Origin of the sequence: Sporosarcina sp. BP05, assembly GCF_014282005.1 — a bacterium.
GTDB lineage: Bacteria > Bacillota > Bacilli > Bacillales_A > Planococcaceae > Sporosarcina.
The window spans coordinates 1-57,671 of the sequence record NZ_JACFTD010000011.1 but is presented as its reverse complement, the minus strand read 5'-3'; the positions used below and the strand labels follow the sequence as shown (position 1 = coordinate 57,671).

Below are 57,671 nucleotides of genomic sequence, written 5' to 3'. Positions count from 1 at the left end.
GAATTGCCTGACGGCGTTATGGATGATGAGTTGCGCATAAAGGTGGATGATAATAGCGCAATACTATTGTCAATTAGCGAGAGACTAAATGTCTTAATCAATGACAAGGCCGCACTTGTTAATAAAACGGAACGACTACTTACAGATGAAAATTATGGTCGTAAACTACAGCTCTTCGAAATGAAAAAATCCGAGCTTGCAGAACTTGCAAAAAAATGGTCTGAGCGCAAAGCGATTACTGAAGCAATCAGACGGACAATGTCGGAGTTGAAAGAAAAGAAATTGCCTGAAGTACTTGAAGCAGCAGAAAAATTGTTCTGTGAACTGACGGGCGGAAATTATGAATCACTTAGCGTAACGGAAACGGGTCATTTCGAAGTATTGGCGAAAAGTGGAATGCGTTATCCGATTGTAGAGCTGAGCCAGGCTACAAAAGAACAAGCCTATATTTCGCTTAGGTTGGCGCTTGCGGCATCAATAGTGAGTACGGCTCCTTTTCCATTAATGTTGGATGATCCATTCGTTCACTTTGACGAAGAGCGACTTTCGCGTATGATTGAACTACTAGACAATCTACAAAACAAGCATCAGTTCATTTATTTCACATGCCACGAAGTGATGAAGGATAAATGGCAGGGGGCAACAATACTAAACGTTTCCGATATCGGAAACGAACGGGGAGCGATGGTCATATGAAGCAAATTGCAGAATATAATGCAGGTGAGCCACTTGAAATTTTCTTGCTCATTAAGCAATCAACAAAAGGCGTTACCACACAAGGTAAACCGTTTATGACGCTTATCTTGCAAGATAAAAGCGGTGATATTGAAGCGAAACTATGGGATACGACAGATGAGCACGCGCAGACATATGCCGCAGCGTCGATTGTCAAAGTTGGCGGGGAAGTACATGAATACCGTGGGAAAAATCAGTTGCGCATCAAAAGCATACGACCAGTGAAAGAAGATGAGGGCGTGTCGATTGCTGATCTAGTTCCGTCATCGGCAACAAGTAAGGAAGTACTATACGAAGAGTTGATGCAGTATTTCTTTGAAATGCAAAATCCGCAAATTCAACGAATTACGCGTCATTTATTGAAAAAACATCAGACAGCTTTCATGACGTACCCAGCTGCAACACGAAATCACCATGATTATGTATCGGGTCTTATCGATCATGTTGTTTCCATGCTTAAACTCGGAAAAGCGTTAGCGGATCTGTATCCTTCACTCAATAAGGATTTATTGTACGCGGGAATTATTTTGCATGATGTTGGAAAAGTGATTGAGCTTTCAGGTCCAATTGCAACGCAATATACGATTGAGGGAAATCTTCTAGGTCATATTACAATTATGGTCAATGAAATTTCAAAAGCGGCTGACGAGCTTGAAATTACTGGCGAAGAAGTCATGCTGTTGCAACATATGGTTTTATCCCACCACGGCAAGGAAGAGTGGGGAAGCCCGAAACGTCCTATGCTGAGAGAAGCGGAAATTCTTCATTACATCGATAACATTGATGCGAAGATGAATATGCTGGACCGCGCACTTGGCAAGACGACTCCTGGTGAGTTCACTGAAAGAATTTTCCCGCTGGATAACAGGTCATTTTACAAACCATCAATTGAATAACATATATTGAAAAAACAAACACCCCCGATAGACGTCTTTCGGGGGTGTTTGTTTGAACTTTTATACAAAGTCATGTCTGTTGATTAACCATTTACTTGCATAAAATACTGGCGAGAAGGGCTTGATATCCTCTATTTTCACTGGACTAGTTTCAGTTTCGGCTCGCTTTCGGCTAACTATTCATGACAGATTTACTGAGGGGTCTTAGTGTGGCTAGAAGTGACTCCGTCACTTCTAGCCACACTCTTTTCAGTAATCCTGTTGCGAATAGTTGCCTGTCGCGTACCTACACTATTCAAGTGTGAAATGCAGTTGTTTTTGAAGAAAAGAGTAGATAACTTTCTATAGAGAGTGTAAGTGCCCGAAGATGCAATTTCGGGCACTATTGTACGTTGTATAATGTGCTTCTTGCTTACTTTTAACAAAGAGTATGCGTCTAATCATGTGATGCCTACTAGAAAGTTACGCTTCTTTAATAAAAAAAGAGAAAACGCTATAGAAAGTTTCAGCCGCCAAAATTGCATCTTTGGCGGCTTTTCTCCAGGTTGTTGCCCTTTATTCTTTCGTCCCAGAAGGCTCAAGCACTACATGTATTTATGAATTTGGGGCGCGACGGATGAAGGATCACCATGCGATTACCGAAAAAAATGTGTGGGGGTGCGACAAAGTCGCACCCCCACACATCCAGCCATCTCGGTAATCGTATAGAAGTCATTCAATCCAAAGCAAAACAAAGTCATCTATACACGTAGCACCCAGTGTTCGATCAAGTTATTTGCTGGTTACTTTTGGTTAATCAACAGACATGATACATAGTAATAAAAAAGACTCCTAAAAAGGAGTCTGAAATTCTTAATGGTATTATTTAGTTTTATCTTCTTTTTTTACTTCTGGCTCTACCAAGAATACATCAAGTGCTGATTTCAAGTCTTTATCTTCAACTTTTACATCAGCATCTTTCATTATCTTAGATATTTTCGGGATAATTGTACTTGGATCTGCCTTCTCAAGTTGTATTTCTTTAGTGAGTTTTTCTTTCTCTTCTTTAGTCATTTCCTTAGCTTCGATGTTACGTTTTTCTGTAACTTTAATAACGTGGAACCCGTGTTCCGATTGAACTGGCTCACTGATTGCGTTCACATCAAGTGCATACGCACCTTCCCAGAATTCTTTGACCATTTTACCGTAGCCAAACCATCCAAGATCCCCACCGGATTCTTTTGCAGCCGGTTCAGTCGAATACTTTTTCGCTACTTCAGCGAAATCAGCTCCGCCTTCAAGTTCCTTTTTGACTTTAAGAGCAGTCTCTTCATCCGCAACTAGGACGTGTTTAGCATTCAATTCTGTAGCCATCATTTTAATGCGTTCTTCGATTTCCTTATCTGTTACTTCAACGCCATCAGTAAGAGCAGCTTCTTGTAACAAATTAATACGAAGGATTTTTCTTAAGCTCTCTTCAGTGTGACCTTCTTGAGCGATATAGGCATCGAAACCTTCACCTAATTGTTCTTTCATATCATTGACTATTGCATTAACTTGTTTATCAGAAATTTTATATTTTGCATCTAGCACTTTTTCGAGGACGAGTAGTTGTAACGTTTTTTCACCCTGCGCATCCTTCATTTCGTTATAAAGTTCGCTTTGTGTTACATTTCCGGCTTTTGATTTGACAAGAACTTCATCGCCGGCATTCTTGTCGCTGCACGCTGAAAGTGCAAGTACAGATGCGGCCATTGTAAGTGCTAAAATAGTTTTTTTCATTTTGAAATCTCCCCTAACTTTTATGTGCAACAGTAGACATTATAACATAAAAACAATTCTAAAACAAAAAGGTTCCCCTTGGATATACTGCCTACAACGGGTCGATTATTACGCATAGGATACAGAGAGAGAGGGGGTGCTCCTATGAGCGGATATGACCAAGGTTCCCAAGGTACTTCGGGATTTGCGTTGATTGTTGTTTTGTTCATTTTATTAATCATTGTCGGTGCAGCCTTCCTGAATTAATTCAAGAAAAGCTCTAGGCGTTAGGCGCTAAGGCTTCGATAATGGAAAAAGTCCATTTCCCGTAAAAAAGGGAATGGACTTTTTTATACTTGTAACAGAATCTCGACGTAAAATGACACAATTAATATGGTTACTAGAACGTTAACGGTCGTGAATATTTTCTGTTGCTTCTCTTCAGGGATTTCCTTAGATTCGCAAAGTGCATACGTCATTTTATTGATTTGAAACAGATATAATAATGAGAACAGAATTGTAATAATAAGGATCAAATCTATTCCTCCTCTTTAACTTCCCAAGGCAATCATAGCAGAAGTCCTTCTAAAATGAAATTATTTTTCCTCTGCGCTAGTTACCAATTTTTTAAGTTCTTCATTACTATTCGTTTGACCTATAGCAATCATTTCACCAGTGGAGTCATCGTACGATTCTTTGATTTTTTCAAAGCCACGTTCAAATATTTCCATGAAATCTTCCCCATAAATATTTCGGACAACAGACATAACTTCGAGGAATTCCGGGAATTTTCCGTAAAGGTCTTTAATAGGGAGTGAACCCTCTAAAATATCATGTTTAGAATCATAGTAGTTCATATTCATCTCGAGTAGCAGTTTCTCTCCTGCCTCTGTAACTTCAACATATGTATTTCTTCTGTCATCGTCTTTTTTATAAAACCGTAAATACTCGCGTTCTTCCAGCTTCTTTGAAAAGTTGAATGCTGTAGAAACATGCATGACTCCGAATTTAGCGATGTCAGAAATGGTGGCGCCTTGAAGATGGTAAGAAATCCATAAAATGTGATGCTCATTAATATTCAAGTCATAAGGTTTTATCCATTGCTGCCAATCTTTTTCTACCGCTTTCCAAAGTGCTTTTGACATCTGTGCAACCCTTTGACTGAAAATCATTGCTTCTTTCGGAGAGTACTTTTGCTCTGACATTGGAAACACCTTCTTTCTATATTTTTCCGCTTCTTTTATTATAGCAGGAAAGCAAAGAAGAGAAAAGTAAAGATTGCGAAAAAAGATTTTGAGTCAATAATGACGTTGAAGAGAAATTGACATAAAAATAAGGAATGCGGCCGTATCCACTATTTAAACCTATATAGTGTAGGCCTTTTGTGGAGGGGTGACTGCATTCCTTAATGGTGGATTGTGTGTGCTTTAAAATTATCCCGCATTAACGGGCAGTAGGAACCCAACTTCAAGTCTGCGAGGACATGAGAAGAAGTGGAAGATCAACTGCCCATAATAGCCCGAATGGATAGGGCCAACAGGATGTTGATTACCTAGGCTTTGCCAAAGTTTATTAAATAATCAGTGGAGGATGTGGCCCCCACTGATTGATGATTACTTTTATCTTTGCTGTGTTGCGATATTTCGTTCCAGTTCTTCAAGAGCAGTTTGGATTGCTGCAATTTCTTTTTCCATGCGTTCCCGATTTGATTCGGTTGAAAGTTGCCATTCCTCTACTGAACCCTTGATGCCATCGATTGTTGTTGGAACAGTTTCTTTCGCTTCTTTTGTAAGATGGGAAATGGACTCTTTTAGATCATCGACTTTTACCTTTACATCTTTGAACAAAAATTTCATGTCACTTGAAGCATCCCTCACGGATGTCCGAAGTTGGCTTCCCGATTGGGGAGTTGAATACAATACCGTAACAGCGGCCGCAACTGAACCTGTCACGAGTCCGATGAAAAATGTAGATACTTTCATGAATTATGCACTCCTTCTTATTATGAGTAGTATTCCTTGCTCTGGCTTAATTAAAACATTTTAAAGGAGCCTGGGCAATAATGAGATATATAAGCGACTGAGCATCAAAAAAAGCTCTCCTCGTGGAGACGGAAAGCTTTCGCTATAATTTTAATTGGAAAATGCAGTTTTAAACGAGGATCGCTTGACCAAGCCCTTAACAATTGGGTAGATCAAGAAAAATGCAATTCCGTTCATGGCAACAGCTGGAAGTACAACGGCTAAGAATAACCCTCCGAACGGTAAATCTGCTCCAAGAATGAAAATGGCGATTGAAAGGAAGATACTCCCTGACAATACAGTTCCAATACCTGCAACAACAGTGGAAGCGATCAAATTACCTGTGATCTTTTTAAGTGAAACAATAATTGCATAGATTACAAATGCAGTAATGAACTTATCAACCACATTGGGGATGAAGCCCCCTGGAAAGTTTGAAAAAATACCTGAAATAATACCTGTTGTTCCAGCAAGTAAAAATACATTGCGCACTTCGGGGAACAGGAATATGCTGATAAACATCATTGTCAGCATGAAATCGGGTTTCATTCCGCCAGTAATGGGTGGAATTATTAGGTACAATGCAGCACCTACAGCAGTTAATAATGACATTAATACAAGACTTTTCGTATTCATTTCTCATCTCTCCTCGGCTCATCTGTTTTTTTGAGTTTTTCCTGACGTATCCTCATGATCGACAGCGAAAAACTTATTATGAATCTTACACGGTATTCAGATAACTTGCAAGCTTATTGTTCTAACTTTCTTCGAATTCCAGCTGCAATCTCCTGAATTCGTTCTACACTTGTTTCAGATTCCTTCGTCTCAAAAGTTGGTTGGAATCCGTCGGTTTCATCATAGCGAGGGATGAAATGCAGATGGGAATGGAAGACGGCTTGTCCTGCAAATGCGCCATTGTTTTGCAATAAATTCATACCTGCTGGTTTGAATTCATCTTTTAGCGCATTGGCGATTTTGGGTACGACAGAAAATAGTTGGGCTGCTTCTTCAGCAGTTAAATCATAGATATTTTCACGATGTGTTTTCGGGATGAGAAGCACATGTCCTGTCGTTACAGGCATAATATCCATGAAGGCGAGTACATGCTCATCTTCATAAACTTTTACGCTCGGGATTGTTCCTTCAATGATTTTACAAAAAATACAAGCAGTCATTTTCACCACTCCTTTTCATGAATGGGACAAGTGTAGCATAATTTAAGATATAGGTTGAAATATTGAAGAGGGTAAACAGACTAGCGTAGGCGCCTTACAGGTAAAGGAAGGCAGTCTAAGTTAGCGACGTCGTGTCGCAACGACTGCATGATCTGCATCCTGCAGGCCCAATCGTTATTCAATGCAATCATTCTATATAGTTGTATGAAGGAGAAAGCTTTTTAAACCGTTTTTTGCTAAAATGAATAGAAGAATGGAGGATGGATATGGAAATTCTTGAATTACAAGACGTAACAGGCGGTTACACACGTAAACCCGTTCTGTATGATTTATCATTTAACATCGGACATGGTGAGTTAGTGGGTCTGATTGGACTAAATGGGGCGGGGAAAAGTACAACTATTAAACATATTATCGGATTAATGAATCCACATAAGGGAGAAATTCGTGTTAACGGGGTGACATTCAGTGAAGATCCCGAAAAGTATAGGAAGGCGTTCACTTATATTCCTGAAACGCCGATACTCTATGAAGAATTGACGCTGCGAGAACATCTTGAACTAACAGCGATGGCATACGACCTTGATAAAGAAGTGTTTGAAGCGAGATCGGATGAGTTGCTCCGGGAATTCCGGATGGAGAAACGTCTAAACTGGTTCCCAGCGCATTTTTCAAAAGGGATGCGTCAAAAAGTAATGATCATGTGTGCTTTCCTCGTTAATCCATCATTATATATTATCGATGAACCATTTGTCGGCCTCGATCCAATCGGCATCAAATCACTTTTAGAACAGATGACGCAGAGAACAGAAAATGGGGCTTCTATTCTCATGTCAACGCATGTATTGGCAACTGCGGAAAAACATTGCGACAGAATCATTTTGCTGCACGAAGGACGGGTGCGAGCGGAAGGAACGATGGATGACTTGAGAAAGGCATTTGGACGTCCTGGCGCATCACTGGATGACTTGTATATTGCGATGACAGAGGAAACAGATAATGAACAATTTGCGTGAAATATGGGGATCCCGGTTCGTCCATTATATAACCGAGCTCCAAAAGTATTTAAAATATGTATTTACAGGTCATTTGGCAATTGTCCTTGTCTTCACAATCGGGGCGGGGGGCTATACGTATAGCGAATGGTTGAAGGAAGTGCCAGCAGAGTTCCCAGCGGCGCTGCTTACGGCTATCATACTTGGACTAGCGCTCGCCTTTTCGCCGCCAGTGACGCTATTGAAACCTGCGGACACGGTTTATTTCCTGCCACTGGAACAAAAGCTTATTACGTATATGAAACGGGCTTTGAGTTGGAGCTTTTATTCACAATTGCCATTACCATTTATTTTATATATTGTTGCGCTGCCATTACTTTCAGCTACAGGGACAGGATCGAAGATGGAGTACATCGTCACCGCAATTTTGTTGCTGGTCATTAAGCGAGTATTCATTGAGTCGGAATATAATTTCAGACATGCTTTGGATGGGAAAGGGATCTGGCTAGATAGGGTCGTCCGATTTTTATTGGCGGGATCCATAATTTATGTTGGTCTTGCAGGAAGTCCTCTTATTCTTCCGGTTATTGCTATACTTATTGGTATGTACAACTTGTATTGGCGAAATAAGAGGATGCTAAAACCGTTTCCTTACGATCATTTCATTGCACTCGAACAAAATCGAATGATGCGTTTTTACCGTTTTGCCAACTACTTCACAGACGTTCCACATTTGAAAGGATCCATTAGTAGAAGGGCGTGGATTGGTTTTGCAACGGGGTCACCGAACTTCAATAAGCCTGTTGCGCAAACGTATCTAATCAGACGCACATTTATCCGTACAGATGATATTTTTTGGCTATGGGTAAGGCTTACTGCTTTATCAGCACTTGGGGCGATTTTCATCCCGTTCCCGATTGTCGTGTTCATATTCGCGGGAGCACTTGCATTTGCCTCTGCCGTACAACTTATCCACGCATTGCGGGCCGGGGACGATTTCCGGATGGATATGCTGTTTCCTGAAAAGGAAGACACCCGTCCAGGTGCAATTAAAAGAATCGTTCGTACAGTCCAATGGATTCAGGCGGCAGTAGTTATATGTGCAGCACTGTATCTGTATGGGGTTTCTGTAACAACATTCCTTGTCGGGGCTGTCATCCTCATCATCTCTGAGGCAACGATTAGATTGACTGTGGAAAATAAAGAATATGAGTGAAAAGTCGTCCCGTTTGCAATCAATTGCAGGCGGGGCGTTTCTTTAATAAAATATGACTAAATAAAAAAAGAGAATATTCCGAAAAACCTTGCAACTTATCTCTGAAATTAGATATACTAAATAAAAGGCAGCAGGGGTGATAGGGATGGAGAACAATTATTCATATGCCGAGTTTTTGAAAGCTGTAGGGAAAAACAGTACTTCGCTCCAAGCGGAAAAGCTGTTGAATGAAATTTATTTGGATCTTTTTTTGAAGCATATACACAGAGAGCAAACGAAGACCAGGATTATGGGATTTATCGACCTTGCGCTTGACTGTCGGGATGAAAGCGCATTCCTAACGTATTCCGAAAGACTGGGAAAACTTGAAGAGAATGATTGAAAAATGTTAGGACGCTACATGTTGAATAGACATGCAGCGTTTTTTTCTGTGTGTTTTATAAAATGGGAAAATTAGCACGCCTGTTGATTAACCAAAGTAACCAGCAATAACTTGATCACACACTAGGACCCCCTCAGTAAATCTGTCATGAATAGATAGCCGTAAGCGGGCCGAAAATAGTCCAGTGAAAATGAAGGTAATCAAGCCCTTCTCACCAGTGTTTTATGTAACTAAATGGTTAATCAACAAACGTCGGGAATTAGTGAAAAAACGTACGTTCGCTTTTTGCTCGTCAAAAGATGAGTAAAGTGATAAGATAGAAGTAACTGATAGAGGAGGTTTTTCCGATGATCGGAAAATTCAATTTGCAAGCCCCTTATACACCACAAGGCGATCAGCCGTCTGCAATCGCACAACTAGTAGAAGGACATAACCGAGGTGAGAAGCACCAAACTTTGCTCGGTGCAACCGGGACTGGGAAGACGTTCACGGTTTCGAATGTCTTAACGGAAATTAATAAACCGACTCTCGTTATGGCTCACAACAAAACATTAGCGGGTCAATTATATAGTGAATTTAAAGAGTTTTTTCCTGATAATGCTGTTGAATATTTCGTCAGTTTCTATGATTATTATCAGCCAGAAGCGTATATTGCACATACCGACACCTTTATTGAAAAAGACTCAAGTATCAATGACGAAATTGATAAATTGCGACACTCTGCCACATCTTCCTTATTTGAAAGGAATGACGTGCTCATTGTAGCCTCTGTCTCCTGCATTTACGGCCTAGGTTCCCCAGAAGAATACAGCGCACATGTTGTATCTCTCCGTCCAGGTATGGAAATCGGACGTAATGAACTGTTACGTAGATTTGTAGATATTCAATACGAACGGAATGACATAAGCTTCACTCGGGGGACGTTCCGAGTACGCGGCGATGTTGTTGAACTTTTGCCAGCATCCCAGGATGAACATTGCTTACGAATCGAGTTTTTCGGGGATGAAATCGAACGGATTCGCGAAGTGGACTCACTGACAGGTGAAATTCTCGGCGAACGTGAACACGTCGCCATATTCCCCGCATCTCACTTTGTCACCGGTGAAGAAAAGATGGTCAAGGCAATTGAGAACATTGAGATAGAACTAGAAGAACGTTTGAAAGAATTTCGTTCCCAGGACAAACTGTTGGAAGCACAGCGCCTTGAACAGCGGACACGCTATGATCTTGAAATGATGCGGGAAATGGGCTTCTGTTCGGGTATCGAAAACTATTCTCGCCATTTAACGCTTCGTCCTGCTGGAGCGATCCCGTATACGCTGCTTGACTATTTCCCAGATGACTTTCTTATTATTGTTGATGAAAGTCATGTCTCACTACCACAAATCCGCGGTATGTATAACGGTGACCAGGCACGGAAAAATGTCCTTGTTGAACATGGTTTCCGTCTGCCTTCAGCACTCGACAACAGACCGCTGACATTCCAAGAATTCGAAGACCATGTCCACGAAGCGATTTATGTTTCTGCGACACCAGGTCCTTACGAAATCGAGCACACTCCCGAAATGGTTCAACAAATTATCCGCCCGACTGGACTACTAGATCCGACGATTGAAATCCGTCCAATTGAAGGACAGATTGATGATTTGATAGGTCAAATTAGAGAACGGACGAAAAAGAACGAACGAGTTTTAATTACGACGTTAACAAAGAAAATGTCCGAAGACTTGACCGATTACTTGAAGGAAATTGGTATAAAAGTTCAATACCTTCATTCTGATATTAAAACACTTGAACGAATTGAAACGTTACGAGAACTGCGAATAGGCACATATGATGTCTTAGTAGGGATTAACCTCTTAAGGGAAGGGATAGATATTCCAGAGGTATCACTTGTTGTAATCTTAGATGCAGATAAAGAAGGATTTCTTCGTTCTGAGCGAGCACTTATTCAGACGATGGGCCGCGCTGCCCGTAACTCCAATGGACATGTTATTTTGTATGCAGATAGGGTGACGGACTCCATGGCGAAGGCAATTGGTGAAACGGAGCGACGTCGGGATATTCAACGAAAATACAATGAAGAGCATGGCATAACGCCGACGACAATTAAAAAGGAAATCCGTGATGTGATTCGCGCAACCGCAGTATCAGAAGAAGCTATTTCCTATTTAGAAAAAGTAACACAGGGCAAGAAATTGACAAAAGACGAAAAGACAACGCTTCTTGTCACTTTGGAAAAAGAGATGAAAGAGGCGGCGAAAGCACTCGACTTCGAACGTGCTGCTGAACTAAGGGATACGATCATGGAATTGAAGGCTGAAAGGTAGGGTTTTTATGAAGAATAAAGAAATCATCATACAAGGCGCACGCGCGAATAATTTAAAGAACATTGACATAAATATTCCACGTGACAAATTGGTCGTCATGACAGGACTTTCGGGGTCGGGAAAATCTTCACTCGCATTCGATACAATTTACGCTGAAGGACAGCGGAGGTACGTTGAATCACTATCTTCTTATGCAAGACAGTTTCTAGGTCAGATGGACAAGCCGGATGTGGATGTCATTGAAGGACTATCCCCTGCAATTTCAATTGATCAAAAGACGACAAGCCGCAATCCCCGCTCGACCGTCGGAACTGCGACGGAAATATACGACTATCTCCGTCTTCTTTATGCTCGTGTAGGCAAACCAATCTGCCCGATTCACGGAACGGAAATTTCGTCACAGACAATTGAGCAAATGGTTGACCACCTTATGAAATTACCGGAGCGTGCACGTATTCAAGTTCTGGCACCTATTGTATCAGGTCGTAAAGGAACACATGTAAAATTAATCGAAGACATTAAGAAACAAGGGTATGTGCGAATTCGTGTCAACGGTGAAATCATAGACCTCGACGACAATATTGAATTGAACAAAAACAAGAAGCATACGATAGAAGTTGTCATCGACCGGATTGTTATGAAAGAAGATATTGCTGCACGCCTAAGCGACTCTCTTGAATCAGCGCTTCGTCTCGCGGATGGAACTGTATTGGTTGACGTCATGGACGGGGAAGAACTCTTGTTCAGTGAACATCATGCTTGCCCATTATGCGGATTTTCAATTGGTGAACTTGAACCAAGAATGTTTTCATTCAACAGTCCATTTGGTGCTTGTCAGGAATGTGATGGGCTGGGGACAAAGCAAGAAGTTGACCCGGAATTAATCATGCCAGACCTAACGCTATCGTTAAAAGATCATGCGATTGCGCCGTGGGAACCGACAAGTTCACAATACTATCCGGAACTCTTAAAAACTGTTGCGGATCATTTTGGCATATCCATGGATGTGCCGGTAAATGAATTGGCAGACGATGAACTTGATAAAATATTAAATGGCTCAAAAGATGAAAAAATTCGATTCCGTTACACTAACGAATTTGGTGGCACGAGAGATAGCAATATCTACTTCGAAGGTGTTTTGGCAAATGTAGAACGTCGCTATAAAGAAACCTCTTCAGATTATATCCGAGAACAGATGGAGAAGTATATGTCACAGAGGCCGTGTCCAACATGTGCCGGATACCGTTTAAAGGAAGAGTCGCTCGCGGTAAAAGTGAATGGCATACATGTTGGAAAAGTTACGGAATTGTCTATTACTGAGGCAGACCAGTTTTTCAAAAATCTTGTGCTGTCAGAAAAAGATAAGCAAATTGCGAAGCTTATATTACGTGAAATCGAAGAGCGTCTTGGATTCCTAATTAATGTTGGACTCGATTATTTGTCGTTATCGAGGGCGGCTGGAACGCTATCTGGCGGAGAAGCACAGCGGATTCGATTGGCAACGCAAATTGGTTCAAGACTGACGGGCGTTCTTTATATTTTAGATGAACCATCTATTGGACTTCATCAGCGCGATAACGACCGCTTAATTGGTACATTGAAAAGTATGCGCGACATCGGCAATACATTGATTGTAGTTGAGCATGATGAAGATACGATGATGGCTGCCGATTATTTAATTGATATCGGACCTGGTGCGGGTGTTGCGGGGGGAGAAATCGTTTCTGCAGGTACACCTGAAAAAGTGATGAATGACCCTAACTCACTGACAGGTCAATACTTGAGTGGCAAGAAGTTTATCCCGCTGCCGTTGGAAAGACGTAAACTGGATGGACGAAAAATAGTCATTAAAGGTGCATCTGAAAATAATTTAAAAAATGTAAATGTAGATATTCCACTAGGCCAATTCATAGCTGTGACAGGTGTTTCAGGATCGGGGAAAAGCACGCTTATCAATCAAGTACTTTACAAAGTGCTCGCCCAGAAATTGAATCGTTCTAAGCAGAAACCGGGCCAATATAAATCTGCTATAGGGCTTGAAGAACTTGAAAAAGTCATTGAAATCGACCAGTCCCCAATTGGGCGGACGCCGAGATCCAATCCTGCGACCTATACAGGCATGTTTGATGATGTACGGGATATGTTTGCTTCTACGAACGAAGCCAAAGTCCGCGGTTATAAAAAAGGGCGCTTCAGCTTTAACGTTAAGGGTGGTCGTTGTGAAGCTTGTCGTGGCGATGGAATCATTAAAATCGAAATGCACTTCTTACCGGACGTCTATGTACCTTGTGAAGTTTGTCATGGAAAACGATATAATAGAGAAACACTCGAAGTAACCTATAAAGGAAAAAATATTGCGGATGTCCTTGCTATGACGGTAGATGATGCACTCGTGTTTTTTGAAAATATACCTAAAATTAGCCGTAAGCTCCAGACGATTGTTGATGTTGGTCTAGGTTATATTAATCTAGGCCAGCCGGCAACAACATTATCGGGTGGGGAAGCGCAACGGGTGAAACTTGCTTCTGAGCTGCACAAGCGCTCGAATGGAAAATCGTTTTATATTCTTGACGAACCGACGACGGGGCTTCATGTCCATGATATTGCCAAATTACTTATTGTATTGCAGCGCCTTGTCGATACAGGGAATACTGTACTCGTTATCGAGCATAATCTGGACGTTATTAAAACTGTCGATTACATTATCGACATAGGGCCTGAAGGTGGCGATAAAGGCGGGCAAATTATCGCAACAGGTACGCCAGAAAAAGTGGCAGAATCCACAGTTTCATATACAGGTTATTATTTAAAACCAGTTCTTGAGCGTGAACGAAAACGAATGGATATGATGATTGAAGATGCGGAAAAAGTTTCGAAATGAAACCTTTTCCACATCCACTCGTATATATAGATAGTCATAAAATAACGGAGAAATCCGGATCACCACAATACTAGGGGGCGTAATGATGCAAAATGAACGGAAACGGATTTTAGCAATGCTGGAAAACGGTACGATCACGACCGAGGAAGCATTGACACTTCTAGAAACATTAGGGAAAACGGGTCAAGTGGAAAAAAACGCTGAGGCTAAAAAGGTTACTGTAGAGTCGCAAGAATTGGAAGAACAATATAGTGAACCAAAACAACAAGAAAAAAAAGGTCCATTTGAAAAGGCTGAGCCTGTTATCGAAGACGAGGATCAAAATCAGCCTTCTATGGATGAATTCCTTGAAGATTTGACAAAGGATTTTACGAACGTTGGAGACAGATTCATGCAATTCATGCAGACGGCTGTTCAAAAAGTGAAATCATTCGACTTTGATTCGCCATTTGGCAATACAGTTACGTTCGAACATACAATAACTAAGCCGGCAACCGAAATCGACGAAGTCATCATTGATATCGACAACGGTAAAGTGACAATCCATACCGGGGAAACGGAAGAAGTACGAGCAGACTTCACGGTAAAAACCTATAATAGTGAATCAGAAGAAAAAGCGAAAAACGATTTTCTTGATAAGTTACTGTTCGTTAATGACGAAGGGAAAATAAGAATTTCAAGCGATTTGAAAATGGTTCAAGTAAATGTTGAATTATTCATCCCGAAAAAGGATTACGCGAGAATTTCCGCACGTTTACTGAACGGCTCATTTAAAATGAAAGATGCAACTGCCGAAAAGGTAAAAGTGAAGACTGCAAACGGGAAAATCGAGATTGCCGGATTGACGTTCAACAACGGTGAGTTCGAAACCGTGAATGGCTCAATCGGTCTGACTGGTGTGACTGCTACTACAATTGAGGCAGAAACCTTGAACGGGCGCGTTTACATTGATGGTGCTGTGAAAGATGTGGAGGCACAATCATTAAACGGACATGTCGTCGTTACAACGACAGATCCGGCTGCAGAGAAAATTGAAGCAAAAACAATAAGCGGTACAGTTGAAATTTACATTCCAACAGGCGTTGCCTTATCAGGTGAAATTGCATCCAATATAGGGCGATTGGACTTGAAACTTGATGATGTCGATCGGACTATCGAACAGGAACAATTGTTACATCGGACAATCCGTTTTAAAAAGGACGTAGAAGGAAATCCATCTCCGTTACACATTTTTGGAGAAGCGAAAACGGGTTCAGTTCTCGTTTGTTATAACGCTAAAAAAGAATAACGTATAAAAAGGACTGCTGTTACACCAAAATCGGTGTAATAACAGTCCTTTTTCATTGGGATGAAACTATATAGTCGGCACTTAACAAATAGAATGTTCTTCCAACGCCGCTTTGTCGCTTGGTGATGGCTTTCGCAATCAGCCCGTCAGAAGATCACTGTCGGTCTGATTGCTCCGGCGCCTGCAGGATGCGGGTGTGCAGCCTTTGCCGCAGGACGCGGCAATATTGGGCTGCCTTTCATTAGTGTCGCTTCTTCGCTAGATTTGTTCGTTATACTGGTGAGATTTACCGCCTAGTCGATTCCAAATAAATAGTGCCAACTATATATATGTTAAACAAATGAATACCTATGTGAACTTAGCGAAGACGCCTTACAAGGGGCGGAAGGCACCCCCTAGCGCCGTAGCGAATTCAATGGAATTCTTTATCTCAACATATATTGTTACTTTTTCCCTCGATAAATCCAAGTTGATAGTGCGTGGGCAATTGCCCTTGCACACTGCAGCCTGTATGCTTTCCTCATTAATAACGCGGCTTCTTCTCGATTTGTCATGAATCCGCATTCAATAAGTATTGCGGGTATCCGAGTTTCACGTAGGACAGCGTAGTTCGCTTTCTTCACGCCGCGGTCGGTTCTATTGCAAGCTGTTATTAACGCACTTTGCACGAGGGAAGCAAGTGCTATAGACGCTTTACTGGCTGTAGGGTAAACAAATGTCTCGATTCCATTAGCGCTGTTCCAGTCATTACCAAACGCATTTGCGTGGATAGATACAAATGCATCAACAGTAAGACTGTTGGCAAGCTTTATCCTTGTGGTAAGTGGTACATCTTCTTGTGCTTTATGTGCAAAAATGACTGTGAAGCCTTCTTCAATAAGAAATTGTTTTACAAGATCTGCAACAGCACTGTTAAAGCTGAATTCCCGCAATAGCCCGTCTGGTGAGCGTTTTCCCGCTGTCTCAGGACCGTGCCCCGCATCAATTAGTAGTGTCGTCAACATCTTCCCCTCCTTATCCCCTATATAGGAAAAAAGAGTTTAGAAGTGGACAGTCTCGGCACTAAATCATTTCATTTGAAATTGTGCATGGTAAAATAGGGTATAGACGTTTGAATATATAGAAAAGGGGCGAGTTAATGTCTTATGTAACAGTAAAGGATGTTCAAGAAAAACTTTTTCTTGAACTATGCGCAGGAGAAGCCGGCATTGAGCGTCAAATACATACGAGTGATATTTCAAGGCCTGGACTTGAAATGGCTGGTTATTTCGATTATTATCTGGCGGATCGTGTTCAACTTTTGGGCAAAACAGAACTATCATTTTTCGCGAATTTAAAAGAAGTAGAACGGATAGATCGGATGAAAAGACTCTGTTCAGAAACTACGCCGGCCATCATTGTGGCACATGAAATGGAAGTGCCGATTGAATTGATTGAGGCTGCCGAGAGTAAAGGCATTCCTGTGTTGAAAACGGATGTTCCAACGACACGATTTTCGGGTATGCTGACGAATTATCTAAGTGGCAGACTTGCACCAATGACAGCCCTTCATGGGGTACTTGTAGATGTTTATGGAATTGGCATACTGATCACGGGCAAGAGTGGTGTGGGGAAAAGTGAAACTGCTCTTGAACTTGTGAAAAGGGGTCATCGATTGGTAGCTGATGACCTTGTGGAAATTAGACAGGTAGCTAAAAATGTGTTGATTGGAAATCCACCAAAACTGCTTGAACATATGCTTGAAATCCGTGGAGTTGGGATTGTTGATATGATGACATTGTTCGGGGCCAGCGCCGTGAAAAGTGATAAACGAATATTAATTATCATCGATCTTGAATTTTGGGATCAGGATAAGATTTATGACCGACTTGGTATTGATGAAGAAAAGATGAAAATTATGGATTCGGAATTGACGAAGCTGACTGTACCGGTAAGACCAGGACGTAACTTGTCTGTCATAATTGAAGTTGCAGCAATGGATTATCGAATGAAGAAGCTTGGTGTTAATGCAGCAGAAGAGTTTACGAAAAAACTTGCCGCTGAAATTAAAGTGAATCGAAAGTAAATGATTGATGGAGAAAGGATAGGTTGATACATGTTTAATGTACTTGCAATAAACCCGATTGCATTTTCACTAGGTCCACTGGAAGTCAGGTGGTATGGGATCTTAATTGCACTAGGGATTGTACTCGCATTCATTGTTGTTCAAAAAGAAATGGTGAAGCGCGGAATGCATCCGGATTTTTTGACGGACCTGCTCATTTGGGCTGTTCCAATCGCGATTGTTAGTGCGCGAATTTACTATGTTATTTTCTCGTGGGATTATTATAAAGACCATCCGGGACAAATTATTCAAATTTGGGAGGGCGGCATCGCTATCCATGGTGCATTAATTGGTGCCTTCATTACGACGTACTTCTTCACGAAAAAGAGAGGTATTTCATTTTGGAAAGTGGTTGATATTGCAGCAGCTGGACTGTTGATTGGTCAAATTATTGGCCGCTGGGGAAATTTCATGAATCAGGAAGCGCACGGTGGTCCTGTTTCAGAAAAGTTCATTGAAACAACGATTATTCCTGATTGGATTATGAACCAGATGACGATTGAAGGCGTGACGTATCATCCGACATTCCTTTATGAATCGATGTGGAATATTGTTGGGCTAGTCATTATTATTTCATTGCGCAAAGTGAACTTGAAGCGCGGCGAAATGTTTCTTTTCTACCTTGTCTGGTATTCTGCTGGGCGCTTCTTCATCGAAGGAATGCGAACGGACAGTTTATATGTCATCGGTGAACTTCGGGCGGCGCAGCTAGTATCCGTCATCACAATCATTGTTGCAATCGCGGTTTTCATAGTGCGAAGATATGTTCAAAAAGTAAATGTGAATTATCAAGATAAATAAAAAGGGGTTTGAGAAATGGGGACGCTTCAAAAGGGGTTAAAGGCGGGACTTCTGACAACGTGGACACTGGGGAAAATCATCTTTCCAATCACAGTACTTGTCATCATTTTACAGCATACACCGGTGTTGCCGTGGCTTATTAAACTTGTTGCACCGTTTATGGGGATATTCGGTCTGAGTGGAGAAGCGGCGATTCCGTTGGTGCTTGGTAATGCACTCAATCTGTATGCGGGAATTGCCGGTATTTTATCGTTGGAAATGACTGTCAAGGAAGTATTCATCATTGCTGTCATGTTGTCGTTTTCGCATAATATATTCATTGAAACAGGCGTTGCACTGAAAGTTGGTGTGAAGCTGTGGATCGTGATTGTTGTTCGGTATGGGCTAGCTATTCTATCAGGTATCGTCATCAATTTGTTATGGAAAGGCGGAGGGGAGACGGCGCAATACGGTATGGCTCCGCAAATTACGGCTATACCAGATGGCTGGTTGGAAATTGGATTGCTTGGTGTACAGAAAGCATCATTCGGCGTCTTACAACTTGCCATAATCGTCATCCCACTAATGATTTTTGTCCAGTTATTGAAGGATCGTCATTATTTGCAGAAGTTTTCTGAGAAAGTAGCACCATTTACGAAAATAATTGGTGTACAACCGAATGCTTCAACAACGCTTGTCGCGGGTCTAGTTATCGGCCTTGCTTATGGTGCCGGCGTTATGATTCAGGCTGTACAAGAGGATGGTGTGAGCAAGAAGGACGCAACACTAGCATTCATCTTCCTCGTTGCTTGTCACGCAGTTATAGAAGATACACTGATTTTTATCCCACTTGGCATTCCTATTCTGCCATTACTGATTATCAGGGTCGTAACGGCCTTCGTGCTGACGATCATTGTCGCGTATGTCTGGAAACGGTCTGAACAACAGAAAAAGAAGGAGGTCCCGGTTGCAGATGGCTAAACCAATTACTACACTACTATTTGATTTTGACGGAACATTACTGGATACGAATGAATTGATCATCGGGACATTTCAATATGTCCTTGAAAAAAACTACCCAGGAAAATATGAACGAATCGATATATTACCGTTTCTAGGACCGACATTACACGAAACATTCGATTCGATTGACCCTGAAAAGACGGAGCAACTGATTGAAGAATACAGAGCGTGGAATAAATCGATGCATGATGAACTTTCTAGCGAGTTCGACGGTGTGTCCGAAACAATGAAGTTGTTGAAGGCGGCGGGCATGAAAATGGCGATTGTTTCAACAAAGAGAAAAGATATGGTTATGCGGGGCTTGGGACTTCTTGATGTAGAAGGGGTCTTTGACGAAGTCATAGCAATGGATGATGTAACGAAAACGAAGCCTGACCCAGAACCGATTTTATTGGCACTTGAACGATTGGGAGCTACCGTAGATGAAGCCCTTATGATTGGTGATAACTACCATGATATAGTTGGTGGACAAAATGCGGGAGTCCGTACAGCGGGTGTTGCATGGTCCGCAAAAGGGGAAGCCTTTTTACAAACGTTCAATCCAGATTACATGTTGCAGCATATTTCGGATTTACTGCAATTGGTTAAAGGCGAAAAAAGTTGAGACGTACTGAAAGGCATCCCGCACAAGTTGGAGCAAACTCACTTTGGCATATTTACAAGACGGTCCCGTTTTTGAAAGTGGCAAAAAACTTTGCTGTTATCCAATTATCGAGGTATACACCATTCATCCCGATGAAGAACTTTTTGTTCCGTACGTTTTTGAAAATGGAAGTCGGGAATAAGACGTCTTTCGCCCTAATGGTTATGCCTGACGTCATGTTCCCGGAGCGGATAAAAGTCGGCGACAATTCAATTATTGGCTTCAATACGACAATCCTTGCGCATGAATACTTAATAGATGAGTATCGTATAGGAGATGTCATTATTGGAAAGAACGTATTAATTGGAGCAAATACGACAATTCTTCCTGGAGTAGAAATTGGCGATGGGGCGATTGTTTCTGCCGCTTCCCTTGTAAATCGTGATATCCCACCGGGTGTGTTTGCTGGTGGCAATCCGGTTAAGATCATCTTTACGCAAGAGCAGATGATTGAGCGACAACAAAAAGATGAAAACAGATAGTGCTGATGTATCTTATGGTATAATGGGGGACAATACGAGAAGGAACGTGCTTTGCGTTCCTTCTTATTTTTTCGGGGGAATATGATTGGATAAACTACGTAAGAAGCACGATGAAAAAATTATTTCGTTCATTCCAGACGGTGAATTTTATTATAATAAGGCGATTCAGGCGATGCAACGCGATCGTTTTGAAGATGCGCAGCGGTATTTGAAAAGAGCATCAGAGCTAAGCCCTGAAGATTGGAAAATCCTCATGGAATACGGTGTGCTCGTTATGGAAGAGGGCCGTTTCGAGGAAGCGCATGAACTGCTAATGACCGCAAACTCACTCGCACCTACGGAAGAGGAAATTATATTCTATTTGGCGGAAGTGCACGCCCATCTCGGTATGCTACGGGATGCGAAGATGTATGCGGAAAAATATATATTAATTGATCCCGATGGCCCATTTGCTGATGATTCAATAGAAATCATTGATTTCGCAGAACAGGAAGAGTCATTTAATGACGATGAAATGCCGGATGGTGAAGTGTACTTTTTACAGGAAAAGGCACGCCGACTTATGGAGTCGGGTGATTTCAAGGCGGCTGTGGAATTACTTGAGTCAATTATTGAAGATTACCCGGAATTTTGGGCGGCTTACAACAATTTAGCGCTTGCCTATTTTTATATAGGGGAGAACGAACGGGCTAGTAAGTTACTTCATGATGTTTTAAATCGTAATAAAGGAAATATCCATGCACTTTGCAATCTGGCGGTCTTTTATTATTACGAAAAAAAGGAAGAGGAATTAGAGTCCCTACTTGCTTTACTTGTGAAAATTAAGCCGTATCAATTTGAAAATCGCTATAAACTCGGCGCAACATTTGCGCTTATTGGCAGACATAAAGAAGCCTATAATTGGCTCAGAAGTCTTCAGAAAAGAGGGTTTGAAGGGGATACAGGCTATTACTTCTGGCTGTCCCATTCTGCTTATTTCTCTGGGCATGAAAAAGTTGCGCGGGACGCATATGCAAAACTGGTTGAAATAGATCCTTCGAAGGCTGGTTACGAGCCGTGGAAAGATGTCCAGGAGATTATCACGTCTGACTCACTCGAGCAGGATAGGGAGTTTTTACTCAGTAAAATCACCAATACCTACAGAAGTGAAAGGATGTTTGGTTTTTATCTTCTTGGAAAATCAGGACATAAACAGGAAATCATCTCACATCCATCTTATATTGAAGTCGAAAAACTGAGTGACTATGAGCGACTTTTCCTGGCAAGTGGCCTCGATTATGAGTTCATGCCGGAAACTAACTTTGATAAGTCATTTATGCGGGCACTTGAAACAACGGACTTACTGTACAACAAATATTGTCCGCTCGATAAACAAGCATCCCATCTGTTTCAAATGTGGTTCACCCTATGCGAGACTGCATTAAGTCGCACTTATTTGTTTAGAAATCCAGCGGCACTTGCAGCCGCGGCGGATTATATGTTCCAGTCATCCCGTTATCCGGATGTGACCAAAACAGCGATAGCAAAGGAATTCGGTGTATCAGTTCCGACGCTGACAAAGTATGTCGGAGAATTGATTGAGTATTTACCACAATTCGATGCCTAAGGGACTACAGGAAGTGGCGTACTTAAGCTGCGTTCCTTGAAAGTAATCCAGCTATGTGGCAAAGAGCGCCACGTCGCTGGATTACTTATGCCTGTCGCGTCTAAGACGGCGCCTTACGCTTTTCTTTAGTGTCTAGCTTCAGCCGCCAACTCCTCGGGACATAAGTCGGTCAGGCTATTCGGCAAAGAACGCCGCTTAGCCCGCCCGTCTTATGCCTATCGGAGCTGAACGGCGCCTTACGCTTTTCTTATTGTCTAGCTCGAGCGCCTAGCCCCTCGAGTCGCTTCAGTCCTTAAGTTAAAGGCAAAGTGCGCCTTTATCTTAAGGCCCTCCAGCGCTTGTCGGGTCTACCAAGGCGCTTACGCTTTTCTTTATAAGCAGAAAAGTTGAATGGTACTTAGGTATCCTATACGATTTGGTGTGTAAATGTTGTTAAGGAGGAAATTCACATGACGAATGAAAAAATATATGATGTCATTATTATTGGTGCCGGCCCTGCGGGGATGACGGCTGCTGTCTATACATCCCGTGGAAACCTTTCAACGTTAATGCTTGAACGGGGAATTCCAGGTGGTCAAATGGCTAACACGGAAGAAATTGAAAACTACCCAGGATTCGAACATATATTAGGTCCGGACCTTTCTACAAAAATGTTTGATCACGCGCGTAAGTTTGGCGCTGAATATGCTTATGGCGATGTTACAGACGTCATTGATGGAGAAAGTTACAAGACGATTGTTGTCGGCGACAAAGAGTATAAAGCCCGTGCGATTATCATTACGACTGGTGCTGAATACAAAAAAATGGGTATTCCCGGAGAAGCTGAACTTACAGGCCGTGGCGTAAGCTATTGTGCGGTTTGTGATGGGGCATTCTTCCGTAAGAAAGAGCTCGTTGTTGTAGGCGGTGGCGATTCTGCAGTAGAAGAAGGAACTTATTTGACACGTTTTGCGGATAAGGTGACGATCGTTCATCGCCGTGGTGAATTACGTGCTCAAAAAATCCTTCAAGACCGTGCATTTGCAAATGACAAGATTGAATTCATCTGGAATTCATCTGTCAAAGAAGTAAATGCTAGAGAAGGAAAAGTTGGTTCCGTGACACTTGTGTCAACTGTTGACGGTTCCGAAAGGGAATTTGAAGCGGATGGCATGTTCGTTTACATCGGAATGGACCCGTTAACAGCTCCTTTTGCTAAACTTGGAATTCTTGACGAAAACGGTTACGTTGCAACAAACGAAATCATGGAAACATCCGTACCCGGTATTTATGCTGCTGGGGATGTTCGTGAGAAATTGTTGCGTCAAGTTGTAACGGCTACTGGAGACGGTAGTATTGCTGCGCAGGCTGTACAGAAATACGTTGAGGAATTGATGGAGAAGTTAGGCGCAAAAGCTTAATGGATTTTAATGTAACCTTAATGTGGCTGTAACAGTAATGCAATGTCTAAGGTGTATAGTAATAGTATCAATTGACCCCCCTTTTGATAAAATAAATTTTGAAAGGCAATTTATCGGTCTAATCCGGTAGTTTGCCTTTTTTTTGTCGTTTTACAATGGTTCGATGTATAATGATACTATGCGTTTATAAAAAGTGGGGTTAGACAAATGCAGAGAATCGTAAATTTACTAGTAGTAAAAGACAATCATGTATTATTGTTAAAAAAACCTCGTCGTGGCTGGTATGTAGCACCTGGTGGAAAGATGGATACCGGTGAGTCGATTTACGAAACGGCCGTCAGAGAATTCACTGAAGAAACCGGTGCTGTACCGATTAATCCGCTGCTAAAAGCCGTCTACACAATGATGATTATGGATGAAACCGGAGAGAATGTTAAAAATGAATGGATGCTCCACACATTCATTGCATTTGACTTAATAGGTAAACCGTTTGAAACGACAGTTGAGGGAGTGCTGGAATGGCATCCCGTTGAAAGCCTAGCGACACTTCCAATGGCGGAAGGAGATCGGACCAATTTACTATTTGCAGTTTCCAAGAGTGGGATACAGTATGGAACGTTTTTTTACACCGAAGAATTTAAATTATTGAAAGAGGAAATCCAATATTCAGTGGAAGGTGATGGACAATGACTGAAATAGGGAAGCCAAGCAGTGATATTGAAATAGTTATAATTACTGGAATGTCAGGCGCTGGTAAGACGGTTGCAGTGCAGAGCTTTGAAGATCTTGGGTTTTATTGCATCGATAATTTGCCTCCGGAGCTATTAGTTATGTTTCTGAATTTGATGATGAAATCGGAAAATAAAATGAACAGGATAGCCGCTGTCATGGATACGCGTGGAGGTGACCTATTTGATTCGCTCATTGGGGCACTGGACGATTTGTTGCATATGAAGGGTGTTTCGTCACGAATATTATTCCTTGATGCAGACGATGAGACGCTTGTTCGACGTTATAAGGAATCGCGAAGGTCACATCCACTGTCCGCGGGCGGATTGCCCTTAGCAGGTATTAAGAAAGAGCGCTTGTTATTGTCCGAGATGAAAGGCCGTGCACGCTCAATTTTCAACACTTCAGGTTTAAAACCAAGGGCATTGAGAGAAAAAATAATGTCTGAGTTCTCCTCTAAGGATGATCTTGGTTTTACGCTGAACTTCCTCTCTTTCGGTTTTAAGCATGGTATGCCCATTGATGCAGATGTCGTATTTGACATTCGTTTCCTACCAAATCCTTTCTATATTGAGGATTTGAAACCGAAGACGGGACTCGATAAAGAAGTCTATGACTATGTACTTAAATGGAACGATACACAAATCCTTATTGAAAAATTTACGGACTTATTCAAGTTCTTAATTCCACAATATAAAAATGAAGGAAAATCACAAGTTGTAATTGCATTCGGCTGTACAGGAGGCCAACACCGCTCTGTAACACTCGCTGAATTTTTCGGAAGCCGGTTCAAAGACGAGTATCGGACACTAATAACCCATAGGGACATTGAAAAAAGAAAGGATTGACGCTATGCCGAAATCCGGGAACTTGAAAAAAGTCGTTGTGTTAGGCGGCGGAACAGGTTTGTCGACATTACTACGCGGATTGAAAAAATATCCCGTCGATTTAACCGCAGTAGTCACAGTAGCGGATGATGGCGGCAGTTCAGGCAGACTTCTTGATGAATATGACATTCCGCCTCCGGGTGATATACGCAAAGTGATGGCAGCGCTTTCAGATGTTGAACCATTAATCGAAGAGATGTTTGAATACCGCTTTGCTACTTCGGAAGATTTGAAAGGTCATTCACTCGGCAATCTCATGCTGGCTGCTATGACGGATATCACCGGTGATTTCGCCCGTGCAGTCGAGCAAATGAGCAAGGTGTTGAACATCAAAGGGAAAGTATTACCAGCCGCTAATCAGCGCATCACATTGCATGCAGAACTCGAAGACGGTACAATCGTGACTGGTGAGTCGAAAATTCCGGTTTACGGACGTAAAATTCGCAAAGTGTATTTATCGCCACAAGAAGTTGAACCGTTACCTGAAACAATAGAAGCCATCAATTCTGCCGACCTGATTATTATTGGTCCAGGTAGCTTATATACGAGCATCTTGCCAGCACTTCTTGTCCAATCAATTCGTAAAGCGGTCTTGTCATGTAAGGCGAAAAAGGTGTATATTAACAACTTGACGACGCAAGCAGGAGAAACATATCGCTATACGGCCTCTGAGCATGTGCAGGCATTGTATGATCATGCGGGTGAATCCTTTATCGATACGGTTTTATTGAACGGTACAGAGTTTTCTACGTTGCAGGGTGGTACAGAATGGACGGGGCCGCCTTGGCCTGTCGAAAACGATTTGGAAACGCTTCAACAACTTGTACCAAATATCGTAGTGAGAGACATTTGCTTATTATTAAATGGAACTATCATACATGATTCCGAGAAAGTAGCTAAATGGCTCATAGATTATATGGAAAATGGAAACAAAACGGAACAGACGTGATCGTCGCCGAGAAAGGGGAAGAATCATGTCTTTTGCTTCAGAAACAAAAAAGGAAATGACACAGATAGAAGCAGATGACTGTTGTACGAAGGCAGAGGTAGCGGCGTTCATTAGGATGAATGGTGCACTTTCCTTTTCTAATAAACAGTTAAGTCTGGACGTGCAAACTGAAAACGCTGCGATTGCAAGACGCCTTTATACGAATTTAAAACGGTTGTATCCTTATAAAGTAGAGTTGCTTGTTCGAAAAAAGATGCGCTTGAAAAAAAACAACGTTTACATTTGCCGAATTAGGAGCGGAGCAAAAGCCCTTCTGGAAGAACTTCTAATTCTGACAGGAACATTTCAATTTAAAAATGAGATTTCAAAGGAATTGGTAAAAAAGAGATGTTGTCAACGCGCTTATTTACGAGGTGCTTTTCTGGCAGGGGGTTCCGTTAATAACCCGGAAACATCTTCCTATCACCTTGAAATCTTTTCCATATATAAAGAACATAGTGAAGACTTAGTCGATCTGATGAACAAATATCATTTGAACGCGAAGTCTATTGAGCGGAAAAAAGGGTATATTGCTTATTTAAAGGAAGCGGAAAAAATATCGGACTTTCTTAGTATTGTCGGCGCGCATGTGTCTTTAATGAAGTTTGAAGATGTACGAATCATACGCGATATGCGAAATAGTGTGAACAGGCTTGTGAATTGTGAAACCGCGAATATGAATAAAACAATTGGTGCAGCACAGCGCCAAGTTGAAAATATAAAGTTTATTGAAAGTACGATTGGACTTGCTGAATTACCAGATAGATTACAAGAAATCGCAAGGCTTCGGGTAGACAATCAAGATATTACGTTGAAGGAACTTGGAGAGCTGGTTTCGGGCGGAATGGTAAGTAAATCCGGTGTGAACCATCGCTTAAGAAAAATCGAAGAAATTGCGGATAATCTTCGCAATGGGGGAATCGGTAGTCGGTGAATCCGCTGTCGAACCAAGAGAGGAGCTGGCACTGTCATGGCAGAACGAATAGTTGAAGTGAAGTTGAAATCAGGATTACAAGCACGGCAAGCAGCACTTTTTGTCCAAGAAGCAAATAGATTTTTGGCTGACGTATTTTTGAAAAGAGAAGAACGCCAAGTAAACGCTAAAAGTATAATGGGGATAATGAGCCTAGCCATTGCGCGCGGCACAACAATCACATTGATCGCGGAGGGAAGCGACGAGGAACAGGCTCTCGAATCGCTCGCTGCCCTTGTTGAAAATGACAATTAAATAAAGGATTAACCGTTAGCGCTGTCAAATGACAAGCGGTAACGGTTTTTTTATGGAGATTGGGTTTGAAGTTATGGGGATGCGGTCCAAAATCAAGGCGACTTAACAAACTATATGGGAAAAGTCGTGAACTGTCATGGCAACTTGGCAAACTGTGATGGGAAGGTCTAACTGTAATGGCATTTCAGCAAACTGTGAGGGGAAAGTCGTGAATTGTCATGGCAACCCAGCAAACTGTAAGGAGAAGGTCGAACTGTCATGGCAACTCGGCAAACTGAGAGGAGAAGGTCGAACTGTCATGGCATTTCGGCAAACTGTGAGGACAAGGTCGTGAATTGTCATGGCAACCCAGCAAACTGTGAGGGGAATGTCGAACTGTCATGGCATTTCAGCAAACTGTGAGGGGAATGTCGAACTGTCATGGCATTTCAGCAAACTGTGAGAGGATAGTCGTGAACTGTCCTGGCAACTCGGCAAACTGCATGGCGAGTCTATAAACTATCACAGCCCCCCAAAAAAACGCAAAAAAATATTCATCCGCTTGTAAAAAGCAGATGAATATTTTACAGTATAAACCTTATACTGGGATATGCCCTCGGCGAGAATCGAACTCACATTTTAAGCTTCGGAGGCTTACGTGCTATCCGTTGCACCACGAGGGCGTTACAAATCCGCTAACTTTTGCAGCAGACTAGACTTATTATACTAGTGTAGCTCAATGAATGCAATGCTTATTTTGAAAGCGTTATATTTGACCTTCGTTGACCATACTATGTATGATAAAGTTACAGTTGAAACGAAGTTATGTTTCAATAGGTAGACAACACTATCCAGCTTGAAGGAGGAAATAGAATGAATCTAATACCTACAGTAATTGAACAGACTAGCCGCGGTGAGCGTGCTTACGACATCTATTCACGTCTATTGAAAGACCGTATTATCATGCTTGGAAGTGGAATCAATGACGACGTTGCGAACTCTATCGTTGCTCAACTCCTATTTTTGGAAGCAGAAGATCCGGATAAAGATATTTCAATCTACATTAATAGCCCCGGGGGAAGCGTCACTGCTGGAATGGCTATTTTTGACACAATGCAATTCATCAAACCTGAAATCCAAACAATCTGTATGGGAATGGCTGCATCTATGGGATCGTTCCTACTTGCGGCGGGTACTAAAGGGAAACGTTATGCGCTTCCTAACGCAGAAGTAATGATTCACCAACCATTGGGTGGAGCACAAGGGCAAGCAACAGAAATTGAAATTGCTGCAAAACATATCCTTTTCACTCGTGAAAAACTTAACTTGATTCTTGCTGAGCGTACTGGCCAATCAGTTGAAGTAATTGCGAGAGATACGGACCGCGACAATTTCATGACAGCTGAACGTGCGAAAGAATATGGTTTAATTGACCATATTATTACACGCAGTGACATGAAAGACGGAGCTAAAACTAAACCTGAATCTAAATAAGTTGTACGAAAGCCGGCTTTCCACTATGGGAGGCCGGTTTTTTTGTGGCTAAAAAAACGTTGCCACAGAATAAATGAAACCTTTTCAATCGTCATACTGTATATACTACTGTAGAAAAAGTTTCGGCACGGTGTTCGAGAGGGTAAATGAAAGTAACTAACTCGTGAGGAGTGTTAACATGAAAAAAGTTTTAGGACCAATTGCGGTAATCGTAATTATACTTGCAGTTTTGGCTATGATACTGGTTCCAAGCTATAACAAATTCGTTAATTTAGAAGAAGATGTGGACCTGGCGTATGCACAAGTGGAAAATCAACTACAACGGAGACTTGATTTGATACCTAACTTGGTAAGCACGGTAAAAGGCTTCGCAAGCCATGAAAAAGGGATTATCAGTGATATTGCGGATTCTCGTGCCAGATTGGCCGGTGCAAAAGGGCCTGGGGAACAAGCGGATGCAAACGCTGACTTATCCGGAGCGCTTAGCCGTCTTCTCGTAGTCGTTGAAAACTACCCTGATTTGAAGGCGAATGAGAACTTCAGACAATTAATGGATGAACTTTCGGGGACCGAAAATCGATTGGGTGTTGCACGTAAGGATTATAACGATGTAGTTGCCAATTACAATAGGAAAGTGAAAAGATTCCCTGGAAAAATCGTTGCATCCATTTTTGGATATGATGAAAAAGAATACTTTAAAGCCGACGCAGCTGCAAATGAAGTACCAAATGTCGATTTTGGGGATGGTAAGGAATGATTAGAAAAGCTGTCCGCGTACTGGTGACGGCATGTCTGATTGTTTTTACATCGTTAAATTCAGCAGTGTTTTCGGCGGATGCTGCTGTTCCGGTCGTTCAAGATACTGCGAATGTGTTGTCCGCTGAACAGAAAGAGGAACTTGAGCAATATGGGATTCAATTAAATAATGCTACGACAGCGGAACTTGCGGTGTTAATCCTCCCGAGCATAGGCGATGAGCCAGTAGAGGAATATGCGGTAGAGAAGCTCAGGGAATTTAAATTAGGTAATAAGGAAAAAAATAACGGAGCTTTGCTAGTTGTCACAACAGAGAAAAACTCCGATGGTAAACGACATTTCGAACTATCGGTCGGGTACGGATTAGAGGGTGCCCTTCCGGACGGAAAAGTAGGACGTATAATGGATGAAGTAGCTGTTCCTTATTTGAATAAGCAGCAGCCTGACATGGCGATCATGGAAGCATATAAATCATTCTATAATGAAATCGCAGCTGAATATGGCTGGGATGGTGCGGTTGTGCACGTCAAAACTATAGATTCCGACTCAAATGATGGCGGTTTCGGTATTCCATTCCCCGTCATTCTATTCATCATAATTTACATTGTCTTCCGTGTTATCAGTAATAGAGGAGGCCGTGGAGGAGGCGGTTCGGGTGGACGACGCGGTGGGGGGCCAATTTTCTTCCCTGGTTCTTTTGGCGGCAGAAGTAGTGGCGGCAGTTCCGGCGGCGGTTTTGGTGGTTTCGGTGGCGGTGGTTCCGGCGGTGGAGGCGGAGCAGGCCGAAGCTGGTAAAAGGAAATGATAACAGGCGGCATGCGTGGGCAACATCCTGTGCATGCTCCCGTTATTCATTTATACTTAAGGTATTATAGAGGCAGTGAGGTGCATTAGGGTGCATGTGACATTTTATACAAAACCAGGCTGTCATCTTTGTGAGGAAGCTGAGTTAATGATGAAACTTGTTCAAGAAGATTTCCCGCTAACGTGGACGAAAGTGGATATAGAAACTGATGATGAAAGTCATGAGAAATATATGTTTTTGATTCCTGTTATCGAAAAGAATGGCGATGTGATGCTTTACGGGTCAATTGGCTACGCCGATATCATTGATTTATTCTGATAATTTATGCTCTTTTGTTTGTAAAGTCTAATGGAAAGAGCTATACTGAAGGTAGAAATATTTTTTTGCTTTACGTGGGACGTTATTTAAACCGTAGGGACGTTACTTGTCCCTTTAATTAAGAGGAGGGCAGCCATTGGACGTTTTGATGGATGCACAGAGCAAACTCGTACCAGAAATGATGGAGTTAATGCAGCAAAGATACCGGCTATTAAAACTCGTAAAAATGGCTGGTCCAATTGGGAGGCGTCCGCTCGGCCAAATGGCTGGTTTATCAGAGAGGGAAACGCGCACCATGATGGATATGCTAAGGGGTCAAAATCTAATTCATATTGCAAAAGACGGCGCTTCAATCACCACTGAAGGATTGTCTGTGTTACTTGCACTTGAGTCTTCAATGGATGACTGGTCAGGGCGTACGTCTATTGCAAAGAGACTAATGGAATTCCTTGGCATTCAATCAGTCAAAGTTGTTGCGGGTAACTGTGATACCGATATCGCTTCGAAAAACTTATTGGGTATGGAAGCGGCGAAACAATTTTCTGCTGAAATCGGCGAAGGCAAAGTAGTAGCCGTCACCGGAGGAAGCACAATTGCATCGATTCCACTTCATATCGAAAAATTTAATGGTGCCAATAATCTGCTGTTCATCGCTGCAAGAGGCGGTGTAGGTGATGATATTGGATTGCAAGCGAATGTCATTGCGGCTTCTTTTGCCTCGGCATGCGGAGGTACGTATAGTACATTTTATTACCCAGAGTCGTTAAGCGAAGAAGCCCATGAAGCGTTCCGAAAAGAACCTTCTGTTTTGAAAATGCTCGAACTTTACGACACAACAGATTGTGTTCTGCATGGAGTAGGCGACGCACAAACAATGGCAACTATGCGTAATACGCCCACAGAAGAGCAGGATATGATCCATGACAATGGAGCTAAAGGCGAAGCGTTCGGTTATTATTTTGACCAGGATGGAAACGTTGTTCATAGGTTACGGACGATTGGGATCCAGACTGGCCATCTTATGAAGATTCCGCTTATCATTTCAGTCGCCGGCGGAAGCAGTAAAGCAGAAGCTATCTTGGCTTATATGGCAAGCGCACCGAAACAAACGGTTTTAGTAACTGATGAAGGTGCCGCAACTGAAATGCTGAAAATACTCGTCAATAAATAAACGTATAAATGACTAAGACGGGTCTTTTCAGGGAATAGGTTTAGATGGGCTTTGTATAGATATAAGAAACTTTTAAATAGAGAACGGTGTCTAGGCTCCAGGCGCCAAACGCTCGGGTCATAAGTCAGCCCGGCTGCGTGGCAAAGAACGCCACTTCGTCGGTCCGCCTTATGCCTGTCGCGTCTGGACGGCGCCTTGCGCTTTTCTTAATAAAACTAAAAACAACTTGGAGGAATAGATTATGACATTGAAAATTGCAATTAACGGTTTTGGACGTATTGGACGTAAAGTATTTCGTGAGGCTTTGAAACAAGAGGAAATTGAAATTGTAGCAGTGAACGATTTAACGGATGCGGCAATGCTTGCACATCTTTTGAAGTATGACTCTGTACATGGCGTATTTGACGCAGAAGTCAGTTCGGATAATGACACGCTAGTTGTCGATGGCAAAAGAGTGAAAGTATATGCAGAAAAAGATCCAGCGGCACTACCATGGGGAGAACTTGGGGTTGACGTTGTCATCGATTCGACAGGCGTATTTACGGACAGAGCAGGACTTAGCAAACACCTTGAAGCGGGTGCAAAAAGAGTTATCTTGTCTTCACCTGCTAAAGGTGATATCACAACACTTGTTATGGGTGTCAACCATGAAACGTATAACCCGGAAACAGATACTATCGTATCCAATGCATCATGTACTACAAACTGTCTTGCGCCAGTTGTAAAAGTACTTCACAATGAATTTGGCATAAAACGCGGTCTAATGACAACAATTCACTCGTACACAAATGATCAACGCATTTTGGATTTACCGCATTCGGATTACAGACGTGCTCGTGCAGCTGGAGAAAATATGATTCCAACTACGACTGGCGCAGCTTCAGCTGTAACGAAAGTTATTCCTGAATTGAAAGGGAAACTTGATGGGATGGCTGTCCGCGTTCCGACACCAAACGTTTCACTCGTTGACTTTGTCGCTGAACTTGAGAAAGATGTGACAGTTGCTGATGTGAACAATGCATTGAAAAACGCGGCTGAAAATGAGCTAAAAGGTTTCTTGGCTTATAATGAACTTCCACTAGTATCTAAAGATTATAACGGAAATACTTCATCATCTACTGTAGATGGTCTTTCAACGATGGTCCTTGAAGACAACATGGTGAAAGTAATTACTTGGTATGACAATGAATCAGCTTATTCTGCACGTTGTGTAGACTTGGCGCTTTATATGCACAGTAAAGGTCTATAATTCAGTTAAATATAGCCATAAACAATAAGACCCCTTATAATATAGTTGGGTAAGAGGAGCGGGGATTACCCCGTTCCTCATTTTTTTTCAGTAAATATGGAGGTGGGCGTTTTCATGGTGTCGAAAAAGACGATGAAAGATATGCAGCTTGAAGGGAAACGCGTTTTTTGCCGGGTGGATTTCAATGTACCTATGGAAGATGGCAATGTAACGGATGATACAAGGATCCGTGCAGCAATTCCGACCATCACTTACATGGTCGAACAGGGTGCAAAAGTTATTCTAGCAAGCCATTTAGGTCGTCCAAAAGGCGAAGTGAATGAAGACATGCGGCTTACTGCTGCAGGAGAAAAACTTGCGGTATTGATTGGCAAACCGGTAACAAAGCTCGATTCATCCATTGGGAAAGAAGTGGAGGAAACCATTTCAACAATGAAAAACGGCGATATCGTTCTGCTTGAAAATGTTAGGTTCCATGCAGGGGAAGAAAAGAATGATGCAGGACTCGCGAAGCAATTTGCGGAACTCGCTGATCTTTTCGTCAATGACGCATTCGGCGCTGCACACCGTGCGCATGCATCTACTGCAGGCATCGCGCAATATATTCCAGCTGTATCTGGGCTCTTACTTGAAAAAGAATTGGACATTCTAGGTAAGGCATTATCAGAGCCTGACCGTCCATTCACAGCGATTATTGGCGGAGCCAAAGTGAAAGACAAAATTGGCGTCATCGATCATCTGTTAGACAAAGTGGATAACTTGATTATCGGCGGCGGATTATCATATACATTTACAAAAGCGCAAGGTCATGAAATAGGAAATTCGCTTCTAGAGGAAGATAAAATCGACCTCGCAAACTCATTTATTCAGAAGGCTAAAGATAAAGGCGTTAATTTGTATTTGCCAATGGACGTGGTCGTGGCGGATGCATTTTCAAACGAAGCGAATACGAAAGTGGTTGCAATTGATTCCATACCAGAAGGATGGATGGGACTTGATATTGGACCGAAAACAGCTGAACTTTACGCAGACGTTATTAAAGAGTCGAAATTGATCATTTGGAACGGGCCGATGGGCGTCTTCGAAATGGAGTCATTCGCTGGAGGAACACAACGCGTTGCAAAAGCGATGGCTGAAACAACAGCGTATACGGTTATTGGCGGGGGTGATTCAGCCGCTGCTGTCGAAAAGTTCGGCGTAGCAGTTAAAATGGATCACATTTCCACCGGTGGGGGAGCTTCTCTTGAATTCATGGAGGGGAAAGACTTACCTGGCGTCACTGCATTAAACGATAAATGAGTGGGGGAAACTAATTTGCGAAAACGAATAATTGCGGGTAACTGGAAAATGTACAAGTCTCTTGAAGAAGCGAAAAGCTTCGCGATAGAAGTGCAAGAAAAAGCACCAGTTTCAGAAAAGTTGGAAGCGGTTATCTGTCCACCTGCTTTATACCTTTCAGAACTTGTACAAATAACAAAAGGTTCAGCCGTCGGTATTGGCGCACAAACGATGCACGATGTAAAAGAAGGAGCATTCACGGGCGAAATCAGTCCAACGATGCTGTCAGAAATCGGCGTGGGCTATGTTGTCCTGGGTCATTCTGAGCGTCGTCAATACTTCAACGAAACAGATGAATCCGTCAACAAGAAAGTTCATGCAGCATTCGATTACAAGCTAACACCAATCGTCTGTGTGGGAGAATCACTTGAAGATCGGGAAAGTGGAAAAACAGTCGATTTAGTAGCAGGACAAGTGAAAAAAGCATTTGAAGGCATCAGCGCTGATTTAGCAGCACAAGCAGTCATTGCTTATGAGCCAATCTGGGCTATCGGTACAGGGAAAACGGCAACTGCACAAGATGCGAATGAAGTTTGTGGTGCAATCCGTATGACAATTGGCGAATTATACAATGAAACAGTCGCTGACCAAATCCGTATTCAGTATGGCGGTAGCGTTAAACCGGATAACATTGAAGAACTTCTCACAATGGAACATATCGATGGCGCACTTGTCGGCGGCGCAAGTTTGGAAGCTGCATCATTCTTGAAATTGCTAGAGGCTGGAGCACATGAGTAAAAGTCCGGTAGCGCTTATCATTTTGGATGGTTTTGGCCTTCGTGATGACAAGCTAGGAAATGCAGTTGCACAGGCGAATAAGCCGAATTACGATCTATTATGGAACAACTTTCCACATTCAACGCTGACAGCTTGTGGGGAAGCGGTAGGTCTTCCTGAAGGGCAGATGGGGAACTCTGAAGTCGGGCATTTGAATATTGGAGCTGGTCGCGTCGTCTATCAAAGCCTGACCCGTATTAATAAATCAATTAGGGAAGCTGACTTTTTTGATAACGAAACACTTCTGCGGGCAGTTACGCACGCGAAGGAAAATGGCTCTGCACTTCATCTGATGGGGCTACTATCCGACGGTGGTGTACATAGCCATTATGAGCATTTATTCGCACTCCTTCGCCTAGCGAAGTTGAACGGGCTTGATAAGGTGTTCGTCCATGCATTCCTTGATGGCCGTGATGTAAGTCCGCAGTCTGCACTTGATTACATCGAAAAGACTGAAACGTTTATGCAAGAGCTAGGCGTAGGTAAGTTTGCAAGTATTTCAGGGCGTTATTACGCGATGGATCGTGATAAGCGCTGGGAGCGTGTTGAGAAGGCTTACCGCGCAATTGTAGATGGCACTGCCCTAACAGCGGCAACGCCGACAGCAGGCGTAATGGCATCCTATAAACAAGGGATTCATGATGAATTTGTCGTGCCATTCGTGATCGAAGAACTGGGTAAACCAGTTGCAACTGTCGAAGACGGAGATGCGGTTGTGTTCTTTAATTTCCGACCGGATCGTGCGATTCAACTTTCACGTGCATTTACGGATAGTTCTTTTGATGAATTAGAAAATGAAACGAAGAAATTTACGGACTTGAAATTTGTAACGTTCACGCATTATAGTGACGAAGTTGTTGCAGATGTCGTCTATAGTAGTCAAAATCTAGAAAATACACTTGGTGAAGTCATTTCTCGTAATGGATTGACACAACTGCGTATTGCAGAAACTGAGAAGTATCCTCATGTCACTTTTTTCATGAGTGGAGGAAGAGAAGATAGATTCGAAGGCGAAGAACGTATTTTGATAGCCTCACCGAAAGTTGCAACGTATGACTTGCAACCAGAGATGAGTGCTTACGAAGTGACGGAAGCGCTTATTGAAGGAATTGAAGCAAATCGCTTTGATGCCATTATTCTCAATTTCGCAAATCCTGACATGGTCGGGCATAGTGGTATGCTGGAACCAACCATCAAAGCGATTGAAACGGTCGATGAATGCCTCGGCAAAATCATCGACGCAATTCATGCTAAAGGCGGTACGGCAATCGTTACGGCTGACCATGGGAATGCTGATGAAGTAACGACACTAGACGGGGCTCCGATGACGGCACACACGACGAATCCGGTTCCAGTTATCGTTACGAAGTCAGAAATAGTTCTGCGTGAAGGCGGTAAACTCGCAGACTTGGCACCAACAATGCTAAAATTGTTACAAGTAGACCAACCGGCAGAAATGACCGGCACACCATTATTTTAAAAAGGGGAGAATGACATGCCAATCATTACACTTATCCAAGCTAGAGAAGTACTCGATTCACGTGGAAATCCAACAGTAGAAGTTGAAGTATTTACCCAAAGCGGTGCATTTGGTCGGGCAATCGTTCCATCTGGCGCTTCGACAGGCGAATACGAAGCAGTAGAATTACGTGACGGTGATCCAGATCGCTACTTCGGCAAGGGTGTTCTTCAAGCGGTTGACCATGTTAATGAAGTCATTTCGGAAGAATTGGAAGATGCGTATTCAGTCCTTGATCAAGTGACAATCGACAAAGCGCTGATTGAACTTGATGGAACTTCTAACAAAGGAAACTTGGGCGCAAATGCAATTCTTGGTGTATCGATAGCTGTTGCACATGCTGCTTCTGATTACCTTGATATTCCCCTTTATCAATATCTAGGCGGCATTAACGCAAAACAATTGCCAGTGCCAATGATGAATATTTTAAACGGCGGCGAGCATGCAGATAACAACGTTGATATTCAAGAGTTTATGGTAATGCCAGTCGGTGCGGATTCATTCCATGAAGGACTTCGTATGGGGACTGAAATTTTCCATAGCTTGAAAGCTGTATTAAAAGCAAAAGGCTTGAATACATCAGTGGGTGATGAAGGCGGATTCGCTCCGAACCTATCTTCCAATGAAGAAGCGTTGTCTATTATCCTTGAAGCAATCGAAAAAGCGGGCTACACACCAGGCGAGGAAGTTCTTCTTGCAATGGACGTTGCAGCATCTGAGTTTTTCAATAAAGAAGATGGCACGTACAATCTTGCAGGAGAAGGTATCGTGAAAACATCGGCAGAAATGGTTGATTGGTACGAAGAGCTTTGTAGTAAGTATCCAATCATCTCTATCGAAGATGGCTTGGATGAAAATGACTGGGCGGGTCATAAACTTTTGACGGACCGTCTAGGCAAAAAAGTTCAACTTGTCGGGGACGACTTGTTTGTAACGAACACAGAAAAACTGGCACGCGGTATTGAAGAAGGTATTGGTAACTCAATCCTTATTAAAGTGAACCAAATCGGTACATTGACGGAAACGTTTGATGCGATTGAAATGGCGAAACGCGCTGGCTATACGGCTGTTATTTCCCACCGTTCAGGTGAATCGGAAGATACGACAATTGCTGATATCGCAGTTGCAACAAACGCTGGGCAAATCAAAACGGGTGCACCATCTCGTACGGACCGCGTTGCGAAATATAACCAATTGCTTCGTATTGAAGATCAGCTAGATGATACTGCTGAGTATCTTGGTGTTAAGACGTTTTATAACTTGAAGAAATAATGAGTGATCAAAACCCGCTTAGGCGGGTTTTTCTTTGCCTTTTGAGAGATTAAGTGGAAACTCAAAAGGTGACCCTTAAGACTTCTGTCTTAAAATTAGAACAATAGGTTGTAACGCCAGTCCCTTTTTGGTAAAATAGAACTGTTGTGAAGTTCGAATCGGGAGGTGGAACAAAATGCATACTTTGCTGATGACACTGCTCGTAATCGTAGCACTATCATTGATCGTAGTCGTATTATTGCAATCTGGGAAAAGCGCAGGTCTATCAGGAGCCATCTCTGGTGGAGCCGAACAACTTTTCGGGAAACAAAAAGCACGAGGACTTGACCTTGTACTTCAACGGGTTACAGTTGTACTTGCTGTTTTGTTTATCGTATTGGCGATCGTCATTATGAAAGTATAATCTTAAATAGACCACTATCGCCTGACCTTCCGACTGGTCGGGCGTTTTTTATTAAAAATAGAAAAGTATAAGTTTTTCTACTGGGGTCGGTGTCTAGACTCCAGCGCCTAGCCCCTCGAGTCGCTTTAGTCCTTAAGTTAAAGGCAAAGAGCGCCTTTTACTTAAGGCCCTCTAGCGCTTTTCGGGTCTACCAAGGCGCTTGCGCTTTTCTTAGTGTCTAGACTCCAGGCGCCAGCCGCTCGGAGGCTCACAGGATGTGAGTTACGCAGCCATTGCCGCAGGACGCGGCGAACTTAGGCTGGGTTCCTTGAAAGCAATCCAGCTATGTGGCAAAGAGCGCCACGTCGCTGGATCGACTTATGCCTGCCGCGTCTAGCAGGCGCTTGCGCTTTTCTTAGTGTCTAGACTCCAGGCGCCAGCCGCTCGGTCATAAGCAATCCAGCTATGTGGCAAAGAGCGCCACGTCGCTGGATCGACTTATGCCTGCCGCGTCTAGCAGGCGCCTTACGCTTTTCTTACGAAGGGATGATCAAAATGAGAATTGCACAACCGAAACCATTCTTTTTCGAAAGAGGGAAGCGTGCAGTTTTACTGCTCCATGGATTTACTGGTACCTCTGCGGATGTCCGGATGTTGGGACGTTTTCTTGAAAAGAAGGGTTACACAACGCTTGCACCTCATTACAAAGGCCACGGTGTTCCTCCTGAAGAATTGATCCACACGGGTCCCGAAGAGTGGTGGGAAGATGTTCTTAAGGGTTATAATCAATTAAAGGAAGCTGGCTATGATGAGATTGCAGTTGCGGGATTGTCTTTAGGAGGCGTATTTTCGCTCAAATTGGGGTATAACAAGCCAGTGAAGGGCATTGTTACAATGTGCGCGCCGATGTCGATGAAAACAACTGACCTTATGTATGAAGGTGTTCTTAAATATGCTCGAGAGTATAAGAAGTTTGAAGGGAAAGACGATGCTGACATCGAAAGAGATATAGAGGCATTACGTGCGCAAAATATGCCTTCTCTGGAAGAACTTCGCTCACTCGTCTATGATGTACGCAATCATATCGACCACATTTATGCACCACTATTGGTTGTGCAAGCTACATACGATGATGTTATCGATACCGATTCTGCAAACGTTATTTATGACAATACCGAATCAGACATAAAACACATTAAATGGTATGAACAATCGGGACATGTCATTACGCTTGGACCTGAAAAAGTGACACTTCATGAAGATATTTTGAGATTCCTGGAATCATTGGACTGGAATGAGTGAAAGATTAGACCAATGACCATACTATATACTTATAAGGAGTGATGCAACTTGGATAGCATAGAGCAAGACATTCAGCAAAAATTGCTGTCTCTAATGAAAGAAGAATCGTATAAGCCGTTAACTGTACAGGAAATCCAGGAAGTAATGGGATTTGAACAGGCAGCGGAGTTTAAGGAACTAGTGAAAATGCTTGTGGACCTTGAACAAAAAGGGCAAATTATTCGTTCTAAATCGAACCGTTATGGCGTACCCGAAGGCATGAATCTCCTGCGTGGAAAATTCATCGGGCATGCAAAAGGCTTTGGTTTTGTAGCACCGGAAGAAGAAGGAATGGATGATGTATTCATCCCCCCACATGAAGTTAATGGTGCGATGAACGGGGATACTGTCCTCATACGTGTCGTTAACGCTACATCAGGCGGTAGACGTGAAGGGGCAATTACACGTGTCGTAGAACGCAAAACGACAAAGGTAGTTGGTATGTACCAGAACAATAAAGGCTTCGGTTTCGTTGTTCCTGATGATAAAAAATTACCTATGGACGTTTTCATCGGCAAAGGGGATTCACTTGATGCGGTGGACGGTCATAAAGTCGTTGTTGAAATAACAGACTGGCCTGTTGACGGGAAGTCAGCAACAGGTATGGTGACACAAATCCTTGGTCACAGAAATGATCCCGGCGTTGATATCTTGTCTATTATTCATAAGCATGGAATTGAAGTCGATTTTCCACAAGCAGTACTAGACCAGGCAAATAAGATTCCTGATGAAGTTCAGGAAAGAGATTTGATCAACCGTCGTGACCTTCGTGAAGAACTTTCGATCACAATTGATGGTGCAGACGCGAAAGACCTTGATGATGCTATTTCAGTTGTGAAAAATGACAATGGTGGCTATCTATTATCTGTTCATATTTCGGATGTCAGTTATTATGTGACAGAAAATTCAGCAATGGGCGATGACGCTTATGATCGCGGAACTAGTGTTTACTTGACGGATAGAGTTATTCCGATGTTGCCGCATAGATTATCGAACGGAATTTGTTCATTAAACCCTGGTGTCGATAGGCTTACGTTGTCTTGTACAATGACGATAGACCGCAACGGGAAGGTCATCGATCATGAGATATTTGAGAGTGTTATTCGCTCGAAAGAACGTATGACCTATAATGAAGTTTATAAAATCATCGAAGAAAAAGATGAAGAACTTTCAACTCGATATGCAAATGTTGTTCCTATGATTAATCATATGGCAGACCTCGCTGCTATTTTGAAACAGAAAAGAGAAGATCGTGGAGCCATTGATTTCAATTTCAAGGAATCGAAAATCCTTGTTGATGAAAAAGGATGGCCAACGGATGTTGTCATTTTGGAGCGTACTGTATCAGAACGCCTCATAGAAGAATTCATGCTTGCTGCGAACGAAACGATTGCGGAACATTTCCACAGGCTTGAACTACCGTTCATTTACCGGATTCACGAAGATCCCAAAGCTGAAAAATTACAACGGTTCTTCGAATTCCTAACGAACTTCGGCGTTGTTGTCAAAGGAACTGGCAATAAAGTCCATCCAAAAGCGCTACAGGAAATTGTTGAATCAATTGAAGGTCTTCCTGAAGAAACGGTTATATCGACAATGCTCCTTCGTTCAATGCAACAGGCGAAGTATTTCGATGAAAGCCTGGGTCACTTTGGATTATCTACTGATTTTTATACCCATTTCACGGCACCAATCCGCCGCTTTCCAGATTTGATTGTCCATCGTTTAATCCGGACATATCTAATTGAAAAAGATGTTTCGGCACAGACGCTTGCACATTGGGGTGCGATATTATCCGATATTGCAGAGCATACATCGGAAAGAGAACGCCGTGCGGTTGAAGCAGAACGAGATACAGAGTCACTGAAAAAATCTCAATTTATGCTCGACAAAATTGGCGAAGAGTTCGAGGGCGTTATTTCATCAGTTACAAACTTTGGTTTGTTTGTCGAACTGGAAAACACAATCGAAGGGCTTGTTCATGTTAGCCATATGACAGATGATTATTATCGATTTGACGACAGACAAATGATGATGATTGGTGAACGTGCAGGCAAGCAATATAGGCTTGGCGACGAAGTAACCGTCAAAGTTATTGCTGTGAAACCTGAAGAATCGACAATCGATTTTGAAATCGTTGGGATGAAACAAAACTTCCGTCGTACACGTAAAGAAACGCCGAAAGTTATTTATGCTAAGAAAAAAGAAGGCGACAATAAGTCTGGCGACAAATCAAAAGATCAAAAGAAATCTGGCACATACAATAAAAAGAAAAAGTTCTATGAAGGCGCAGCTAAAAAAGCGGGTAGTAAACTTAAACCTAGGCCTAAAAAGAAAAAGTAAAGCCGGAGCGGTCTAGGCCGCTCTGAGGTTTTCACAAGGGGTGAAAGAAATGGCGAAAGGCCAAGGGAAGGTAGTCGCCGTCAATAAAAAGGCGAATCATGATTTTGCAATCGAAGAAACAATCGAGGCAGGTATTGTCCTTCTGGGTACGGAAATCAAAGCAATTCGTAATAGTAAAGTCCAATTGCGTGATGCGTTTGTAAGAATCCGTAATAACGAAGCGTGGATTTCCAATATGCACATTAGTCCATATGATCACGGAAACCAGTTCAACCATGATCCGTTGCGTTCTAGAAAGCTACTTCTTCATAAAAAGCAGATTAGCAAATTGATCGGGCAAACGAAAGAGCAGGGATCTGCTATTGTACCGATTAAGATGTATTTAAAAGACGGCTTTGCAAAAGTGTTAATTGGTGTTGGTAAAGGGAAGAAAGATTACGATAAACGTCAAGATCTTAAGAAAAAAGATGCGAAACGTGAAATCGATCGTGCACTTAGAGATAGGCAAAAATATTGAAGTATAGGTTAAGATAAGTTACAATAAGTATAGTAAGTAGTTCAGAAGCCTTTCAATAGGTTCTCCTGACATCCCTTTGGGGACGTTACGGATTCGACAGGGGTAGTCTGAGCTTGAGTTGCGCGTCGGAGGGTTCGGCTCCGTCAGAAACGACACCTTATAATAACAGGCAAAACTAACAACAACCTAGCATTCGCAGCGTAAGCTGTTGAATCTGCCTTGTAATTTCATCGCCCATGTGGCGTTGCAGGGCTAACCTTTAGTGGGATACGACGGCTGTTGCCTCTTGAGGCAGTCGGAAGAGACTTCCAAGATAGCGTACATGACGCCTTGATTGATGGCATAATGCCACGCGAAACCAAATAGTCAATCTACACGCGTAGATGCTTAAGTGTTAGAGCCTCTGGACGCGGGTTCGACTCCCGCCGTCTCCATACTTGTTGTCACAGCAACGTTTAAGCGGTGTGTGGCATCATTATGGTAACATGATTTAAAAAAGAAGACGATTTCATCTACTAATAGATGAAATCGTCTTTTTTGTCGAGATTCTGGAAATTTAATAGGTGCATAGGCTATTGTAAATCGATTTTACTTCTGTAGGGAATTTAATGATTAGATTAACGCATAGGTCCTGAAAATTAGCACAATCACTCTTCATTAATCCGCGTATTAGCAGCCCTGTTATTAATAAATAAAAATGTCCGTTATCTTGTAGTACCCGTATTCATCAACAATAACCGTATAGTCTTTTTCGCGCTCGTAGTAGATGAGTTCCCCAGTTGCTGTAATAAAGTCAAATTGTTCAAATGTCGATACATAAGCTATTTGGTCGCCGATTTCGATGCCTGTGACTGTATTGTTCGTGAAGTTAAATGTCATGCCTTGACCCGCAATCTCTGCTATATAGTCTTCTAGTTCGCTGTACGCAACACTACCTGGCAGCACCATGTCTTGAATCCAGTTAAAGTCTTCATCCTGCAAAGCCATTGCATACATGTCACGAAATTCTAGGATGAAGCTTTCTAATTCATTTTCATCCAAATAGACATTGGGCATGACAGAGACTTCTTGCTCCTCGATGTACTCGTCGTAATATTCTTCCGCTCCCGTGGTAGTACTATCATCGGTGTATTCATCATAAAAATCGAATACGCCGGCAACTTGATGATTCGTCATAGGGGATTTTGCCCATGAATCCAGAAGGTCGACCATGAGTGGGTGCTGCCTGTGTACTGCGCAATTCGGACACGATTCAGAATTGATTAGAATTGTCTGGTGCACAGGCAGACCAAACTAATCCCCAATAATAAAACAATAAACGTTGAGTTATATATGTAATAGGAAGCAATTCAGTACTTTCCCTTTTCAACCCGATCAAAGAGACCTTCACTGTCAACTATAACCAAAGTAATAGAATATCTTAAATTACTAAATTATTTTCGGGAGTGTTGGCGGATACATAATCTTCTTCCAAATAACAGAAGTAGATGCAAATCAATTTATTCTCTATCAGAATAGTTCTGTCGACGGACCCAACAATAGCTCTGGGGATGTTAATCAACCGAATCCAGTAGCGGTTATTGTTACTGCTAGCGCAAAAGATATATTGACTTTAAGACATCATTCTAGTGCCACATCAGTATTTTTGTAAACTCTAGCTGGTGGAAGTAAATTAAATACTAAGGCTTCCATTCTAATGTATATTGCGTTTTTATAAAATTGTTTGGATATTTCGTTGTTATTTCTTGCACGGATACCCCAAATTTATACGTCAGCAAAAATAAAATGCAAAAGGACCTTTAGCATATTGAAGGTCCTTTTGCTTAGCATTAAGAAAGATGTTCGTGACATTACATTCACTTAAACCACTATAAACAAGCGACAAGTTAGCATTAACACGTTATCCAAACTGATATACATAGACTAGGTCATTTTATTTTTCCGCGTCTATTGTAGTCGGGTAATTACAAGGTGTGCTGAAACAGACCTTGTTCCCCCAGCGATAGGTGTCATGGTTAGCGCCGTGGAATTCCCAGCAGGATTTCGTACTGTGAGTATTGAATTGGCTACTGTCGTTTGCACAAGAGCCATTCCTGCCATCTGAGAAGTGCCTGTTGCTCGCCCAACCACGGTATAGGCTAAATCTGCGCCATTGAGAGTTAACGTTAGTTGCCCCGGTTCGGTCATACTCGCCTGAAACATTACCTGATAGGTGCCAATTGCAGCCAAGGTAAAAGAATTGATAGAAGCTCTGACAATATCCGTCCCACTAGTAGGTCCATTTTGTGGGAAATCCACGTCTGCACCAACAGCAACTGTTGCTGCATTATCAGGAGGCATCAGTGCAAAAAAATCTGCGAAGGCTGATACACCCCCTGGTGGACCAGGAGGACCAGGAGGACCAGGTGGACAGTTGCATTTTTGCTTTGGAGGTATGGGAAGCGGATAAATATCACGGCATTTATTACACTTATTACAGTTATTGCAATTATTTAACAAATTAATCACCTCCTTTATCATCTCCTCTAACATATGAAGTAAAAACCAGAACTGTTTGTGCTATAAAGAATGATCAAAGAGTCCTCGCTATGATAAGTAATGGATTTCAATGAGGGGAACAGATATGTATTTAAAATAGAAACATTAGTTAATTCTATTGATCCATTTACTGATTTAAAAATAGAATGTTAAATCCAATAAAATTATGTGGGCATCGGCATATCTAAGCAGTCAGTATTCTCTAGAAGCTTCTGCATAACAACAAATGAGCGCTAAAACCATATTGGTTTACAGCACTCATTTACATGTGTTATTTGCATGCATTTTGCCCCTTAGCATTAGTAGATAAATCCTCTATTTGTATTCATTGACCAGAAAAAGGTTTTACTCTTCTTTCATAATATATAGTCTTTTTAGACATCCGAATCGGATTACTTTATGCAACTCGCTTGTAGCTTTCCCTTTAATTTGTTTAGTGCTATTTACTTTTTCTAAAGGGAGGTCATCAATTTAGTACCCCAACGCATCCATTTTTTCTGCAACCTATACAAGACTATATTAATACGAATATACCTTAATGGATTTTACCTACTGTGTTATGGCTGGATGTTTCCAACTAAGTAACCTAACACCATTTGCTTCTCTACTTCTACTTTACTGACCATTTTTAGTCTACTTGTAATCTTTCCTGTGTTTACTACTAAAATACCGACATATACAGGAAAACAACTTAACGATAGGTATCAATCCAAGTTCGAGATCGTATCCAAAATCAAAGTAAAAGTCTTGCTTCTATACAATTAAGAGGAAGTATACGACCTACCCCCTTTTATTGAATACTTTCTAAAATAATCAGGTGCTAGCCCGTCCGCTCAACTATTACCTGAATAGAATGTTACGGAAGGGGGTGAAAAAATGAATTATTATTATTACAATAATCGAAAATATAATAGGTCTAATAAGTGTAATGAGTGCAATAAGTTAAATGAGTCAAATGAGTCAAATGGGTTTAATGAGCCTAATCTGTGTAAGGAATGTAATAAATGTTGTAAGTGCTGTAACTGTTGTAAATGCGATAACGACCCTTGTGATTGTAGAAAAGGACATAAAGGCCCAACTGGAGCAACTGGAGCAACCGGAGAAACTGGAGCAACAGGCGATACAGGGGCAACCGGAATAACTGGTGCAACCGGGGCAACTGGAGCAACAGGCGATACAGGAGCAACTGGAGCAACAGGAGCAACCGGACCAACTGGAGCAACAGGCGATCCTGGCGCAACCGGAACAACCGGACCAACTGGGGCTACAGGTGAAACTGGCGCAACCGGACCAACTGGAGCTACAGGTGAAACTGGCGAAACCGGAGTGACGGGCAATACTGGAGCAACAGGCGATACTGGCACAACCGGACCAACTGGAGCAACAGGCGATCCTGGAGCAACCGGACCAACTGGAGCAACAGGCGATCCTGGTGCAACCGGACCAACTGGAGCAACAGGCGATCCTGGTGCAACCGGAACAACTGGGGCAACAGGCGATCCTGGTGCAACCGGACCAACCGGAACAACAGGCGATACTGGCGCAACCGGAGTAACGGGCAATACTGGGGCTACAGGCGATACTGGCGCAACCGGTTCAACCGGAACAACCGGAGCAACAGGCGATACTGGAGCAACCGGAACAACTGGAGCAACTGGTTCAACCGGAACAACTGGAGCAACAGGCGATACAGGTGCAACCGGATCAACTGGAGCAACAGGCGATACAGGTGCAACCGGATCAACAGGCGATCCTGGCGCAACCGGAACAACCGGAGCAACAGGCGATACTGGAGCAACCGGACCAACTGGGGCTACAGGTGAAACTGGAGCAACCGGAACAACAGGCGATACAGGTGCAACCGGAACAACCGGACCAACCGGAGCAACTGGAGCAACAGGCGATACTGGAGCAACCGGAACAACTGGGGCTACAGGTGAAACTGGAGCAACCGGAACAACTGGAGCAACAGGCGATACTGGAGCAACCGGAACAACTGGAGCAACAGGCGATCCTGGCGCAACCGGAACAACCGGGGCTACAGGCGATACTGGAGCAACCGGACCAACCGGAGCAACAGGCGATCCTGGCGCAACCGGAACAACCGGGGCTACAGGCGATACAGGTGCAACCGGACCAACTGGAGCAACAGGCGATCCTGGTGCAACCGGACCAACTGGGGCAACAGGCGATACAGGTGCAACCGGAACAACAGGCGATCCTGGCGCAACCGGTTCAACCGGCGATACTGGAGCAACTGGAGCAACTGGAGCAACCGGAACAACTGGAGCAACTGGTTCAACCGGAACAACCGGAACAACCGGAACAACTGGAGCAACAGGCGATGCAGGTGCAACCGGACCAACCGGAGCAACAGGCGATCCTGGCGCAACCGGAACAACCGGATCAACAGGCGATCCTGGCGCAACCGGAACAACCGGGGCTACAGGCGATACAGGTGCAACCGGAACAACTGGAGCAACAGGCGATCCTGGTGCAACCGGACCAACTGGGGCAACAGGCGATACAGGTGCAACCGGAACAACCGGAGCAACAGGCGATACTGGAGCAACCGGACCAACTGGGGCTACAGGTGAAACTGGAGCAACCGGAACAACAGGCGATACAGGTGCAACCGGAACAACCGGAACAACAGGCGATACTGGCGCAACCGGAGTAACGGGCAATACTGGGGCTACAGGCGATACTGGAGCAACAGGCGATCCTGGCGCAACCGGAACAACAGGCGATACAGGTGCAACCGGAACAACTGGAGCAACAGGCGATCCTGGTGCAACCGGACCAACTGGGGCAACAGGCGATACAGGTGCAACCGGAGCAACAGGCGATACAGGTGCAACCGGATTAACTGGAGTAACCGGAGCAACTGGACCAACCGGAGCAACCGGAGCAAGTGGAGCAACTGGAACAATTGGAGCAACGGGAGCAACCGGAACAACTGGAGCAACCGGAGCAACTGGTTCAACGGGAGCAACCGGAGCAACTGGTTCAACGGGAGCAACCGGAGCAACTGGTTCAACTGGAGCAACCGGTTCAACGGGAGCAACCGGTTCAACTGGTTCAACCGGAACAACTGGAGCAACGGGAGCAACCGGAGCAACTGGTTCAACTGGTTCAACTGGGGCAACGGGAACAACTGGAGCCACGGGAGCAACCGGAACAACTGGAGCAACGGGAGCAACCGGAGCAAAAGGTGAAATTGGTGCAACCGGAAGAACAGGAGCAACCGGAGTAACTGGAGCCACGGGAGCAACCGGAACAACTGGAACAACTGGAACAACGGGAGCGACCGGAGCAACCGGAGTAACTGGAGCCACCGGTGCAACGGGAATAACCGGAGCCACCGGAGTAACTGGACCAACCGGTACTATAGGCTCTACCGTAACGATAGCAGGTGTTGGACCAAATGTTAGCTCTCAATTTAGCGAATTAAGAGTCAGTCAAAAAACACCGATAATTGAATTGACTTCTGTATATGGTTTGTCCAACTTAAGAGACATCGTTACCGTAACTGGCTCTGGTTTAGTAGGAAGCAATAATAGTGAGTTCCAATTAAGTACAATAGCAAGTGGTATCGATAGTGCTACCCTACAAAGCTCCGAGAGAGGAAGATATGAACCTGGATACGCGGCTGAAGCAGGAATAGGTATCCGTTTACCATTACCACCAGTAGGCAATCAAGTGTGCAGATGGGGAGCTTTTGACGGACAAAACGGAATGTACTTTGGTCAAAATGTAACAAATGGAATATTTGTAGCTATTAGAAGAGCAGGTATTGACACAGTTATTCCTCAATCATCATGGAACGTTGATCCACTAAATGGAACTGGGCCAAGTGGAGAGACTCTTAACTTAGCGCAAGGAAATATATTTCAAATAGTATTTACTTGGTATGGCTATGGAGTAATTGAATTTAATGTCGTTCTCCCTAATCCTGTAACTTTAGCACAGGAAGTAATAACTGTTCATCGATACTCTCCAACTGGGCAAACAAGTCTTGCTGATCCAAACCTTCCTCTTCGTGCAGAAATCGCTAATAACGGTACAGGAGCCGCCTTCAATTTATTTGTTGGAGGAAGACAATATAGTATTTTAGGCACCTATAATCCGGTTTTCCGCATTACTTCTGAAAGAAGAACAGTAACTGCTACAGGATCTTTAACACCAATTCTATCCTTCCAAAGAAAGGCGATCTTCCCAGCGGGTTCAGCTAGATCCAATTCAGTTAGTATAAAACTTGAAGGTATTGATCTAGTAACTTCAGACGATATTTACTATCAAGTCATACTAGGTGGAACTATCAATGGAACTTTTGTAAACTATCCAACTGCGACTACTAATATCCCACTATCCGAGACAGCACTTACTGTTAATAGTACGATAACGACAATTTCGGGAGGGCAAGTACTTTTACAAGGATTAGCAGCAGGAGTTGATGGGAGTGCTAGAATTTTAGCTTCAGCTTCCTTATTGGATTTCCAATTGCCAGATACTCAAACCGTCACACTCGCTGTGGCAAATTTAAGCGGTGGTAGTAATACTGTTACTGCAACCTTTAGTCTTACTGAAGAATGGTAAAAATAACAGGCATGGGAGAGAAATAGTTGTTTTTCTCCCATACCTAATTGAAAGGAGGAAATTTAATGTCAGATATAATTATTTCGAATATCGGCCCAAACTTGAGTTCGCAATTTGATGAGCTAAGGATAGCCGAGAAATTTCCAATAGTGGAGTTAACTTCGGTATATGGCATATCGAGTCTGAGAGATGCTATAACGACTATTGGAGGTGGGGCAGTTACAAACGATGGTACAGAATATAACCTTAACAATACGGCTAGTGGAGCAGCTTCTGCTATTTTAGAAAGTGTATTAAGAGGTAGATATGAACCGGGATTTGCAGGGGAAGCTGGAATTGGTGCCCGAATTCCTACTTTGCCTACAGGCAATCAAGTTGGTCGATGGGGATTATTTGACAGTCAAAACGGAGCGTTTTTTGGAGTCAATAGTACAGGTCCATTCGTGGCTGTTCGAAGAGCAGGAACCGATATAATCTTCCCTCAAAGTACTTGGAACGTAGATAAATTAAACGGAACAGGCCCAAGTGGAGCGACCCTAAATTTATCAAAAGGAAATATATTTCAAATAGTATTTACTTGGTATGGGTATGGCGTTATAGAATTTAGAGTTGTAATTCCTAACCCTACTACTTTAGCTCAAGAAGTGATTACCGTTAATCGATTTTCCCCCACTGGGCAAACTAGTTTTGTTGATCCAAACCTTCCTTTACGAGCACAAGTTGATAATAATGGAACCGCTACTGCCTTTTCGCTTTTTGTTGGAGGAAGACAGTATAGTATTATAGGGAAATATAATCCCGAGTTTAGAATCACTTCCGAAAGAAGAAGAGTTACAAATGTTACATCAACACTAACGCCTGTCATTTCATTTGCAAGAAAAACAGTATTCCCGGTAGGTTCAGGCAGAACCAATTCAGTTCAAATAGATTTAGAAGAAATTAACATTATTTCAACAAAAGATTTAAGTTATCAAGTTCTTTTGGGTGGAACGTTAAATGGAACATTTGTTAATTATCCGACAGCTAACACTATCATTCCTACTAACGAAACAGCCCTTTTGGTAAATAATACGTCGACAACGATTACTGGAGGCGTAGTAGTGTTTCAAGGTGTTACTGGTGGTGGCTCTGGAGGTAGTAACATTCTAGCTAGTGCAGAACTTTTAGATTTCACCCTTCCTGAAAATGCGTTTGTGACATTAGCTGTGGCAAATATTGGTGGTGGAGGTTCTAACACTGTTGATGTGGTATTTAGAGTATCTGAGAGTTGGTAAAGTCTACGGGATAATCCTAGCTAGCTTTATTTACTCTCTCTTGTAAGGCTACCGATAAAGCCGGTAGCTTTTTTTGTGGACCTTAGTCCAGGACTGCAGAAAAAAAGGAACTTAGTTTAACTTAATGGCCGGTTGAACAAAGTTCCAAAGTATTAAACACCTTATCCAAGGTTTTTATCAACTACTAAATTGAAAAGATATTACTCTGTCCAACGTATGAGATGTGGAGAAGGGTCTAATATGGATTGGTATTGAGCCTTATTCCCATAAATACCATCCGGGTCTAACTGTTGATAGCGATTGAATTTGTTTACACGAACCTCTTGTTTTGCCCATCCTAAATGTTTTAAACGCAAGTTAGATAGTTCGTGTTTGGTTCAAAAATATTGGCTGGGAACCGTCCACAATGCTGAAGTGTTTCTTTCCATTTATATTCGAAGTCTTTCCGATATCGAATAAGAAATGGACGATAAACCGTATGATCTTGCCATAATGGATCTTATTTATAATGTGCATCATCCCAAAATCGAATAAACGAAAACAATACACATCGACGTCCCGACGAATAGCTAAGTGTGGTATTTCTTTGGTAAGTCTATCTTTAAATAGTTCATACTAGGACCTTTATTTGTATATTATTCATTTTGCTTATGCCCTCTCAAGAGGACAGACTCTAAATATTCTTTATTTTGAAGAATTCTTGAATCATCTGGACTATATTGTCTCGCCTTTTCATTATGTTCATAGGCAGTTTTGTGTTGACCTAACTGATCGTAACAAACACAGAGTTGTAAATGGGGTAACCAAGTCGAAAATTTTGGGTACTGCAAACCAAGATTTTGGTTGGAGAGCTTCATTTCAGTCGCTAAACTATACCAAAAAATTGCCGTGTATAGTTCCTTCTTTTTCAGGAAATAGAAACCTAACCGGCAACAAATTTCTGGCCGAGGCTGATCATATTGAAAAGATTGTAAATTGGACTCTAATTCTTTCTTATATTCTCCTAACTCAAAAAAACAATCGGCTAGTCTACTACAAGCCGAAATATTATCTTCAATCCACCCTTTCTCCGTTAAGAGAAACTTTTCATAAAACTCAATTGCACGTAAATACATTCCATGGTCTTTCAATTCATTGGCAAAGTAAAATAAATCACGAGGCGAGAATTCTATATGATTAGCTAATTGTTTTTCATAAATAAGCAAATTCCGATTCGTATCATGACGTAAATTATGATGGGTTACGGCAACGTTACTATGGAAAATAGCCCCAGACACTTCTAAATATTCATGTACAGCACCTATCCATTTAAACTGATTTGTTCGTTTCACTAAACGGTTTCGTTTCAAACGCGAAACGACATTTCCATGCTGATCGGTAGAAAGGTTATAATCCATCGTCACAGAGTCTATTGATAAATCGAGATTCTTTTTTAACTCTTTCAATTGATCTTGATCATCTGGCAAAAGTACATCGTCCGCATCCAACCATAAAATAAAATCTTTTGTTGCTTGTTGAAAGGCATAATTTCTTGCCTTTGCAAAATCATGGACCCATTCAAAATCATAGATACGATTGGTGTACCTTTTTAGTACCTCTTTCGTTTGATCGGTCGAACCTGTATCCACGATATTGATTTCATCCACAATATCCTTTACAGATTCTAAACAACGAGCAATCGTATCTTCTTCATTTTTAACAATCATACATAAACTGATTGAGACCACTCCATACCTCCTCTTCGTCACTCTATTTGTATGTTACAATTACTTGTCCCTTGAATAACCTATCGTTCCTATTTAGGTATCCTAACGCATTTATTTTTCGTCCCCCTTAACAAGCCCATTTTAACTATCCCTACTCTAGTAATTCCTGGTGTCTTTATTACTTTGGTATTTTAAAATATCATCAGGCGGACATTCAAAAGCCTTACAAATCTACTCTAAAGTGGATAACCGAATTGCTTTCGCCTTTCCATTTTTCAATATAGAAAGATTAGCCATCGTTATTCCAACCCTCTCCGAAAGTTCTGTTAAGCTCATTTTTCGTATAGCCAGCATCACATCAATATTGATAATAATCGCCATTTCATTCACCTTAGACCGTATAGTCATTTTCTCGTTTTATATCAATCGCCTCTTATAAAATCTTTTGGAGAACAGCCGTAAAGACTGCAATTGTCATTGAAGTAAAATAATTACTAATCCGATTACTATGATACCTGGGGCGTCGTTCACCTCCGCAATTAGATAAAACAGTGGCATGCCTACCACATAAAAGATACTAATTGTGATTGCATAGTATTAAATATTCTTTAATGATTTTACAGATCATACGGAGAACGCTTTGTTCTTGTCGATATAGTCTAAAAGTTAAAAAGCTGATACAGTGTAAAGTAAAAAGGTATTGCGGCTGCATACGGATCGATTACAACGAGATAGTTTATATAAGCACTATCTGGATACAATTTCGCTGCAAAATTTGCTATCTCAGGCACCAAAAATAAGCACAAAGCAAGTACTGGAATTCCAATAAGAATTACAGCTATCTTTAAAAAGAGTTTTGTTCCTAGTGAGGGATAAAACCACTAGCGTTGCATGGATACCAAAATGATAAATATATTCATTTTTTATATCGCGATTACATTTGGAAATTTCAAAAAGGGAACAGGCCTCCATAGATGACTTAGTTCCCTTTTTTACACTTAGTTATTATTGCTTTATTTTCTCTTTTTTCCTTCTGGACGAAGTGCTCTTTGGTAAGTGGACTAACAATGGCAAAATCTTCTCCATATCGCACGGTTTTGGGTTCTTTAATCCGTACTTACTGTCGTTCTGTGCTCTTTTTCAGCTTTCGGTTAAAGTCCTGTAATAGTATTTTTAACGAGTCGAAAACGAATATCCGCATGGAATGTAAGAATGTCCAACTGGTTGTCGTAGGTTGGTAGGTCATTCGCGTTCTTCTGCAATAACGAGTAATGTCTGGTTAGACCACCTAGTAGGTCTGCCAAATCTGCAGTATTTACCTCGTTAAGCCGTCAACTAATTTGTGAATGACTAATGGTTTTTTACCAATTTCTATTTGAAGTTATTTTTAGAACGAATACCCATCGCGATTTTCCTGAGACTTTCCCTATCTACATTAGGAGATTTTTTTGCGTTTATTCAATCACTGAGTTTCGATTAACTAGATTATTTTACTTAAATTTACTGATTCGCAACGCTAGTGCGAACCTGAAATTATTATCTTCTTTATCTAAAGGGCGGTCATCGATTTAGTACCCCAACGTATCCATTTTTTCTGCAACCTTTACAAGACTATATTAATACGAATATACCTTAATGGATTATTCCTACTGTGTTATGGCTGGATGCTCTCAACTTAATAACCTAACACCATTTGCTTCTCTACTTCTACTTTACAGACCATTTTTAGTCTACTTGTAAACTCTCCTGTGTTTACTACTAAAATACCGACATATACAGATAAACAACTTAACGATAGGTATAAATCCCAGTTCGAGATCGTATCTAAAATAAAGGTAAAAATCTTCTTTTAATACAATTAAGAGGAAGTATACGACCTGCCCCCTTTTATTGAATACTTTCTAAAACAATCAGGTGTTAACCCGTCCGTTCAACTATTACCTGAATAGAATGTTACGGAAGGGGGTGAACAAATGAATTATCATTATTACAATAATCGTAAATATAATAGTTCTAATAAGTGTAATGAGTGCAATAAGTCAAATGAGTTAAATGAGTTAAATGAGTTAAATGAGTTAAATGAGTCAAATGAGTTAAATATGTGTAAGGAATGTAATAAATGTTGTAAGTGCTGTAACTGTTGTAAATGCGATAACGACTCTTGTGGTTGTAGAAGAGGACATAAAGGTCCAACTGGAGCAACTGGACCAACAGGAGCAACAGGCGCAACTGGTGCAACCGGAACAACTGGAGCAACAGGCGACACTGGGGCAACCGGACCAACCGGACCAACAGGCGCAACCGGAACAACTGGAGCAACAGGCGATCCTGGCGCAACCGGAACGACTGGAGCAACAGGCGATACAGGCGGAACCGGACCAACTGGAGCAACAGGCGATCCTGGCGCAACCGGGACAACCGGAGCTACAGGTGGACCTGGCGCAACCGGCGTAACCGGAGCAACCGGAGTTACAGGCGATACTGGAGCAACCGGAGTAACAGGCGATACTGGCGCAACCGGACCAACTGGGGCTACAGGTGAATCTGGCGCAACTGGACCAACAGGAGCAACAGGAGATCCTGGCGGAACCGGACCAACTGGAGCTACAGGCGATACTGGTGCAACCGGAGCAACCGGAGCTACAGGCGATACAGGCGCAACCGGAACGACTGGAGCTACAGGAGATCCTGGCGGAACCGGACCAACTGGGGCTACAGGAGATCCTGGCGGAACCGGACCAACTGGAGCTAGAGGTGAAACTGGAGCAACCGGACCAACCGGAGCAACAGGCGATACTGGCGGAACCGGACCAACTGGAGCAACAGGCGATACTGGCGGAACCGGACCAACTGGAGCTACAGGTGAAACTGGCGCAACCGGAGCAACCGGACCAACTGGAGCTAAAGGCGATACTGGTGCAACTGGAACAACTGGGGCAACAGGCGATACAGGTTCAACCGGACCAACAGGGGCTACAGGTGAAACTGGCGCAACCGGAGCAACCGGACCAACTGGAGCTAAAGGCGATACTGGTGCAACTGGAACAACTGGGGCAACAGGCGATACAGGTGCAACCGGACCAACTGGGGCAACAGGCGATCCTGGCGCAACCGGATCAACTGGAGCAACAGGCGATCCTGGCGCAACCGGAACAACCGGAGCAACAGGCGATCCTGGCGCAACCGGACCAACTGGGGCAACAGGCGATCCTGGCGCAACCGGACCAACTGGAGCTACAGGCGCAACCGGAACAACCGGAGCAACAGGCGATCCTGGCGCAACCGGAACAACCGGAGCAACTGGAGCAACAGGCGATACTGGAGCAACCGGACCAACTGGAGCAACAGGCGATACAGGTGCAACCGGATCAACTGGATCAACTGGAGCAACAGGCGATACAGGTGCAACCGGAACAACCGGAACAACCGGCGATACTGGCGCAACCGGACCAACCGGAGCTACAGGTGAAACCGGAACAACCGGAGCAACAGGCGATACTGGAGCAACCGGAACAACTGGGGCTACAGGTGAAACTGGCGCAACCGGAACAACCGGAGCAACAGGTGATACTGGAGCAACTGGAGCTGCAGGTGATACTGGTGCAACCGGGACAACTGGGGCTACAGGCGATACTGGCGCAACCGGACCAACTGGAGCTACAGGTGAAACTGGAGCAACCGGAGCAACAGGCGATCCTGGCGCAACCGGACCAACTGGAGCAACAGGCGATACTGGTGGAACCGGAACAACTGGAGCTACAGGTGAAACTGGTGCAACCGGAGCTACCGGAGTAACAGGCGATACTGGCGCAACCGGAACAACTGGAGCAACAGGCGATACTGGTGGAACCGGAACAACCGGAACAACTGGAGCAACAGGCGATACTGGAGCAACCGGACAAACTGGAGCAACAGGCGATACTGGCGCAACCGGAACAACCGGAGCAACTGGAGCTGCAGGTGATACTGGTGCAACCGGGACAACTGGGGCTACAGGCGATCCTGGCGCAACTGGCGAAACTGGAACAACTGGGGCTACAGGTGAAACTGGCGCAACCGGAACAACCGGAGCAGCAGGCGATACTGGTGCAACCGGGACAACTGGGGCAACCGGACCAACTGGAGCAACAGGTGATCCTGGCGCAACGGGACCAACTGGAGCAACAGGCGATCCTGGCGCAACCGGACCAACTGGAGCAACAGGTGAAACTGGTGCAACCGGGGCTACAGGTGAAACTGGCGCAACCGGACCAACTGGAGCAACAGGTGAAACTGGCGCAACCGGACCAACCGGAGCAACGGGACCAACTGGAGCAACAGGCGATACTGGAGCAACCGGAACAACTGGGGCTACAGGAGATACTGGAGCAACCGGACCAACTGGAGCAACAGGCGATACTGGTGCAACCGGATCAATCGGAGCAACAGGCGATACCGGTGCAATCGGACCAACTGGGGCTACAGGTGAAACTGGCGCAACCGGACCAACCGGAGCAACAGGCGATACAGGTGCAACTGGAACAACTGGAGCAACAGGCGATACTGGCGCAACCGGAGTAACGGGCGATACTGGGGCTACAGGCGATACAGGCGCAACCGGAACAACTGGTGCAACAGGTGGAACTGGTGCAACCGGAGCTACCGGGGTAACGGGCAACACCGGGGCTACAGGAATAACCGGAGCTACAGGCGACACTGGTGCAACAGGAGCAACAGGAGCAACAGGAGCAACAGGAGCAACAGGAGCAACAGGAGCAACAGGAG

General features: G+C 43.0%; 47 protein-coding genes, 1 tRNA gene, 1 other RNA gene and 3 pseudogenes (1 of these 52 running past the window's edge). 39 read left to right on the top strand and 13 right to left on the bottom strand.

Annotated elements, in window-relative coordinates:
* A protein-coding gene (locus H2672_RS13230) for an ATP-binding protein (protein WP_186672126.1) crosses the window boundary here: on the top strand, nucleotides 1-696 show its final stretch. The gene continues 2,205 nt to the left of window position 1, outside the view; the window shows 696 of its 2,901 coding nt (coding positions 2,206-2,901); its start codon lies beyond the left edge, outside the window; the stop codon is at nucleotides 694-696.
* Complete coding sequence (yhaM, locus tag H2672_RS13225) at nucleotides 693-1,631, top strand: 3'-5' exoribonuclease YhaM (protein WP_186672124.1); 939 nt, start codon at nucleotides 693-695, stop codon at nucleotides 1,629-1,631. Before H2672_RS13230 ends, yhaM begins: the two co-directional genes overlap by 4 nt.
* Nucleotides 1,632-2,492: 861 nt before the next feature.
* Here yhaM and H2672_RS13220 read toward each other — a convergent pair.
* Entirely contained in the window at nucleotides 2,493-3,392 is a 900-nt protein-coding gene (locus H2672_RS13220) for a peptidylprolyl isomerase (RefSeq protein WP_186672121.1), read from the bottom strand.
* 144 nt (nucleotides 3,393-3,536) lie between these two features.
* On the opposite strand from H2672_RS13220, the gene H2672_RS13215 reads away from it, so the two are divergent.
* Nucleotides 3,537-3,638: a YjcZ family sporulation protein gene (locus tag H2672_RS13215; RefSeq protein ID WP_186672119.1), complete on the top strand. Its 102-nt coding sequence runs from the start codon at nucleotides 3,537-3,539 to the stop codon at nucleotides 3,636-3,638.
* Nucleotides 3,639-3,721: 83 nt separating this feature from the next.
* On the opposite strand, the gene H2672_RS13210 is transcribed toward H2672_RS13215, so the two are convergent.
* The 5 genes from H2672_RS13210 to H2672_RS13190 all read right to left on the bottom strand — a co-directional run bounded on the left by H2672_RS13210 (nucleotide 3,722) and on the right by H2672_RS13190 (nucleotide 6,567).
* Complete coding sequence (locus tag H2672_RS13210; RefSeq protein WP_186672118.1) at nucleotides 3,722-3,907, bottom strand: hypothetical protein; 186 nt, start codon at nucleotides 3,905-3,907, stop codon at nucleotides 3,722-3,724.
* 60 nt (nucleotides 3,908-3,967) lie between these two features.
* Entirely contained in the window at nucleotides 3,968-4,576 is a 609-nt protein-coding gene (locus H2672_RS13205; RefSeq protein WP_186672117.1) for an HTH-type transcriptional regulator Hpr, read from the bottom strand.
* A 414-nt stretch (nucleotides 4,577-4,990) separates the two neighbouring features.
* Nucleotides 4,991-5,353 (bottom strand): YtxH domain-containing protein, encoded by a 363-nt coding sequence (locus tag H2672_RS13200; protein WP_186672115.1) that lies wholly within the window; start codon nucleotides 5,351-5,353, stop codon nucleotides 4,991-4,993.
* A gap of 150 nt (nucleotides 5,354-5,503) precedes the next feature.
* Nucleotides 5,504-6,028, bottom strand: a complete 525-nt coding sequence (locus H2672_RS13195; RefSeq protein ID WP_186672112.1) for a tryptophan transporter — start codon at nucleotides 6,026-6,028, stop codon at nucleotides 5,504-5,506.
* 113 nt (nucleotides 6,029-6,141) lie between these two features.
* The gene (locus H2672_RS13190; protein ID WP_186672110.1) at nucleotides 6,142-6,567 is read right to left on the bottom strand and encodes an HIT family protein; all 426 of its coding nucleotides are present in this window, start codon (nucleotides 6,565-6,567) and stop codon (nucleotides 6,142-6,144) included.
* Between the two features lie 266 nt (nucleotides 6,568-6,833).
* Between H2672_RS13190 and H2672_RS13185 the strand changes: the two genes are divergently transcribed.
* The 6 genes from H2672_RS13185 (at nucleotide 6,834) to H2672_RS13160 (ending at nucleotide 15,659) form a co-directional block, all read left to right on the top strand.
* Nucleotides 6,834-7,583: an ABC transporter ATP-binding protein gene (locus H2672_RS13185; RefSeq protein WP_186672108.1), complete on the top strand. Its 750-nt coding sequence runs from the start codon at nucleotides 6,834-6,836 to the stop codon at nucleotides 7,581-7,583.
* Entirely contained in the window at nucleotides 7,567-8,778 is a 1,212-nt protein-coding gene (locus tag H2672_RS13180; RefSeq protein WP_186672106.1) for an ABC transporter permease, read from the top strand. Before H2672_RS13185 ends, H2672_RS13180 begins: the two co-directional genes overlap by 17 nt.
* 145 nt (nucleotides 8,779-8,923) lie before the next feature.
* Nucleotides 8,924-9,160: an IDEAL domain-containing protein gene (locus tag H2672_RS13175; protein WP_186672103.1), complete on the top strand. Its 237-nt coding sequence runs from the start codon at nucleotides 8,924-8,926 to the stop codon at nucleotides 9,158-9,160.
* 347 nt (nucleotides 9,161-9,507) lie between these two features.
* Nucleotides 9,508-11,490 (top strand): excinuclease ABC subunit UvrB, encoded by a 1,983-nt coding sequence (gene uvrB / locus H2672_RS13170; RefSeq protein WP_186672101.1) that lies wholly within the window; start codon nucleotides 9,508-9,510, stop codon nucleotides 11,488-11,490.
* Between the two features lie 7 nt (nucleotides 11,491-11,497).
* Nucleotides 11,498-14,371: an excinuclease ABC subunit UvrA gene (gene uvrA / locus H2672_RS13165; protein WP_186672099.1), complete on the top strand. Its 2,874-nt coding sequence runs from the start codon at nucleotides 11,498-11,500 to the stop codon at nucleotides 14,369-14,371.
* Nucleotides 14,372-14,456: 85 nt separating this feature from the next.
* Nucleotides 14,457-15,659, top strand: coding sequence for a DUF4097 family beta strand repeat-containing protein (locus H2672_RS13160; protein ID WP_186672097.1), 1,203 nt, complete (start codon nucleotides 14,457-14,459; stop codon nucleotides 15,657-15,659).
* Between the two features lie 443 nt (nucleotides 15,660-16,102).
* On the opposite strand, the gene H2672_RS13155 is transcribed toward H2672_RS13160, so the two are convergent.
* Nucleotides 16,103-16,660 carry an N-acetylmuramoyl-L-alanine amidase family protein gene (locus H2672_RS13155; RefSeq protein WP_255485818.1) on the bottom strand — a complete coding sequence of 186 codons (558 nt, stop codon included), beginning with the start codon at nucleotides 16,658-16,660 and terminating at the stop codon, nucleotides 16,103-16,105.
* A gap of 137 nt (nucleotides 16,661-16,797) precedes the next feature.
* Between H2672_RS13155 and hprK the strand changes: the two genes are divergently transcribed.
* The 12 genes from hprK (at nucleotide 16,798) to H2672_RS13095 (ending at nucleotide 27,529) form a co-directional block, all read left to right on the top strand.
* Entirely contained in the window at nucleotides 16,798-17,724 is a 927-nt protein-coding gene (gene hprK, locus H2672_RS13150; protein WP_186672093.1) for an HPr(Ser) kinase/phosphatase, read from the top strand.
* A gap of 30 nt (nucleotides 17,725-17,754) precedes the next feature.
* A complete protein-coding gene (gene lgt, locus H2672_RS13145) occupies nucleotides 17,755-18,564 on the top strand; it encodes a prolipoprotein diacylglyceryl transferase (protein ID WP_186672091.1) in 810 nt (269 codons plus the stop codon).
* A gap of 15 nt (nucleotides 18,565-18,579) precedes the next feature.
* Nucleotides 18,580-19,524 (top strand): nucleoside recognition domain-containing protein, encoded by a 945-nt coding sequence (locus H2672_RS13140; protein ID WP_186672089.1) that lies wholly within the window; start codon nucleotides 18,580-18,582, stop codon nucleotides 19,522-19,524.
* Complete coding sequence (ppaX, locus tag H2672_RS13135) at nucleotides 19,517-20,170, top strand: pyrophosphatase PpaX (protein WP_186672088.1); 654 nt, start codon at nucleotides 19,517-19,519, stop codon at nucleotides 20,168-20,170. Before H2672_RS13140 ends, ppaX begins: the two co-directional genes overlap by 8 nt.
* On the top strand, nucleotides 20,167-20,691 hold the full coding sequence (locus H2672_RS13130) for an acyltransferase (protein WP_186672087.1): 525 nt from the start codon (nucleotides 20,167-20,169) through the stop codon (nucleotides 20,689-20,691). The genes ppaX and H2672_RS13130 overlap by 4 nt, the downstream gene beginning before the upstream one ends.
* 85 nt (nucleotides 20,692-20,776) lie before the next feature.
* Nucleotides 20,777-22,297 (top strand): tetratricopeptide repeat protein, encoded by a 1,521-nt coding sequence (locus H2672_RS13125; protein WP_186672086.1) that lies wholly within the window; start codon nucleotides 20,777-20,779, stop codon nucleotides 22,295-22,297.
* A gap of 449 nt (nucleotides 22,298-22,746) precedes the next feature.
* Nucleotides 22,747-23,697 (top strand): thioredoxin-disulfide reductase, encoded by a 951-nt coding sequence (gene trxB / locus H2672_RS13120; protein WP_186672085.1) that lies wholly within the window; start codon nucleotides 22,747-22,749, stop codon nucleotides 23,695-23,697.
* Nucleotides 23,698-23,904: 207 nt separating this feature from the next.
* Entirely contained in the window at nucleotides 23,905-24,387 is a 483-nt protein-coding gene (locus tag H2672_RS13115; protein WP_186672084.1) for an NUDIX hydrolase, read from the top strand.
* Complete coding sequence (rapZ, locus tag H2672_RS13110; RefSeq protein WP_186672083.1) at nucleotides 24,384-25,274, top strand: RNase adapter RapZ; 891 nt, start codon at nucleotides 24,384-24,386, stop codon at nucleotides 25,272-25,274. Before H2672_RS13115 ends, rapZ begins: the two co-directional genes overlap by 4 nt.
* Nucleotides 25,275-25,278: 4 nt before the next feature.
* Nucleotides 25,279-26,262, top strand: a complete 984-nt coding sequence (locus tag H2672_RS13105; protein ID WP_186672081.1) for a gluconeogenesis factor YvcK family protein — start codon at nucleotides 25,279-25,281, stop codon at nucleotides 26,260-26,262.
* A 25-nt stretch (nucleotides 26,263-26,287) separates the two neighbouring features.
* A complete protein-coding gene (gene whiA / locus H2672_RS13100) occupies nucleotides 26,288-27,235 on the top strand; it encodes a DNA-binding protein WhiA (RefSeq protein ID WP_186672079.1) in 948 nt (315 codons plus the stop codon).
* Between the two features lie 36 nt (nucleotides 27,236-27,271).
* Nucleotides 27,272-27,529: an HPr family phosphocarrier protein gene (locus H2672_RS13095; RefSeq protein WP_186672077.1), complete on the top strand. Its 258-nt coding sequence runs from the start codon at nucleotides 27,272-27,274 to the stop codon at nucleotides 27,527-27,529.
* 590 nt (nucleotides 27,530-28,119) lie between these two features.
* Here H2672_RS13095 and H2672_RS13090 read toward each other — a convergent pair.
* Nucleotides 28,120-28,191 (bottom strand) — tRNA-Arg (locus H2672_RS13090).
* Between the two features lie 190 nt (nucleotides 28,192-28,381).
* Here H2672_RS13090 and clpP point away from each other — a divergent pair.
* From clpP to ssrA, 15 genes are all read left to right on the top strand, one after another.
* Complete coding sequence (clpP, locus tag H2672_RS13085; protein ID WP_186672075.1) at nucleotides 28,382-29,002, top strand: ATP-dependent Clp endopeptidase proteolytic subunit ClpP; 621 nt, start codon at nucleotides 28,382-28,384, stop codon at nucleotides 29,000-29,002.
* A gap of 178 nt (nucleotides 29,003-29,180) precedes the next feature.
* Nucleotides 29,181-29,759, top strand: coding sequence for a LemA family protein (locus H2672_RS13080; RefSeq protein ID WP_186672073.1), 579 nt, complete (start codon nucleotides 29,181-29,183; stop codon nucleotides 29,757-29,759).
* Nucleotides 29,756-30,553: a TPM domain-containing protein gene (locus H2672_RS13075; RefSeq protein ID WP_186672072.1), complete on the top strand. Its 798-nt coding sequence runs from the start codon at nucleotides 29,756-29,758 to the stop codon at nucleotides 30,551-30,553. Before H2672_RS13080 ends, H2672_RS13075 begins: the two co-directional genes overlap by 4 nt.
* A gap of 85 nt (nucleotides 30,554-30,638) precedes the next feature.
* Entirely contained in the window at nucleotides 30,639-30,881 is a 243-nt protein-coding gene (locus H2672_RS13070; protein ID WP_370569650.1) for a glutaredoxin family protein, read from the top strand.
* 136 nt (nucleotides 30,882-31,017) lie between these two features.
* On the top strand, nucleotides 31,018-32,052 hold the full coding sequence (locus tag H2672_RS13065) for a sugar-binding transcriptional regulator (RefSeq protein ID WP_186672070.1): 1,035 nt from the start codon (nucleotides 31,018-31,020) through the stop codon (nucleotides 32,050-32,052).
* Nucleotides 32,053-32,293: 241 nt separating this feature from the next.
* Nucleotides 32,294-33,301 (top strand): type I glyceraldehyde-3-phosphate dehydrogenase, encoded by a 1,008-nt coding sequence (gap, locus tag H2672_RS13060; protein WP_186672069.1) that lies wholly within the window; start codon nucleotides 32,294-32,296, stop codon nucleotides 33,299-33,301.
* Between the two features lie 117 nt (nucleotides 33,302-33,418).
* Entirely contained in the window at nucleotides 33,419-34,600 is a 1,182-nt protein-coding gene (locus H2672_RS13055) for a phosphoglycerate kinase (RefSeq protein WP_186672185.1), read from the top strand.
* 15 nt (nucleotides 34,601-34,615) lie between these two features.
* Nucleotides 34,616-35,377: a triose-phosphate isomerase gene (gene tpiA, locus H2672_RS13050; protein WP_186672062.1), complete on the top strand. Its 762-nt coding sequence runs from the start codon at nucleotides 34,616-34,618 to the stop codon at nucleotides 35,375-35,377.
* Nucleotides 35,370-36,896, top strand: coding sequence for a 2,3-bisphosphoglycerate-independent phosphoglycerate mutase (gene gpmI / locus H2672_RS13045; RefSeq protein ID WP_186672061.1), 1,527 nt, complete (start codon nucleotides 35,370-35,372; stop codon nucleotides 36,894-36,896). The genes tpiA and gpmI overlap by 8 nt, the downstream gene beginning before the upstream one ends.
* A 15-nt stretch (nucleotides 36,897-36,911) precedes the next feature.
* The gene (gene eno / locus H2672_RS13040) at nucleotides 36,912-38,207 is read left to right on the top strand and encodes a phosphopyruvate hydratase (RefSeq protein WP_186672060.1); all 1,296 of its coding nucleotides are present in this window, start codon (nucleotides 36,912-36,914) and stop codon (nucleotides 38,205-38,207) included.
* A 175-nt stretch (nucleotides 38,208-38,382) separates the two neighbouring features.
* The gene (gene secG / locus H2672_RS13035) at nucleotides 38,383-38,610 is read left to right on the top strand and encodes a preprotein translocase subunit SecG (RefSeq protein WP_067206024.1); all 228 of its coding nucleotides are present in this window, start codon (nucleotides 38,383-38,385) and stop codon (nucleotides 38,608-38,610) included.
* Between the two features lie 534 nt (nucleotides 38,611-39,144).
* Nucleotides 39,145-39,891 (top strand): alpha/beta hydrolase, encoded by a 747-nt coding sequence (locus tag H2672_RS13030; protein ID WP_186672059.1) that lies wholly within the window; start codon nucleotides 39,145-39,147, stop codon nucleotides 39,889-39,891.
* 48 nt (nucleotides 39,892-39,939) lie between these two features.
* A complete protein-coding gene (gene rnr, locus H2672_RS13025; protein WP_255485817.1) occupies nucleotides 39,940-42,273 on the top strand; it encodes a ribonuclease R in 2,334 nt (777 codons plus the stop codon).
* A gap of 49 nt (nucleotides 42,274-42,322) precedes the next feature.
* Nucleotides 42,323-42,790, top strand: coding sequence for an SsrA-binding protein SmpB (gene smpB, locus H2672_RS13020; RefSeq protein ID WP_186672058.1), 468 nt, complete (start codon nucleotides 42,323-42,325; stop codon nucleotides 42,788-42,790).
* 78 nt (nucleotides 42,791-42,868) lie between these two features.
* Nucleotides 42,869-43,227, top strand: a transfer-messenger RNA (tmRNA) gene (gene ssrA / locus H2672_RS13015).
* Nucleotides 43,228-43,474: 247 nt separating this feature from the next.
* Here ssrA and H2672_RS13010 read toward each other — a convergent pair.
* Both H2672_RS13010 and H2672_RS13005 read right to left on the bottom strand, forming a co-directional pair.
* Nucleotides 43,475-43,966, bottom strand: a complete 492-nt coding sequence (locus tag H2672_RS13010) for a TcaA NTF2-like domain-containing protein (protein WP_186672057.1) — start codon at nucleotides 43,964-43,966, stop codon at nucleotides 43,475-43,477.
* Between the two features lie 771 nt (nucleotides 43,967-44,737).
* Nucleotides 44,738-45,298, bottom strand: a complete 561-nt coding sequence (locus tag H2672_RS13005; RefSeq protein WP_370569649.1) for a collagen-like protein — start codon at nucleotides 45,296-45,298, stop codon at nucleotides 44,738-44,740.
* A 906-nt stretch (nucleotides 45,299-46,204) separates the two neighbouring features.
* On the opposite strand from H2672_RS13005, the gene H2672_RS19690 reads away from it, so the two are divergent.
* Nucleotides 46,205-49,927, top strand: a complete 3,723-nt coding sequence (locus tag H2672_RS19690) for a hypothetical protein (protein ID WP_186672056.1) — start codon at nucleotides 46,205-46,207, stop codon at nucleotides 49,925-49,927.
* Nucleotides 49,928-49,992: 65 nt separating this feature from the next.
* Nucleotides 49,993-51,201, top strand: coding sequence for a hypothetical protein (locus tag H2672_RS12995; protein WP_186672055.1), 1,209 nt, complete (start codon nucleotides 49,993-49,995; stop codon nucleotides 51,199-51,201).
* A gap of 635 nt (nucleotides 51,202-51,836) precedes the next feature.
* On the opposite strand, the gene H2672_RS12990 is transcribed toward H2672_RS12995, so the two are convergent.
* The 3 genes and pseudogenes from H2672_RS12990 to H2672_RS19685 all read right to left on the bottom strand — a co-directional run bounded on the left by H2672_RS12990 (nucleotide 51,837) and on the right by H2672_RS19685 (nucleotide 53,749).
* Nucleotides 51,837-52,928 (bottom strand): glycosyltransferase, encoded by a 1,092-nt coding sequence (locus tag H2672_RS12990; RefSeq protein WP_186672054.1) that lies wholly within the window; start codon nucleotides 52,926-52,928, stop codon nucleotides 51,837-51,839.
* Nucleotides 52,929-53,063: 135 nt separating this feature from the next.
* Nucleotides 53,064-53,288: pseudogene (locus H2672_RS12985) on the bottom strand (helix-turn-helix domain-containing protein).
* A 52-nt stretch (nucleotides 53,289-53,340) separates the two neighbouring features.
* Nucleotides 53,341-53,749 (bottom strand): annotated as a pseudogene (locus tag H2672_RS19685) (DUF2975 domain-containing protein).
* Nucleotides 53,750-54,880: 1,131 nt separating this feature from the next.
* Here H2672_RS19685 and H2672_RS12980 point away from each other — a divergent pair.
* A pseudogene (locus tag H2672_RS12980) lies at nucleotides 54,881-57,671 on the top strand (hypothetical protein); the annotation flags it as partial.

Bases quoted from the DNA above. Each gene is read 5' to 3' on its own strand.
- yhaM (WP_186672124.1), top strand. From the start codon at position 693: ATGAAGCAAATTGCAGAATATAATGCAGGTGAGCCACTTGAAATTTTC.
- H2672_RS13220 (WP_186672121.1), bottom strand. From the start codon at position 3,392: ATGAAAAAAACTATTTTAGCACTTACAATGGCCGCATCTGTACTTGCA.
- H2672_RS13215 (WP_186672119.1), top strand. From the start codon at position 3,537: ATGAGCGGATATGACCAAGGTTCCCAAGGTACTTCGGGATTTGCGTTG.
- H2672_RS13205 (WP_186672117.1), bottom strand. From the start codon at position 4,576: ATGTCAGAGCAAAAGTACTCTCCGAAAGAAGCAATGATTTTCAGTCAA.
- H2672_RS13200 (WP_186672115.1), bottom strand. From the start codon at position 5,353: ATGAAAGTATCTACATTTTTCATCGGACTCGTGACAGGTTCAGTTGCG.
- H2672_RS13195 (WP_186672112.1), bottom strand. From the start codon at position 6,028: ATGAATACGAAAAGTCTTGTATTAATGTCATTATTAACTGCTGTAGGT.
- H2672_RS13190 (WP_186672110.1), bottom strand. From the start codon at position 6,567: ATGACTGCTTGTATTTTTTGTAAAATCATTGAAGGAACAATCCCGAGC.
- H2672_RS13185 (WP_186672108.1), top strand. From the start codon at position 6,834: ATGGAAATTCTTGAATTACAAGACGTAACAGGCGGTTACACACGTAAA.
- H2672_RS13180 (WP_186672106.1), top strand. From the start codon at position 7,567: ATGAACAATTTGCGTGAAATATGGGGATCCCGGTTCGTCCATTATATA.
- H2672_RS13175 (WP_186672103.1), top strand. From the start codon at position 8,924: ATGGAGAACAATTATTCATATGCCGAGTTTTTGAAAGCTGTAGGGAAA.
- uvrB (WP_186672101.1), top strand. From the start codon at position 9,508: ATGATCGGAAAATTCAATTTGCAAGCCCCTTATACACCACAAGGCGAT.
- uvrA (WP_186672099.1), top strand. From the start codon at position 11,498: ATGAAGAATAAAGAAATCATCATACAAGGCGCACGCGCGAATAATTTA.
- H2672_RS13160 (WP_186672097.1), top strand. From the start codon at position 14,457: ATGCAAAATGAACGGAAACGGATTTTAGCAATGCTGGAAAACGGTACG.
- hprK (WP_186672093.1), top strand. From the start codon at position 16,798: ATGTCTTATGTAACAGTAAAGGATGTTCAAGAAAAACTTTTTCTTGAA.
- lgt (WP_186672091.1), top strand. From the start codon at position 17,755: ATGTTTAATGTACTTGCAATAAACCCGATTGCATTTTCACTAGGTCCA.
- H2672_RS13140 (WP_186672089.1), top strand. From the start codon at position 18,580: ATGGGGACGCTTCAAAAGGGGTTAAAGGCGGGACTTCTGACAACGTGG.
- ppaX (WP_186672088.1), top strand. From the start codon at position 19,517: ATGGCTAAACCAATTACTACACTACTATTTGATTTTGACGGAACATTA.
- trxB (WP_186672085.1), top strand. From the start codon at position 22,747: ATGACGAATGAAAAAATATATGATGTCATTATTATTGGTGCCGGCCCT.
- H2672_RS13115 (WP_186672084.1), top strand. From the start codon at position 23,905: ATGCAGAGAATCGTAAATTTACTAGTAGTAAAAGACAATCATGTATTA.
- rapZ (WP_186672083.1), top strand. From the start codon at position 24,384: ATGACTGAAATAGGGAAGCCAAGCAGTGATATTGAAATAGTTATAATT.
- H2672_RS13105 (WP_186672081.1), top strand. From the start codon at position 25,279: ATGCCGAAATCCGGGAACTTGAAAAAAGTCGTTGTGTTAGGCGGCGGA.
- whiA (WP_186672079.1), top strand. From the start codon at position 26,288: ATGTCTTTTGCTTCAGAAACAAAAAAGGAAATGACACAGATAGAAGCA.
- H2672_RS13095 (WP_186672077.1), top strand. From the start codon at position 27,272: ATGGCAGAACGAATAGTTGAAGTGAAGTTGAAATCAGGATTACAAGCA.
- clpP (WP_186672075.1), top strand. From the start codon at position 28,382: ATGAATCTAATACCTACAGTAATTGAACAGACTAGCCGCGGTGAGCGT.
- H2672_RS13080 (WP_186672073.1), top strand. From the start codon at position 29,181: ATGAAAAAAGTTTTAGGACCAATTGCGGTAATCGTAATTATACTTGCA.
- H2672_RS13075 (WP_186672072.1), top strand. From the start codon at position 29,756: ATGATTAGAAAAGCTGTCCGCGTACTGGTGACGGCATGTCTGATTGTT.
- gap (WP_186672069.1), top strand. From the start codon at position 32,294: ATGACATTGAAAATTGCAATTAACGGTTTTGGACGTATTGGACGTAAA.
- gpmI (WP_186672061.1), top strand. From the start codon at position 35,370: ATGAGTAAAAGTCCGGTAGCGCTTATCATTTTGGATGGTTTTGGCCTT.
- eno (WP_186672060.1), top strand. From the start codon at position 36,912: ATGCCAATCATTACACTTATCCAAGCTAGAGAAGTACTCGATTCACGT.
- secG (WP_067206024.1), top strand. From the start codon at position 38,383: ATGCATACTTTGCTGATGACACTGCTCGTAATCGTAGCACTATCATTG.
- H2672_RS13030 (WP_186672059.1), top strand. From the start codon at position 39,145: ATGAGAATTGCACAACCGAAACCATTCTTTTTCGAAAGAGGGAAGCGT.
- smpB (WP_186672058.1), top strand. From the start codon at position 42,323: ATGGCGAAAGGCCAAGGGAAGGTAGTCGCCGTCAATAAAAAGGCGAAT.
- H2672_RS13010 (WP_186672057.1), bottom strand. From the start codon at position 43,966: ATGACGAATCATCAAGTTGCCGGCGTATTCGATTTTTATGATGAATAC.
- H2672_RS19690 (WP_186672056.1), top strand. From the start codon at position 46,205: ATGAATTATTATTATTACAATAATCGAAAATATAATAGGTCTAATAAG.
- H2672_RS12995 (WP_186672055.1), top strand. From the start codon at position 49,993: ATGTCAGATATAATTATTTCGAATATCGGCCCAAACTTGAGTTCGCAA.